Genomic DNA, 57,671 nt, shown 5'->3' with positions numbered 1-57,671 from the left:
AGCGTCTCCCAGGACACGAAGAGATCGTCCGTGCCGGCCGGCCGCGTCTGCTCGGCCAGCCGGTGGGCGGCCGGGACATGGACGTCGAGCCGGTCCTCCAGGTGGTTGAGCGCGACCTCCAGGTCGGGCCCCATGTTCCGGTCGACCCGCCCGCCGCACAGCCACGCGGGCGCCGTCTCCCCCATCTGGTACCTGGAGTGGAAGTCGAGCGCGGCCTTCAGCCGGTCCTTGACGTCGAGGTAGAGATCGAGGCCCTGGTGCCAGGCGGTCTCGGCGATGTGCGCGGTGGCGGCGAGCGAGTACCCGACGTGCTTGAAGTTGCGGCAGGTCTCCTGCGAGACCCCGTCCGTGTACCGCTGCTGCCCGAACCAGTACGTGGTCAGCTTCTGCGGGGTGTCGACGGTGCTGCCGACGGGCGTCAGCGGCACCTTCCCGTCCTTCGCGAGATAGAAGTACGCGGGAACACGCTGCCGGAACCGCTCGACGGCGTCGTCGAACGCCTTGTGGTCATCGAGGAACACAGCGATCCCGATGGCGGCGTCGGTCATGACGAGGTCCCAGTTCCCGTTGAAGTCCGGGACCTTCCTGCTGACTTCGGGGAGGTAGGCGGTCCGCAGCATGCCCTGGAACCGCGCGACGCTCGCCGCCGGCCAGGTGGCTCCGGTGTGCCGCACGATCTCCCCGGCCCGCGCCCAGGTGGACCCGGCCCACGCGGTCTGCAGGCCGGCGTTCCCCTCTGTGTGCTTCTGCACCTTCCCCGACCAGGCGTCCATGATCTGAACCGCCTTGTCGGCATGCTCCTGCTTGCCCGTGATGCTCCACAGCAACGCCTGCGTGTACGCCGCGATCGCGTCCTCGCGCTCCTCTACGCAGCCGTGCCCGGCCCGGGTGCCGGGTGGGCACTCGACGGTGGCGTACGGCTTCTCCTCGTACTTGTACGACCCGTACTTGCTGTCCCGCATGTCCAGGAACGCCTGCAGCCACGGCTGCTCCCCGGCGTTCACGTGCTTGCGTACGGCGGTCAGCTGGTCCTTGCTGACGAGCACCCCGGGGTGCTCGAACGCCGCGTCCTTGGCCCGCGCCCGCACCGTCCGCCCCTGCGACGACATCCCGCACGACGCCACCAGCCCCACCAACAGTGGCACCAACAGCACCGCCGTCACCCGCCGCACCACTGAACCCATCGCTGCTCCCACCTCTGTCCTCATGTCCTCTGTGCCGGCTCAGGAGCAGCCTTACGTGTGGGGGGAGGGGGCGCAGGATCTCTTAGGCCGCCTGAGATCCATTAGCCCGTCCGGCGTTTGAGGACGAGCGCGTTCAGCGCGATGCGGGGGTCTGGGGGCGGCAGCCCCCAGGAACGGGACGGGAAGGGGCGGAGGGGGGCGAAAAACCCCGACCCCACCCCCCGCCGCGAGCTACCCCAGCAGATGCCGATTGGGCGCCACGGCAAGCTCCTCGTACTCCGGAAGCACGACGACATCGGCCCCCGCAGCCACCAGAGCCCCGTTCCCGTCGGCCCCCGCCACGAACGTGTCCGGCTCCCGCCAAGCGGTGACAACCCGCCGCACCCCGGCATCAAGAATGAGCCGCGCACACGGCACAGGCCGCGACGCCCGCCGAGCACACGGCTCAAGACTGCTGTACACCGTCGCGGACGAGAGCCGCGGATCCCCAGGATCGACCTTGGCGAGCGCAGCCTCCTCTGCGTGCACAACGGAGTCGCCCCCCTCCCGGGAGTACCCGCGCGCCAGCTCGGTCCCATCCGCCGCCACCACAACCGCCCCCACACTGAACGCGCTCTCCGACGCCGGACACAACGCCGCCAGCTCGCAGGCAACCCCCAGCCAATGCCGGTCGGCGGCGGAGGCGAGCCCACCGGCTCCGGGCGCGGCAGGGACGTACCGGATGAGTACGACGTCCCCGACGGCCCGCGTCTCCACCATCCGCATCCGCCCGGGGGGATACGGGCCTGGCCCGAAGAGCCGGGGCGCGTCCGTCTCCCCGACGAACAGCGGCGCGACGGCGAGCTGGATCTCGTCCGCGAGCCCCTCCCGTACCAACTGCGTGTGCACCCGGCCGCCGCCCTCGACCATGAGGCGCCGCACACCTCGTACGTCATGAAGGTGCGCGAGAACGGCCCGCCAGTCCAGGTCGGGACCGACCGGGACGACGTCGGTGTCCGGACCCAGCCCCAGCCCGCGCAGCCGCTCGGCGCCCTTGTCCGTCGTGTAGACGACCTTCTCGCCGCCGGTGCGCCAGAACCGCGCGGCGGGATCGAGGTCACCGGACCCGCTGACCGTGACCTTCAACGGGTACTCGGAGCGCCCCGTGGCAACCCGGGCCGCGCGCCGCTCGGCCGAGTTGACCAACAGCCGGGGGTTGTCGGTGCGGAGGGTGCCGGCGCCGACCAGGATCGCGTCACTGGACGCCCGTACCTCGTCGACGCGGTCGAAGTCGGCCGCACCGGAGAGGAGCAGCCGTTCGGGTCCGGTGTCGTCGAGGAAGCCGTCGAGGGAGACGGCGGCGGACAACAGGACGTAGGGGTGGGGCATGGGGCGCACACTCCAGCTCTCGGCGGCTCGATACGAGTCAATGGTGGCCTGTGGCGTGTGATCTGCCCGGCATGGTGGTTCAAATTTTAAACAAAACCTACACTGGCGGCATGACGACCCGCTGGCTCTCCCCCGCAGAACAGCGCGCCTGGCGCTCGTACGTCTCCGCGACCTCCCTCCTCAGCGACGCGATCGACCGCGAGCTGCAGGCGCAGGCGGGCATGCCGCACCTCTACTACTCCATCCTCGCCATGCTCTCCGAAGCGCCGGACCGGCGGCTGCGGATGACCGAGCTCGCCGAGATCCTGAAGATCACCCGCAGCCGTCTGACGTACGCCGTGACGCGGCTGGAGAACGACGGCACGGTACGCCGCGAGGGCTGCCCCAGCGACAAGCGCGGCCATGTCGCCGTACTCACGGACGAGGGCATGGCCGTCCTGGAGCGGGCGGCGCCGGGGCATGTGGAGACGGTACGGAGCGCGCTCTTCGACCAGTTGACCGCCGAGGAGGTCGGGCAGTTGGAGGAGATCTGCCGGAAGGTCACGCGGGCGATCGAGGGCGAGAACGCCAAGGCTTCTCGGGAAGATCTGCCGTGGCGGCGGCGTTCATCCACACCATGAGGCAGAGACGCGTGAGGCGTAGGACCACGAACCTCATTGCTTGAACTTTGAAGCACCATGTACTGTGCGTCTCCAAGGATGTGCTTCAAATCTTAAGCATTAGGCCGATGTACGAACCCGCTGGACCGGACCGGAGAGACAACATGCGCGACTACCCCACCGCCACGGTGCGCACCCGAGTCACCGTGCCCCTGCGTTTCGGCGACGGCTACTCGGTCGACGGCGAGCTGGTCACCTTCCACGGCCTCGCCGACGGCCTGGAACACCTGGCCGTGGTCCTGGGCGACCCCGGGGCGAACCCGCTGGTGCGGCTGCACTCCGAGTGCCTGACCGGCGACGTCTTCGGCTCGGCCCGCTGCGACTGCGGCCCGCAGCTGCGCGAGGCGGTGGAACGGATCGCGGACCGCGGCGGTGTCCTGCTCTACCTCCGCCAGGAGGGCCGCGGCATCGGCCTCTACAACAAGCTCGACGCGTACGCCCTCCAGGACCAGGGCCTCGACACCTACGCCGCGAACGCCGCGCTCGGCCTCCCCGAGGACGGCCGCGACTACACGGCAGCCGCCCAGATGCTCCAGGCCCTCGGCATCGACTCCCTGGACCTGCTCTCCAACAACCCCGACAAGGCCGACCAACTCCGCGACCTGGGCATCACGGTCACCCACCGCGTCCCCACGGGCGTCTTCACCACCGCCCACAACGTCCGCTACCTCCGAGCGAAGGTCCTCCAGACCCAGCACACACTGCCGCTGACGGAGCTGACGGCGGGCTGACAGCCCCGCCGTCTCCGGCCAACTCCCGAAGTCGCCGCGACCAGCTCACCATGGTCGAGCCCGGGCCACCGCTCGCCCTGCCCGGTGTCCTCGGCGGTGCCGACCGCGACAAGACTCATGGCGTACTCGTCGTCCAGCCTCCGCACGAACCGCGACCCGGGCGTGGCCACCGCGCATGTGGGCGTCGAGCTTCGATCCCGGGCGATCGCGTACTCCCCCGCTACCGCGACACCGAGGCGCAGAAGAAGCTGGTCGTCAACGCCCTTGTCCTCAAGGGCTACTGACCGGGTACGCGGAGAGGAGCCCGTCGGCGTGGGGGTTCCGACGGGCTCCTCGGTCTTCGGTTCTACCGGCTCACCGAGCGCTCCGGCTCACACCGTGGTGCCGGCGAAGGTCCGGCCGAGTGCGCGTACGGTCCACCCCGCCGCCTGCCACCGCTCCACCGGCAACGCGTTGCGGCCGTCGAGGATCCGTGGGCTGCGCACCGTCGCGGCCAGCGCCTCGGGGTCGAGGTCGCGGTACTCCTGCCATTCGGTGAGATGGAGGATCAGGTCGGCCTGTTCGCACGCCTTGTCGATGTCGAGGGCGTAGTCCAGGGTCGGGAACACGGCGCGGGCGTTGTCGATCGCGGCGGGATCGTGGACGCGGACCCGGCCGCCCTGCAACTGGATCGCGGCGGCGACGTTGAGCGCGGGGGAGTCCCGTACGTCGTCGCTGTCGGGCTTGAAGGCCGCGCCGAGCACCGCGATGTTGCAACCGAGGAAGGAGCCGCCGACGAGTTCGCGGGCCAGGTCGACGGTACGCAGCCGTCGCCGCATGTTGATCTCGTCGACCTCTTTGAGGAAGCCGAGCGAGTCCGCTACGCCGAGTTCCTGCGCCCGGGCGAAGAAGGCGCGAATGTCCTTGGGCAGGCAGCCGCCGCCGAAGCCCAGGCCCGCGGAGAGGAAGCGCGGGCCGATGCGGGCGTCGTAACCGATGGCCTTGGCGACGGTGGTGACATCGCCGCCGGCGGCATCACAGACGTCCGCGATGGCGTTGATGAAGGAGATCTTGGTGGCGAGGAAGGCGTTGGCGGACACCTTGACCAGTTCGGCCGTGGCGAGGTCGGTGGAGATCCACGGTGTGCCGTCGCTGTCCAGAACGGGAGCGTAGACGGCGCGCAGGAGGGTCTCGTCCGCCGGGGAGGTGACGCCGACGACCAGCCGGTCCGGGTGCAGGGTGTCCTGGACCGCGAAGCCCTCGCGGAGGAACTCGGGGTTCCAGGCCAGCGTGGCGGCCTGGCCGACCGGGGCGAGGGTCTGGATCCGCTCGGTGACGTATGCCGCGGTGCCGACGGGGACGGTGGACTTCCCGACGACCAGCGTGTCGCGGTGCAGATGGGGGGCGAGACCATCGACGACGGCGTCGATGTAGCGCATGTCGGCGGCGTTGGACCCGGGCTTCTGAGGGGTGCCGACGCAGATGAAGTGGACGTCACCGAACTCGGCGGCCTCGGTGAGCGAGGTGGAGAAGCGCAGCCTGCCGGCTTCGACGTTGCGGGCCAGTATCTCGTCCAGACCCGGTTCGTGGAACGGGGTCCGGCCGGCGGCCAGTGCTTCGATCTTGGCGGTGTCGACATCGACACCGAGGACGTCATGACCGATCTCGGCCATGCAGGCGGCGTGGACGGCACCGAGATATCCGGTGCCGATGACGGTGAGACGCATGTGGGGGGCCTCCTCGTAATGCGGATCAGACGGTGGGGGAACCGCTGGAGTAGCCGTTGGGGTGGAGCTGCTGGAAACGCCAGGCATCGGCGCACATGGCGGTGAGGTCGCGGGTGGTCCGCCAGCCCCAGGCGCGCTCGACGCGGCCGGGGTCGGCGATGAGGGTGGGCACGTCACCGGCGCGGCGTGCCTGGATGCGGTACGGGACGGGGGCGCCGACGGCCTTGGTGAACTCGGCCAGGAGCTCCAGGACCGATGCTCCGGTCCCGGTGCCGAGGTTGAACACCCGCAGGCCCTGCTCGTCGTCGAGGTGGTCGAGGGCGACACGGTGGCCGTCGGCGACATCGGAGACGTGGATGTAGTCGCGTACTCCGGTGCCGTCGGGGGTGGGGTAGTCGTCGCCGAAGACGGGCAGTTCGGTGAGGCGCCCGACGGCGACCTGGGCCATGTAGGGCAGCACGTTGTTCGGTATGCCGGTCGGGTCCTCGCCGATCTCCCCGCTCGGGTGGGCGCCGATCGGATTGAAGTAGCGCAGGGCGATCACCGACAGCTCGGGGTACCTCGCGCACGCATCGGCGAGCAGTTGTTCACACAGGTACTTGGTCCGGGCGTACGGGTTGGCGGGGGCGGCGGGGTCGTCCTCGTCCAGCGGGACCTTCGGGGTCTCGCCGTAGATCGAGCAGGACGAGGAGAACACCAGTCGGCGCACTCCGTGCCGGGTCATGGCCCGGAGCAGGGTGACGGTGCCGCTGACGTTGATGTCGTAGTACTCCAGCGGGATACGGGTCGATTCGCCCACGGCCTTCTTGGCGGCGAAATGGATGACCGAGTCGATCTCGTGGGCGGTGAACACGGCGTCCAGCGCCGCGCCGTCCCGCAGATCGGCCTGGTGGAACACCAGAGGCCGGCCTGCCAGCTTCTGCACCGCGTCCAGGGCCGGGGGCGAGCTGTTGGAGAAGTCATCGACGACGATGACCTCGTGACCGTGCTGGAGGAGCTCCACACAGGTGTGGCTGCCGATGAAGCCGGCGCCACCGGTGACAAGGACGGTCTGGGGCACAGGGATTCTCCCTTTCGTCGGGCGCGGCTACCAGCCGAGGAACGCGCTGGCGTAGGCGGGGTAGCGGGCGATGGCGATGGTGACGGGCACGGCCGCGAGCACGGCCGCCATCAGCGGGACCGCCACGGTGCTGCGCACCGCGGTGCGCAGCCGGACTCCGGCGGCGCGGGCGGCTTCCCCGGCGTGCAGCAGCGGAACGAGGAGTCCCACGACCGTGTATGTCGTCGATCCCAGCAGGCACAGGAAGACGTAGCCGGCCGCGTGTGTCCAGGTCTCCGCATAGAGGGACGCCGCTGCCAGCAGCACGTTCGTCGTCAGGTAGGGGAGCGTCAGCCGCAGGGGGAGAGGTTCCAGGCCGAGGGCGGACTTGGGAGTGACCTTGAAGGTGATCTGCCGGGGCCTGATCCGCTGGAGGACCGCCGCTGTCACTCCCCAGGCGATCAGTGGCCAGCGCGTCAGGCAGTAGAGGTTGTTCTCCCAGCTGATGACAGGAGCGCGCCGGGGACGCAGCAGTCCTCGGCGCCGCAGCAGAAGTGCCAGCGCGAGCACCCAGGCCGAGATCGACCACCAGCGCAGCAGGAACTCGACGTAGTCGACGTGAATCCACGGGGTGCCGGTGACCGCGGCGACGGGCGCCAGAGCCATACCGGCCACCGTGGTCGTCGCCAGCAGCACGTAGTACGACAGGGCGTACAGGAACCGCAGCCGCAGTTTCCACGGCAGCCTGGGCAGGTGCCGGGGAACGAGGTCGAGCAGGACGGTGGTCAGGCTGCGCGACCACTGGAACTCCTGGACGAGCATGGCCGAGAAGGTCAGAGGACCGTCACCGTGCGCTTCGGCGTCGATGGCGAAGGCACCGTGCCAGCCCGCGGAGTTGAGCAGAAAGCTGGTCGAGAAGTCCTCTGCCAGCTCCGGGCCGATGCCGCCGATGGAACGCAGTGCCTGGGTACGCACCGCGTAGTGCGAGCCGATGCACGCCGGCGCCAGCCCCGCGCTGTGTCCCAGTTGCGCCGGGCCGTGGAACGTCGCCTCCCGGTGCAGCCGGCCGCGCGCCGCCCAGGACAGCTCGGCGTTGGAGTCGCACACGCTCGGTGCGGCGACGTAGCCGATCGCCTCGTCGGCGAAGGGCCGGACCATCTCGGCGAGGTAGCCGGGCTCGGGGACGTGGTCACAGTCGAGCTGCGCCACCACGTCGTAGTCCCAGTAGCCGATCTGGTCGTAGAAGTAGGCGAGGTTGCCTTCCTTGCATCGGGTCCTGCGGGGCCAGGTGGTCCTGTGGTAGTCCGGCACCTCGAAGCGGGTCGCCACGCCGACGTTGTTGTCGTCGCACCAGATACGTATCTCGTCGGTCGGCGACTCGTCGCACAGCCACACGTCGAAGGGGTGGGGGTAGCGCTGGTCGAGCATCGCCCGGAGGGTGGTCCTGGCGACGTCCCACGGTTCGGACGGCGCCCGCGTCACGACGAAGGCCACGCGCAGTTGCGGGATGCCGATCGAAGGGTCCACCCGCTTGAGCCGGTTGACACCGACCATGAAGTAGACGGGCATCACGGACAGGTAGAGCAGCACCGTGCCGTTGATCGCGAGACCCGGCCAGCCGACCCGGTGCGACGGCTGGAGCAGCCAGGCCCAGAACAGCCCCAGGCAGGTCAGCCAGCCGGCGGTCAGCACGGCGACCACGATCCGGTCGGCACGGCCAAGCACCGGTACGAACGTACGGCTGAGAAGCCGGCGGGACCGGCCGGAGGAACGGTCGAACACCGGCCCGCTCGGCGGGATCCCGACGACGTGGCCGTCGGAGAGTGTGAGCACGGCCTCGGCCAGCTGTTTGCCGTCCAGTGCGGGGGCAACGAGGGAGCCGCCGTCGCGGACCGCGGGGAGGAGGGAAGACGCCGTGGAGGTGGAGGTGGAGGTGGAGGAATCGGAACTGGAACCGGAACTGGAAGGGGACGGTCCGGCGCCTGGACGCAGAACGCTCATCTGCTGGACTCCGAGGATGTCGCTCCCGCCGGCCGCAGGGGGGAGGCGGCCGGCGGGGAAGAAGGGGACGTGAGATGACGGAAGGGCCTCAGGCGGCCTGTACGACGCCGACCGTGCCCTGCGCGGGAACCACCGCGCCGTCGAGTTGCCCTCCCGCGATCGCCTCGCGAGCGGCCTCGACCTCCTCGGGCCGGCCCTGGAAGTACTGCACGGTGCGGCGGAGCCCGTCCTCGTCGGAGACGACCGGCTCCCAGCCCAGTACTTGCTGCGCCCGGGTGATCAGGGGACGGCGGCGGGCGGGGTCGTCAACCGGCAGCGGGTGGTACTCGATGGTGCTCTCGGCCTTGGTCAGCCGCAGTACCAGCTCGGCGAGTTCGCCCACCGTGCGCTCATGCGGATTGCCCAGGTTGACGGGGCCCGGGTCGGTGGAGTCGATCATCGCGACGATGCCACGGATGAGATCGTCGACGTAGCAGAAACTGCGGGTCTGCGAGCCGTCGCCGTAGATCGTGAGCGGATCACCGTTCAGCGCCTGCGAGATGAAGCTGGTCACCACCCGGCCGTCGTGCGGGCGCATCCGGGGGCCGTAGGTGTTGAAGATCCGGACGATCCCGGTGTTGGCCTGGGCAGTTCGCCGGTGCGCGCTGGTCAGCGCCTCCGCGAAGCGCTTCGCCTCGTCGTAGATGCTGCGTGGACCGATGGGGTTCACGTGTCCCCAGTAGTCCTCGGTCTGCGGGTGGACCTGCGGGTCGCCGTAGACCTCGCTCGTGGAGGCCAGCACGAAGCGTGCTCCGCTGCGTTGGGCCAGTGCCAGTCCCTGCTCGGTGCCGCGGCTGCCGACCGCCAGCGTCTCCAGGGGCATGCGGTGGTAGTCGGGCGGGGAGGCGGGGCTCGCAAGGTGGGCCACGGCGTCCACAGGAACCGTAACGGGTATTTCCTCGGACACATCGGCCATGATGAATTCGAATTCATCATGGCTCAGCAGGTGTTCGATGTTTTGGCGCCGACCAGTTGACAGATTGTCGACGCAGATGACCGAATCGCCGCGATTGATCAGGGCATCGCACAAATGCGACCCCAGGAATCCGGCTCCTCCGGTGACGACGATACGCACGATTCTCCTCGAAATGTGGGGGGAGGGAGGTGTGAGGTGCGAGGGCGATTTCACACAGCAAAGGAAGCATCCATGCGGGAATGAGAGTTCCGGTGCAGTAATGGAAATACCCGTCGTGCCCGGTAACTATCGCACTCCAAGGAGTTACTGGTCTAGGCCTTTTCAGGTGTGACGGTCGTCACATTACCCACCCGACTCGGCGCCAATCTCTTGCATTCACTGGACCCGCCATCTATGTTGCGGACTCGTTTCCGGAGTGCTGCTTTCTGTGCGCACCCTTTGAATTCGAACGGGAGTCCGTCGACGGTCACGCCGGCCCACCATCCGGAAATGGTGTCCATTCGCTCCAGAATACGAGGAGGTGTGAAATGGCGCCTTTTCTACTTGGTCGCCAATCAGGGAGTAGGTGTTGTACCGTTAATGTGGCGGGCAGCCGTTGCCGCATTCCCTGTCGTATGGACACTTTCGTACCGGAGTGATCTTGCTGTCACGGAGAAGACTGCTGGCCACGCTGCCTTTGCTGGCCGCCCCGGTGGGCCTCGGCTGCCGAGCGAAGGGTGAGACCGAGCTGGCCCCGATCGCGATGACCTCGCCGGCTCCCCCACTGCGCGGCGTGGATCTGTCCAGCGCTCTACAGGCGGAGTCCGCGGGCCAGAAGTACAAGGACAAGCGGAAGTCCGCTCCAGTGGAGCGCCTCCTCGCCGCTCGCGGCGCGAACCTGATGCGCCTGCGGGTCTGGGTCGATCCCTCGTCCGGCGGCTACGACCTCGCCTCGGCCATCGAGTTGGCCCGCCGGGCCCGCAGCGCCGGCATGGGTGTGCTGCTCGACCTGCACTACTCCGACACCTGGGCCGACAACGCCCACCAGACGACGCCCACCGCGTGGGCGGACATGGACTGGCATACGCTCGCCGCCACCGTCCGCACCTACACGCGCGACACCGTGCGGGCGTTCGCCGCGCAGGGCATCCCGCTGGACATGGTCCAGATCGGCAACGAGGTCACCAACGGCATGTTGTGGCCCAACGGCCGTATCCGCTACCCGCAGGGAGATTACTGGGCCGGCTTCGTCGAGCTGCTCCGGGCCGGTCTTCAGGGAGCCGCGGAGGGCTCGTCGTCCGAGCTGCGCACTCTCGTCCACGTGGACAACTCCGGCGAGGGCGTCGACATCTACTCCTTCTACGACCAACTCGCCGCGGCCGACATCCGGTTCGACGTGATCGCTCTCTCGTACTACCCCTTCTGGCACGGTTCGCTGGCCGCCCTGCAGACCAACCTGACCGACCTGGCGAACCGTTACGGCAAGGACGTGCTCGTGGTGGAGACGGCCTATCCGTGGAAACTGCCGGCCGGGGGCGACGAGGGACAGCACCTCGTGACGAAGGTCGGCCAGTTGCCGGACGGCGCCCGCTTCCCGCCCACCCCCCAGGGGCAGGCCGCCTTCTTCGACGCCCTGCGCACCGTGATCGCGCGGGTGCCCGGGGGGCACGGCCTGGGCTTTCTGGCGTGGGAGCCCGCCTGGGTACCTGGGGTGCCCTGGACATTCGGCGGGGTGAACCCCTACAGCAACCTCACCATGTTCGACTGGTCAGGAACCGGGCTCCCGTCCCTTTCCACCTTCGGCGGCTGAGTGCCGCGCTCCGGGCGGGCTAGGTCCTGTCCGGCCGATCAAGTCGCAGGAAATGGTCGGGCCTTATGAACGCCGGTGAGCGGGGTGTGGTGCGTGCAGCTGCAAGGCGGAGGAGGGAGTCGACGCGGAGCGTCGGCGAGTGACGACAACGCCGCAGATGTGCGTGCCACACCCCGCGTCTGCGGCATGATCGGCCGGACAGGTCCTAGGGGGTGTCGTTTGGATCACCTCGGATCAGGCCGCGGCGCATGGTGCGGTGCATCGCAAGGCGGAGCACGACCCGCGTACTGGACGTACCCGGGTCATGCGACAACGCGGCGAGGTGCCGTGCCAGGCGTCGCGGACCCGAGGTGATCCAAACGACACCCCCTAGGTGGTGCCAGGTCAGCCGGTGTGGTCCAGGTCGTGGGCGAGCGCCCGCAGGACCGGCCCGTACTCCGGGTGCGACAGGGCGGACGCGAACTGCGCGACCAGGTAGTCGGCCGGGTTGCCGGTGTCGTACCAACGGCCCTGGATGACCTGCCCGTACACCGCGCGGCTGCTCGCGTAGGCGTTGATGGCGTCGGCCAGATACACCTCGCCGGTGCGGTGCTCGTACCAGCGCGCGGTCTGCTCCCGCAGCTCGTCGATGATGCCGGGGGTGATCACGTAGCCACCGATGGCGGCGAACGCGGAGGGAGCGTCCTCCGCCTTGGGCTTCTCGACCAGGCCGACGATCCGCAGCAGTCCGTCGTCCAGGTCCTCCTTGACCACGGGCACGCCGTAGCGCTCGGAGTCCCCCGGGGCGATGGGCAGCAGGGCCAGCACCGGGGCGTTGGTCACCTCGTAGGCGCGGATCAGTTGCTGCGCCCGGGGCACTTCGGCCACGAAGACGTCGTCCGGCCAGAGAACGATTATCGGCTCATCGCCGAAATTCCGGGCGGCGTTCAGAACGGGGGTGCCGTTGCCGTAAGGACCGTGCTGGTCGAGGTAGGTGATATGACCTTGCCGGGACAGCTCTCCGACTTCCTCCACGGCGTCCGCGTAGGCGGTCTTTCCGTCGGCACGCAGTCGGTCGACAAGGTCGGGGCTGGGGCGGAAATGGTCCTGGATCACGGATTTTCCGCCGGAGACCACAATGGTGATGTCCGTGATCCCTGACGCCACGAGTTCGCGCACTGTGTGCTCGATCACGGGTTTGTCGCCGACCGGCAGCATTTCCTTGGGTATTGCTTTGGTGAGGGGCAACAGGCGGGATCCGAGCCCGGCGGCGGGGATCACCGCGCGGCGAATGGTGGGGGGCACGGTATCTCTCTCCGTAAAGTGGGATGCCACGCCGAATCGGCCACGGGAATGGCATGGCGTGGCAAGGCAAGGCTGAAGTACGGCTGACGAACGGGCGGAACAAGTGGGGTGTGCCGCCCGCCGAGGGGGAACGTCCATGTTCCCTGTTCCCCGGCAGGCCGTTGCGGATCGCAACGGTCGCCCATGACCCGAATGGTCGGCTTATCGCTGAGCGTCCGCATTTCGGCTGAGCGCGCCTTTGCGTTCATGATCCCGAAGGGGCCGATTTTGGTGGGGTACTGATTCGACCCCAGGTATCAATTGAACCGGCGGCCGCAGCGGCCCGTCAAGGGCACACATCAGATGCGTGGATGGTCGGGAGTGGGGTGAACTGCGCTCTTCAGGCCGGGTATACGTGTCATCGCTGACGGGACGTTCACTCCGGAAAAGCTGTCCCGGTGACCCGGACCGTCTCGGACTCCGGAGGCCTGGCTGCCTCGGCCGCTACGGTCGGCGCCTGTGACGGTGCCGGTGCCGGTGCCGCGGTGCGTGTCGGGCGATCCGGAGCAGGGCCTCGTTTCGCCGGAGCTGCGAAAGCTCGGCCGGCTCGTCGGCCGGCTCTGTCTGCGCGCCGAGGACATCTCCTCCGGCGACCTGCATCTGTCGCTCGTCCAGTGGAGGCACCTCGTCGAGGTCGAGCTCGCAAGGGCCGACAGGCATGAGCAGCACGCGGTAGGAGTGGCAGGACGGCGGGAGCGGCTCCCGCCACATGCAACGCGTCGCCGACAACGGCACGTACAACCGCGTGCATGCCGCGTGCCGCGACTGCCTCAGCTACTTCTCCACGACCCCAAAACATGCAGAAGGCCCAGGCCAGATTGCCTCTGACCTGGGCCTTGTCGGTAGACCCTGTGGGACTCGAACCCACAACCAATGGATTAAAAGTCCTGGCGTGATCTTGCAGGGTGGGTCCGGACGCTGCTTCGATGTCCGGACCCACCTGGTCAGGACAGATGTGGCTCGTTGCACGGTCTTCTCCGTGATGACCTGTGCGGCTCCGTCCGCTCACGCATCGCTCACGCAGAGGAGCACTGTTGAGCAGCCAATTCAGCGTCGTCGCCCAGCCTTCGCCGACTCAACGGACAGGCTGAGGAGCCTGGGTGATCAGCACGACGAGCAGGGTGATCCGGGCGAACAGGACGGCGCCCACCAGGTAGGGGCCGTACTCCTTCATGACGTTCAGGTTGACGGTTCGAGCGGATTCCCACTGTGGCCAGTGACCAGGATCGCGAGAACGCTGTTGTTCGGGGACGATTGCTGGGGTTGCCGTACTTCGCTGCTGCACGGCCACGGACCTGGCTCAGCTGGTTGCGCGGAGCCTTCAGCAACTCCGGCGCGAGGACGGTGACTACGGGTCCATTGACCGCGATCAGTCCGCTGCCGGCGGAGCAGAGTCCCCACGACAGCTGAACGCCGGTCTGGCCGGTCATGGCGATCGCTGAGCCGCATCGGGGACCTCTGCTGCTCTGCAGGAAGCACGGTGGTGGAGTAGATATGCCCGATCCGATCCGAATGCGACTGCCGACGACCCTAGTTGAAAGCCTCTCTGTCAGAGGGCAGTCGTAACCTCAGGGCCATGGTCGTCAACAAGGAAGAGCGTGATCCCGTTCACGCGGTCGGGCAGCCACCGGATCCCGCCGTAATGTCCAATCACCTCATCCTCACTCCGACTAGGCCGGAACTGACGAGAATCACCCTGGCCAAGCGGCATGAACCAGGTTCTGCCTCGACACAGTGATGGCGCGACGAGCGGATAAGGGGCTGGGTGCGTGAAGTACTGGCTGATGTTGACCGAGAGCAGGTCATGGACGTACGAGCGAAAGTTGGAGGAGTGGGACTCGTCTCTCTCTGCAATTACTGATCTTGATGTAGAGGTGGGCGACTCTGTCCTTCTATGGCGCGGCGGGCGGGGTGGCGGCATTGTCGCCATGGGAACGGTCATCAGCACGACTGCGGTGCATTCCAGTCCGTTTCTTCGCTTGAGGCTGGCATCGCAGGAGGACGGTGACGCCCCGGTCCCTACGGAGTTGAAGGTTGCTTTCGAATTCGAAAGGCTCATGCTAGCCACTCCGGTCTCGGCTGAGGTGCTCCGGGCGGCGGGTCTTAACTGGGTGGTGAAAACGGCGCGTTCGGCTGGTAGGGGAAACGAGATGGCCGCGCTTGACCTGACGGACGAGCAGTGGTGCGATCTGCTCCAGCTGGCCGATCAGGTACAGCACCCAGAAGACTTACCTGCTGCATGGAACATTCCACCCGGCACGGTTGTGAAGCGCTCTGATGTGCATGACGTATATGGCGGGAACCCGACGCGCAGGGTCGGAGCCAGTGGTAAGACGCTGAATTCGTTTCTGTTCGTCGACTGCAACAGTGATGGCGAACTCGCGCCACGCTGGGAGGGGTCGGTACTTCTGACGCCTGGACAAAGCCAATGGAGCGACTCGGTCTCCTTGGAGAACTTGTCTGTACTTGCCCATCGACAACGCGGCATTCCCGTGAGGGTCTTCCTGGCGCGACGTGCTGAGTGCCTCTATCTCGGTGAGTTCGCCATCGCCCCAGACCAGCCTGTAGAACGCTGGATGGTTACTGGCAAGCGAGAAGGGCCGAGCTTCGGTGACCATAAGATCGTGTGGGATGTGCGTACGCCGATCCTCCGACTCCGTCAGTTGAGCGGTGTCCCTGTTCTGACGGGCAGCACGGACCGTTTCAAGGAAGCTCCTCGAATCAGCATCCGAGTGCACCCCGTTAGTGATCGGCCGGCTGCTGCGATCCACAAACTTCTGGTCACCCTGCAGGCGGATCCTGCAATCGTTAAATCGCTCGGTGGGCTCAGCGAGGCTCAGTTACTCGCTGGCCTGGTTCAACGTGCACGACGCCAGGCGGACCTGGATGAGCTTCGGGCTGCGGTTGATGACCTCACGACTAGCGAGGCCGACTTACAGAAGATCATCCAGAACATGACCTGGATCTTCGGTGGCGAGTTCCTCCCAGGGACGGCCCGGCGTAATCTCACCCCGCGTGACCAACTCGACCTGTCGTTGCTCCGCCCTGACGGCACCCTGCATGGTGTGGAGCTCAAGAGGGCACACATCAAGAACTTGGTAAAGGTCCAACGCAACCATCTCATCGTCGGGCCCAAGGCCAACGAGGCGGTGGGGCAGGCCATGAACTATCTGGTTGAACTCGACGAAAGACGTTCCCAGATCCTGGTTGACTTTGGTATCGATTGCAGACGCGCTTCGATGACCGTGGTGATCGGTCACAGTAAATTCGTCACCGGCGTCACTCCGACGGAGGTCGATGAGACTATCCGCACCTATAACTCCCATTGGGACCGAGTGAGTCTTACCACTTATGACCGTCTGATCGAGAATGCGCAGAGAACTCTCGACCTAACAGCCCCAGAGCGTTAGGAGCGTCGCTGCACCCGAAGCCTCGGCTTTGCGGGGCACTTCCAGGGAACAGTGCAGCTGAAAACCCTGCAGATAATTAGAACCACCGAGCATAGTTTCCCTAGTCTGCAGGGTTTTGATGGTAAGGCCACAGGTCAGCCCCACTCCCACCATTCGAGGATCAAATGACGAGGGAGAGACGGGAAAGCCCTTTAGAAATGGCTTTCCCGAGGGGTGCAGCCATGGTTTCTGACGTTTTCGATTCGGGGTGACGGCGGCTTGGGTGGTGGGTGTACGCCGGTGGGATGAGGTATCCCGAGGGGTGGCCTAACCGTGGTGGAGAGGGCTCGGCGGGAGCGGGTGCGGTTCCCAAGGGGCCCTCGGGGTGACATTGAGGATGAAGCCAGCCTGACGGACCTGGCTGGCCCGCGCTCTGGAGCAGGGCCCGGCTGCGCACGGCTGGAGTGAGGACCAGCGCTGGATGCTGGCGAGGACTGCGGTGATGGTCGCCCGGCGCTTCCACGTGCCCTTCAGCCAGCCGCAACTGTCAGGGATCCCGCGGCAGATGGGCTTCTCGGTGCCAGGTTCCCATGCATCCGTCCACAGAGCGGGACGAGGTGCAGGTGCGGGTGTGACGGAAGGAGACGTGGGCGCGCGTGGGAAGAAGGTGAGGGGGCAGGACGCGTGGCTGGTGTTCGAGGACGAGTCAGGCCAGGCGTTGCGGCCGCCCAAGGCCCGTACGTGGTCCCGCATCGGAGTGTCACCGCAGGTGAAGATGTCGGGGAGGGTCTCGGTGGTGGGGATAGTCTGCGCGAAACCGGATCAGCGGAGCCCCCGCTTCATCTGGTGCGCTTGTGATGCAGAGTGCAGTGCCGCTGGCCACGTACCGGTTCATAGCTCTGATAACACATTTTTCGTCTAAACTAGGACTATGGGGCGAACCTACACCGAAAAGACGATCAAGCTGCTGTTCGGGACAGCTACTCACTGCGCCTACCCAGGCTGCAACAGCAAGCTGATCTTCAAGGATCGCGAGCTATACACCCCTACAGCCCAGATTGCTCACATTCGCTCCGAAAAAGCGAACGGCCCCCGGCACGACGTCAATTATCCGAGCAGCAGTATTAACGCTTTCGAGAACCTGCTACTTCTGTGCGGAGAACACCACCCTCCAGTCGATAGACATGAATCGAGTTATTCGGTCGAGGAATTGCTCGACTGGAAAGAAGGGCAATCTCGACAGGGTGAGCGTCTCGTTGCAGGGGCGGAACTTGCAGCTATCGAACGTATTCTAAATCGAGAGGCACCGATTACCTCGGATGCTATCTTGAGAGGTCCGATTGCCTCACTCGGACAGGCGGAGAGGCTGCAACAGGCTAACGATCGATTTGATGAGAAGCCCCTAGAATCGGCAGTCCTCTTTGACGAGGTTGCTAGGAATCTTGAGTCCACACCATTCGCGCATCATGCCTCTATCATCAGGAGTCGGCAATGCGCCGCACTGGAGAATGGTAAGAGTTTCAGGGAAGCCGCAAGAATAAGAATTGATCTTGGGTGGCGCAACTATTTCACCGGTGATGTATTTGCCGTCGGCCAGCAGATAAGGAAAGTCGAAGAGTACCAGGATAACCTGCCCGAGCCGATTCTGAGGTCGGTTAACGGATTGGGCTACGCCGCAGCTTACGGGTACGAGCGACTGGTCACCCTGGAAGATATTGCTGAGGCATTTGATGAGATGGAGGACACCGATCAGGGCGCCCTCTATGTTGCAATGATTTTCGCCGAAGAATCAATCGCATGGCGTCGATTTGATTTGATCAAATCTCGCACGTCAATTTTGTCGAGCATGGCGAAGAAAACCACTGGTGACGAATCGGGACTCGCTGTTAAAGCGCGTATCCTTATGTGCCTGGCAGATGCCAACGGTGATTGGGATGAGCTGACCAAGACGGGGCGTTTCACTTTCCCCCTTGCCATTACCTCCTGGATTGCAGCTCGACATGCCCGGCATCTCTCCCTTACAGGCCATCCTGAACAGGCGATGGAACGGTGGCATGACGCTGTAAATGGAGCCGTTTCTGCTCGCCTTAATGATTCTGCAGCCGATTGGCTGTACGGGCTGAGGGCGACCAGGGTTCAATACTGGAAAATGGACGGCGAAATTGATGATCTACATCGGCTTGCTCAAGCTTTGAGAGCATCTGGAAATGGATCCGTACTACCGGAACCGTATCCTCTTGCAGCGCGCGCCCTGTCACAAATCCTTGATCAGAAGTGGCCTGATGCTCTTCAATGCCTGCATCAACATCTTAGGTTCGCTGTCGTCACCGCAAGTTGGAGTGATGAACGCACAGTTCATGAGCGCTTTGGAGATCTTCTAGAAGCCACGGAAAAATGGCAAGAGGCGCCCATTCACTACATCCGAAGTGATGCATCTAAAAAGCTGAAAAAACTTGCTCAGGTTTGGCCGGATCAACCCCTTCTCCTCGAACCACCTAGCGATCAAAGCCCTCATTGGGAAAGGATCGCTGCCTACAAATTTGCCGCCTCGGCAAGCAAGGCTCTTCCCAGAGACGTTGCACGCGCATGGTCAGACTGTGCAAGCGCGGAGATTTCTACGGAACCTCAGGAGTGGCATCCGCAGACAACCTCTTGGTTTTCAGCTTTCACAGCGTTTTCGGCTACCGCGGATGAGGCGTCCTTGGAGTCCTCTGAGAATTTCCTAGACTTCACGGCTAATTGGTTGCGTCGGGAGCCTGGTACACACAGGCGTACAGACGAAGACCTGATCAACGCGCTCGTGAAAATTCATGCGAGCCACGAAGTGTTGCGTAATCGAGTAGTCGAAATGCTGTGTGATGCAATCCTACTTTGCAACGAAGTGGCCAACCGTGCTGTCTATGAGGGGCAAGAAGTCCTGAATGGGAATCCCCGAGTCGTTGAACAGCGACTGAGCGAAGCGGCATCTGATGAGAACCCCTACGCTGCGCTAGCGCTGATTGTAGCCGATTGCGATGTCACTCCAGCCATTGCGATAGCGCGCAAGAAGCTTGAACAATATGTCCAGCCTCTCAATTTCACGCCAGGTGTTTCGACGATTCGGGTTGGCGAAGAGGAGGCTGCACTGCTAGTTACAATCCTCGATGAATCAGACCGTCAAGAATTTGTCGACGCGATGATGGCCAGAGCGCTGGAAGTGCAAGATGTCGAAGTCAATCGTGCTAGCGCAATTGGCGCCATTGCGATTGTTGGACCCTCCTTGCCTAAGGCGGCGAGGAACGCTGCATTCGATTTGTTGATCAATTTCGCTCAGGAGCCAACGGAAAGTGTTGCATCGATGAGTCATGGCGACGACCCATTTAGCCGCTTTAAATTCACGGTAGGCAGCTTTTCTTTGGATGCTATGGCGGTTCGCGCAGCAGGAAAATTGGCGCATAGCGGTGACCAATACACTGAAGTTCAGAGGGTTGCGGTACCACTCCTCTCATCAACCAGTAACTCGACATGTAGTTTAATTGCGAGAATGCTTCGCGATTTGCCTGAGGGCGAGTTGACGATAGATGCCGAAATGCTGGCCACTCATCAAAGCCCTTGGCTCCGGTGTGTTGCTGCGATGACTTGGGCGCGCGATTCCCATAAATGGCCAGGTCTTGGTGAGAGGCTGTGTGTTGATAGGGATCCCGGAGTGCGATTGATGCTCGCAAAGGGTTTGAAGGGTAGAACTGGCTACGAATCAATCATTGAAGTGCTGCGCAATGATTACCGAAGGGATATCCAAAGAGTCTTGGGTTGAAATATTCGGTGCCCTTATGATGTCTGATTGCTTACTCCCGCAAGAACTGAGGTTTTCGGAGTAATTTCTGCCCGCCAGAGCGGCGCGTCCTCAACCAAAGAACTGTATCGAGGACCAGTTGCCGCCAGAGTGCCGTCCTGCCGGTGCACACTTTCTTGTTTCGCCGAGGCTGATGCATTCACGCCGCGCCGCTCGAACAGAGCGGTCCGTCGCATATGAGCGCCGGTCAGCGGTTGGCGCAAATCATTACGGTGAGGACCGGCGAGACTGGTGACGCCTGGCTCTGGCCGATGTCCTCATACCCCCACGACTCATAGAGCACGTGGACCTTTCGGTCCCTTGCGGCCGGCAGGACGGTTTCCATTCTGTCCGGGCATGGTGAACCACGCTCGTCCCTATGCCCATCCGTCCAGCGACACCTGAGGCCCATCGGTGAGATACCGGTGGAGCGCGCTCGCAGTGGTGTCCACGAACTCCTCGGGGATGGCATCGGCATCAACCCAGCAGACCTGTGCGTGCTTGCGTGGCTCACGGTTCTCTGGTTCGCCGGTCCACTCGTGTGCGGCGAAGACGACGGTGAGGAAGCCGTTGGGAGCCTCGACGCCCCAGGCTCCGTGGATGATGTGGGCGACCTTCAGGGACTCCGGTTTCACGATCAGGCCGGTCTCCTCGTACAGCTCCCGTACCGCGGTCTCGATAACAGGCTCGCCGGGTTCGCTCTTGCCGACGGGGAGGTCCCACATGCCCTGGGCGAACTTGGCGTTCCGGCTCCGTTGGAGGAGGACGACGCGGTTGGTGGCCTTGTCGTGGACGATGACGGCGGCGACCAGCAAGGTCATGGATTCGAGGGCGGGTGGCAGGGCTTTGGGCTGGTCGTCGGTGGTCCGCTGAGCCACGGCTGGTGTCCCTTCGTCGGCCGGTTGGTGGGCAGCTTAGGCCAGTGCTTCGCGTGCGCGGCGGGCGAGTTCGGCGGCTCCAGGTACTTTGCGGCGCTGGTAGACGGAGAGGGTGGAGCGGAGTGAGGTGATCGCTTTGCGGGTGCGGTCGGAGGTCATGCCTTCCATGAGGGTCAGGGCCTGTGCCCAGGCGGCGACGGCCTCGTCGGCGCGGGCCTGGGCGGCGAGGCTGTCGCCGAGGTCGGCGTAGGTGAGGGCGTGGACGCGCTTGTACTTCTCGGGGTCCCAGCGGATCAGGGCGTCGCGGTGCTGTTGCTCGGTGCCGATGTGGTCGGCGAGGTCGGTGAGGGTGCGGGCGGTGTGGCTGGCGACGGTGCCTGCGGCCGGGCCGCTGACGCGGGAGTAGCTGGGCTGGGGGTCGTCGTCGCGTAGGAGGGCGTCTTCGGCGGCGAGCAGGGCGCGGGCCGCCGCGGGCCTCTCACCGACGGCAGCGAAGGCGCGGGCATGGGTGATGTGGAGGAGCGCCTCGGTCTGGCCGTCGACGTGGCCGAGGCCGCAGGTGAGCGCGCCTTCGACGAGGTCGACGCAGTGGTGGGGCTGCTTGAGGCTGAGGGCCTGGTGAGCGAGGGCGCGCATCATCCAGGCGGCGTGGCCATGCGGGTCGGCTTCCCAGGCGAGCTGGTAGCCGACCTGGTAGTAGCGCTGGGCGGCGCCTTCCTGGCCAAGGTCGTGGTGCTTCCACCCTGCCAGGTAGGCGAGTTCGGCCACCGCGCCAAAGGCTGCCCGTCGTAAGGCTTCGCTCGGGAAGCGGCTCCGGAGCATAGGCGCGGCGGTGTCGGCGAGGTACGCGGTGACCGTGGTCAATCCGTGCCCTCCGCCGAGGCGTTCGTCTGCCGCGCTGAACGCCGCAGTGATCTGCCGTACGACGTCCACGTCGTCCGCTCCGACCACGGACGTGCCAGTGCGGGCACGGAGCATACGAGCGGTGGCCTCGTGGTCGTGGGCAAGCGGCATGGCGACACCGGCGGTGGTGAAGGCCGCCACCGCAAGGAAGCGGCGGCGCTCAACATCAGCCCGGCCGAGGTTAGTTGCAGCTACGACGGGATCCCCTTCGGCTGACTCCTCGCCATCCGGTACGCGTAGACCGATCTCGGTCCGGGTGATGATGCGGCCCGTTCGGCGTGACAAGGCTTCGGCGAGGTACTGGCCAGTTCGGCCGGTGGGCTGGCGAATGCCGTTGGCCCAGTGAGAGACGGCCGACTTGTTCGTCTGGAGGATCTCGCCGTTCTCGGCCGCGATGCGCCGGACGTCTCTCGCCAGGGCCTCGTAGGTGCAGCCGGTCGCGGCAATGGTGTCACGCAGGCGGGAGTTGGGGTCTCTCGGCGCTGCCACGCTCGCCTCCCGTCCGGGTCTGTAAACCGCGTATACCGCTTCAACTGCCCCTCACCGTACCCACTGTGCGTGACGGAGTGTTCACTAATCATCAGCCGCCCGGCCCCGATCCGACACCGTGACCAGGCTCCCCCTTCGGCCGGGCGGCCCCGAAGTTCCGTACACCTAAACCGGGTTCGGGCATTCCTGTGCCCGGACCCGGCCGATCAGAGACGGAGACACGGTGACCACCATCGACACCGCGGCCATCACGGTCGTACTGCCCGAGGCGTTCGACGAGCGCTGGAGCCGCCTGCCCGGCATATAGATCGACGGCCGGCGCATTACCATCGACCCCGCCGAGTACTTCTTCCGCTTCGAGTCCAGCACGTGGCTCGTCGCCGACTGGGAGCTGGTCAAGTCCCAGCTCCTGGACGTGGAGGAGACGACCGCGAGCGCGGTCGAGCAGCTCGCGCTGGAGTTCATCAAGACCCACGCCAAGTCCACCTCGGACGATGCTCGGGTGCTCGCCACCGCCTACGAGGTGTACGCGTACCTCTTCCGCGACGAGCACCTCCCCGCCCTCGGCCTGCCGCAGTTCACCGCCGACCACCTGCGGATGCTGCGCGAGGCGGCCACGCTGATGGCGCTCAACAAGGTCGAGTTGGACGGACACATCTCCAACGTCGGCCCGTGCTGGTTCTTCCCCGCCGCCACCTCCGTCGTCTTCGACCTGGACGACGAGACCGGCAGCATGCTCGACGAGGTCTACCACGGCGGCTGGTTCAACGAACACCGCCGCATCGAGTCCATCAAGGCCCACGCCGCCCTCGGCGGACGGCTCGTGCACGGCTGCCAGTCCGTGCCCGACCAGAGCGGTGGCGTCGTGGCGCCCTACGGTGCCTCGATGAACGCCTTCCGCGACGACCTCGCGGCCTTCAAGTCCGGGTGGATCGAGCAGGTCTACGCCCACCGCGTGAGTCCTGCCGCGTAGCACCATCGTCCTGGCTCCGGGGTGGGCCGGCACCTCTCGCCCGCCCCGGACGCCACCAACTCCCTGGAGCCTCCACGTGACCGCGAACCCCAGTACCGAACTTCTTGACAACCTGCTCACCCTGGCCGGCCGGACCACCGCTGTTCGCGAGGAGGTGCGCGTGTGGTCCATGTCCGGCGTCGAGCGTCTGACCTTCCCCGACGGCGCCACCGCCATCTTCAAGTACGCCAAGAGGCCGTTCGACGGCGAGGACCAGGCCCTCCGGCTGGCCCACACTCTCGGTGTCCCGGTGCCCGCCGTTCGCGCCTCCGCAGTGCTGGACGGCTGGCTCGGGATGCTGCTGGAAGACCTCGGCGCTCCGATTCGCGAGGCCGACGACCTCGACGGCGCAGCCGCGGCCGTCGTCCTGCACGGCACCCGCACCGCCTCCGCCCTGCCCGTCCTGGATCAGGAACGGCTGCGCACCCTGCCGAGCCGAGCCCTGGAGCACCTCGGCCGACTCCGCAAGGCCGACCGGTGGCAGGACGCGGCCGACGTCGAAGACGCGCTCGACCAGATCGCCCAGGCAGCTGAAGCGCGCTCGGCCGGTGCGACCGTGGCTCCTTTCGGCTGGGTGCACTCCGAGTTCCACCCCACCAGCCTCCACATCGGTCGGCACGGCTGGCGGCTGCTGGACTTCGCCCGCGCCTTCACCGGCCCCGGCCTGCTCGACCTCGCCAGCTGGCACGGCACCCTCGACGCCCCCGACCCCGTACGCCTGCGGGTCTTCCTGGACACCTACGTCACTGAAGGGGGCACCCCCGACGCCCTCACCGAACGCGGCGGGTTGCCCGCCGAGCAGTGGGCGCTGGGCTGGCACCGCATGTGGGCCGTCGAGTGGTTCATGGAGCAGTCCATCCGCTGGATCAACGACCCGGCCACCGACCCCGCCTACATCAAGGCCGTACGCCGCCATCTCACTGATGTCCTCCACCTCCTGGAGGTCTGACGTGCTCGCCCAGGCATCCCCCTGGTACGTCCACGCCGTCCAGCGCACCACGGCCAGCCCCGCCGAACCGCTGTCCGTACCCGCCCGGGTGGAATGGACAACCCGGCCCGGCAGCGGACCCGGCGCCGAAATCCTCGGCCCGGACCTGCGCCACGAGCGACTGCTGGAACTCGGCTGCGGCCCCGGCCACAACGCCGCCCACCTCGCCACCCGCTACGGCGCCCAGGTCACCGGCGTCGACCTCGTCGGCCTCCAGGTCCGCCGAGCCCGCTCGCACTACGGCCGGCTAAATAACCTCACCTTCGTGGCCGGTCACGCCCTGCACTACCTGCAAGCCTCTGATGAGCAGTTCGACGCCGTCTATTCGGTCTTCGGGGCCATCGGTCTCGTCGCCCCAGAGTTGCTGCTCCCGGCAATCGCCCAGCACCTCAAACCCGGGCGCACTCTCGCCTTCTCGGTTCCCCACCCTCAGCGCGGCGGCCTACGCCCCACCATCGACGACCGACCTCGCCGCGACTTCGTCACCCTCCCCGACCGCACCCGACTGCCCATCGCCCGCTGGGACTTCGACGCCGACCGCTGGGAGAGACACCTCGACCGCGCCAGCCTCTGGCTCACATCGGCCCAGGAGTTCCACGACGCCCGCCACGGTGGCCGCTGGCCCACCACCCTGCTGATCACCGCGCGCAAGCTCTGACCCCCACCCCGCTCCCCTGGGAGAATCCGATGCGCCCGCCCTACCTCCTGCTCGACGTCGACGGCGTCCTCATACCTTTTCCGGACGCCGAAGGGGCCAGTCCGACAACCCACAACCGGCACGAAGTCGTGCCCGCTGACCGGAGCGCTGACGACCTGGTCACCATCTGGCTCAACCCTGCACATGGCCCCTTGCTCATGCAGGTAATCCGGACCGGCCTGGTCACCCCCGTCTGGTGCACCAGCTGGCGCCACGACGCCGCCACTCTGATCGGCCCGCTCCTCGGCCTCCCACCCCTGCCGTTCGTCGACCTCCCGCGCCCGCAGATCACCAGCAGCCACCCCAACGGGTATCTGTGGAAGCGCGATCACGTCGACACCTGGCTCGGCGACGCGCCAGTCATCTGGATAGACGACGACTTCACCGTCCTCGACCACGAATGGGCGGCGGAACGCGGCGATCGCGGCCAAGCGACCGCGCTTGTCCAGCCTGATCCCCACGTCGGTCTGCTGGCCGAGCACTTGGTCAAGGTCCTGGCCTGGGCCGCGCTGTTGCCCAGTGCACGGGCCGATGTTTCAGCCGTTCCACATGAAGCCGAAGCCGCATAGCGCGGACAAGCCGCAGGACGCGCTCGTGCCTCGCCACCGCGAAAGGCGAGGGCGCTATCCCGGCTTGGCAGTGCCGGCTCGGCAAACGAAACGTTTCCCGCCTACCGACGCTGTTGATGCCGCTGTTCAGCAGTTGTCGCCGCTACCGGTGAAGGCTGGGGCCCCCGGCTCTGCTGGACAAGCGTCGAGCTTGCAATAGTCGAGCGTCGGCGGGCGGCTTCGGCACGGCGGTTGGGTGCCGGGTTTCGGCCGGTGTGCTGGATGCGGGTGATGAGGACGCGGGCGGGTTGGCGGGCGGTGGTCAACTCGCGCTGGGCAGCGGCTTCCTTGAGGAGCTGGTGGGGTTGGTGGCCACGGGCTTCGGCGTCGACGAGGACGGTGGCGAGCGCAGGCCAGGCCGGGTCGGCGAGGATTCGCTCGGCGTGGTCGGGGACGGCTGCTCGTACGTCGCTGGCCAGAACTCGGCGGGCTTCCTCCTTGGGTGGGCGGGCTGTGAGTTCAGCGAGTGTCGGGGCGAGCGCGCGGTCGCCAGCTGCCTGGAGGTGCTGGACGGCCTGGCGGGCGGCGTCGGCCTGGTGGGCGTGGTTCTTCGCTTCGTGCCAGCGCCCGGCGACGATGGCGGCCCAGACGAGGGCCGCGACCAGGGCGGCCAAGGCGCTGCCGTCGGGTCCGGTGGCGGTGTGCACGATGTCGCGTGCCGCGCGGCGCAGGGCGTGGGCGGCTCGGTCTTCCGCCCGGACCTGGGACCGTTGGGCTCGGGCGAACGCCTTCGAGGCGGCTTGGAGTTCGGCGCGTAGATGGGCGGGTGCCTTCTGGGCGGTGACTTCGAGCAGTTCTCCGAGGGCGGTGATGTGGGCCTGTGCGTGGCTGTCGTTGGCGAGGTCGGTGTGGAGGGTGTCGAGAGCGTCGGCGGCTTGGTGCCAGGGGGTGCTGGGGTGGTTGCGGCGGGCGGTGGGGTGTTCTTCGGGCCGGCTGGATTCGAGGCGGGCCTTGATTTTGGGCAGGGAGAGGTCGGGAGAGATCTTGCTTCCGGGGTGGTAGATCTGCTCGCCGGCCTCGTTGACGTCGCCGGGGCGGCCGGCGGCGTAGCCGAGGAGGTCTCCTGACGGGCCGCGCCGGACCTGGACCTCGATGCCGCCGGCTTCGAGGTAGGCGATGAATTCCTCGGCGTTGGTCACGTGGGGGATGGCCGCGCGGACGCGGTCCTGGAGCCACTCGGGGCTGGGCTCTTCCCAGCCGAGGCGTTCGGCCTTGTGCATCTCAGCCTGAGTGGGGCGCCGGGCGGCGGTGCGGTCACCCTTCTTCAACCGGCGCAGCCCATAGTCCTTCTCAATCTCACGGCAGGCGTCACCGACGCGGAGGCCGCTGCCGTGGAACTTGGGACGCCGTCCGTCTTCGCGGACGGTGGTGGCGAGGATGTGGATGTGGTCGTCGGCATGGCGTACGGCGATCCAGCGGCAGCCCAGGTCGTCACCGGCCGGGGCAATGCCGGCGGCCTGGACGATGCGCAGGGCGATCTCGCCCCACTCGGCATCGGAGAGGTGGCGGTCCTCGGGGGCGGCACGGACAGGGCAGTGCCAGACGTGGTCGGTGACCTTCTTGCCGAACTCGCTGTTGCGCAAGGAGACCGGCTCGTCGAGGTAGTGGCCGAGTTCGGTGAGGGTGGCGTTCTCGTCGCGGCCGGGGTCGGGCATGCCGAGCATCGCGAAACCCGCCACGATGTGCGGGTCGAAGTGCTCGTCGTGGGTTCCGCGACCGTACAGGTATGCGAGCAGTCCCCGGGTGTTAGTCCCGGCGGGCTTGATGGCGGCGATCACGCTGGTCAGACCTCCCGCGGGTCGGCAGGCTCGCGCAGGGCCTCGGCGATCAGCTCCAGCAGGCCGTGGAGTTCGTCCAGGCGCTGACGTATGTCGGGTGGGGTGTGGTCGCTGTTGAGGGCCCGGGCGATCTGGTTGACGTTGACGCCAATCCGGTTGAGCTGGCGCAGGACCTGGGCGCGGAACATGTGGGTGCGGCGGCGGTCCTCGGACAGGGGCAGGTTGGCGGTGAACCGGCCGGTGACGAAGGCGAGGACGATGTCGGCGGCGAAGCCTGAGTCGCCCTTGTACCCGTGCTCGGCAGCGGTCTCCTGGAGCTGGGTGTGCTCGTCGCCGGTGAAGCGTAGAGGGCCGACTCGTACGACTCGCTTGGCGCCGGTGAAGCGGCGGATCGTGGGCTGGATGCTCTGCGCAGCAGGCTCGCCGGCGGTGACGGCTGGGCTGTCTGCGAGGCGCAGGACGGCTTGCTGGACGGAGTGAAGCGTGTCCAGGTCGGAGCCGCCCTCGGCCCCGACCCCCTGGCCCGGCGCCCCCTGGCGCCGGGCCGTCTCCGCACCCCCCGGGGCGGAGACCCCCGAAGACCGGCCATGAGTCGGACTCGGGGTACTACTGGCTCCGCCAGGGGCAGCCCGTCCCAACGCCTGCCGCAAACGCCCCAGCAGCGTAGGGGACTTCACCTGAGGCAGGGGATCGTCGGGAGTGCGGTCGGGGTGGTCCGGGTGGTGCGTCACGAGCGGTTCTCCGGAAGTGGTCGCGAGGGCAGGTGGGGCGCAGGGGCGGGGTCAGCAGGGTGTTGGTGATCGGGGCCCCATCCACAGGTGTGCATAAACGGAGGGCGGGTGGGGCGGTGGCCGACGGGCAGGGGTGACCGGAAGCGGTTCCGGCCACCCCGTAGGGATTCCGGTCAGTCGCTGTCCGGACCTGATCCAGCAGCTTCGATTTCGGGCCGGAGGATCTCCATCACCTCGGTCTGCCGCTCACTGCCGATCGTCAAGTCCCTGTCCTTGACGGCCTTCCGGAGAAGGGACCGGCTGAGCGTGCCGTGCTCAGCGATAGCGATCCGGCCGATCTCCACAAGTTCCTCAACCGTGGCGCTCGCAGGACGGCCACCGCGCGGCTTGCTCTCCGAAACCCGGACCGGTGGTTCCGGCGGCCCGGCGGACGTGATCGCCACCATGTCGGCGGGCTGTACGGAAGGGGTGTCCGCATGGCCTGCGGGTTGATCGACGAGCTGGTGGATCTGCCGCATCAAGACACCGAAGGCCAGCAGCGCGGCGGTCGGGGGAACTGCGGCGACCACGTAGTCGAGCAGGGGCACGGCGCCGGTGCCACCCGTGCCGCTGACACCGGCCACGTTGAGCGCGATGGAGCCGACCGATCCGGTGGCCGTGAGAGCGATCGCCCCCTTGTCGGTCACCCGGCGCAGGCCCGCGCGGAGCATGAGCAGTTCGCCCGCGACGATGAACGCGTCCAGGGTCGCCGGCCAGGCCCACTGGCGGGCCGGGGAGCTCTTGAGGCCGTGTTGTCCGGCGACCTCGGCGAGATGCGCGTACGAGAGCCAGAACCCGCCGGCCGTGAGGGCCACGATGACCACGCCCGCTGCGATGAGCGTGAATCGCTCGGCAGCCTGCTTGGTCAGCATCGGCCGTCCCTCGTCGAGGCGGTTGTCCTGGCGGCTGGAGGTGGAGAGCTTGGTCAAGCGGGGTGCTCCTGGGCGTTGGCTGTGTGGTCCGTCTTTGCCGTCTTGGCCGTTGCAAGCGCAGGTCAGGACAGGTACGGCATGGGGTTCGGTCTGCCGTCCCGGCCGATGCCGGAGACGTTCTCCGACCTGTTCGGCCGGGACGGCGTAGTGGTGTGGTGCCGTTCCGGCGACTGCCGCCCTGGCCTGCGGCGATACGGCGGGGACGCACGGGACGGCACAAGACGGATCGGGACGTGGTCCCGGCCAGGCAGCGCGCTCATCAGGATCACGTTGCCGTCTTGGCCCCGGTTGCCGTCTTGTCTGCATGCCGCTTGACCTGCAAGATCACGGCAGGGACGGCAGGGACGGTCACCCGGGGGTGCGGGGCTCAGCCCGAGGCGGGGGCGACGGGCTCGGCGTCCACCGGGTGGACGGCGGGGCAGTAGCGCCGCCACGCGTCGAGGAACTTGTTGCGCATGTAGCCCTTGCGCTGGGTCCCGTCGACGAGACGGACGTTGCCGGGCTTGATGACGTACGGGCCCAGCATCCTCGCCAGTTCGCGGGCATCCAGCCCGTTGCGCCCCCACTCCGCCCACGGCGCCTCGACATCCTGGCGCAGGTGGTACAGCAGCTCGTCCGTGGAGAGGCTGTCCACCTCGCGCTGGGCGGCGAAGACCCTGCGGATGTCGGCGAGAATCCGGGCTCCGCCGGGCCGCTCCTCCTCCGCCTCGACCTCTGCGGCCACCATCCGCGCACACGCCGTACGGGCCCGACGGGGCCAGGACCCGGCAGCGAGGTCGGCGATGATGACCAAGGGTTCCCAGGTGTCGGCGGCCCGGTCCTCCACCGGCAGGGCCGGTTCCACCTCCGCCGCCTCGTCCAGCAACGGCCGGGCCCATGCGGCGATGCGGTCCCGCAGTTCATGGAGCCCGGGGATGTCGCGGCGGGAGCGGAAGGGCTTGACGTGCTCCCCCTGGGCGCGACGGCGCATGCGGACCACGATCGACCGGTCCATGATCGTGTCGGGCAGGTCACCGATGCCCGCGAGCGCGGCCATGGCGAACGTGGCGAACCGGTGCGGGGTGTGGTCGTTGCCGACGACCCGGGTGACGTACCGGTTGCGCTGGTGGCCGGCGTTGAGCAGGCCGCGCATCTCCTCGTTCTTCTCCGCCTGCTTCGGCGTGCCGAAAATGGTGTCCGCCTCGTCCACCAGGAGCGTGGGCGGCTCCTCGGTGATCGACCGGAAGACCGCAGCCGGGGTGGTGTTGATGGTGAGCATCGGCTCGTGGACCGTCTCGGTCAGCACGTCCAGCAGCCGTGACTTGCCGCACCGTTTCGCCGGCCCCACCACCGCCAGGCGGGGCGCGTGCTGCCATGCGGGCTGCAGATGTGTCGCCGCCGCCCACAGCGTGACCGCGTCCAGTGCCTCCGGCGAGGGCAGGATCACGAACTTGGCTATCCGCGCACGCAGTTCGTCCAGCAACGCCGAGCCATGGGTCGGCTCCGGATCCGGCGCAGCCTCCTCGGCGGGCTGATCCGCCGAAGTGGCGTCAGGCGCAACGTCGTTGGCGGACATCGGGGCTTCACCGGCGTGGTGGCCGAGTTTGCCGGGGAGGGTGACGGGCGGCCACGAGGGCTTGTCGGAGTCGGAATAGGGCTCGGCTCCCGCATGTTCCACGGGGCAGCTCCTCGTCTGGCGGTGGCGGGCTTGTGCGCCCTTGCCGCCGGGTTGGTTCTTCCAGGGCCGGTCGGGGTTGCTGGGGTCTCCGGCGTTGCATCGCCGGGGACCCGCCCCCTTCTCGCGGGCACCAGGCCATCGCGAGGGAACACGGACGGTACGTCCGCACCCGGCAACAGTCCAGCGCTTCTGTGTCAGCTCAGCGCAGAACGGTTTGCTAGTCTGCCGCCCCATCACGCCGCCAGGCCCAGCAGATCGAGCAGATCCGCGGTCACGACCCGGTAGGCGTTGCCGAGCCTCAGCACCTTGCACGGGTACTCGCCCCGCTTCGCCAGCTCGTACCCCTTGCTCCGCCCGAGCCCCAGAGCGCGGTTGCCTGTTTCCAGGTCAACCGACACAGGGAGGGCAAGCAGCTCATCCCGGCTCATCCCCTTCGAGCCCGTCATCCGTCCGGCCGTCGCGTCTTCGCGCATACAGCGCGCCCCTTTCAGTACAGCCCTCGGCGAACGTGACCGTCACGTCCGGCTCCAGGCATCTACCTACCAGGATGGCCAAGCTAATGTGTCTCCATGACACAACGCAGTGTGGATGCTGATGAGGACGACGTCCCGGAGTGGGCGGACCGGGTCCAGGCCAACGTCGCCGGCGAAGTCCGGCGGAGAAGAAAGGAGATGGGGTGGAGCGCACAGGACTTGGCGGACCAGTGCGAGCAGCTCGGGCATCCCATCCCTCGCAACGTCATCGCCAACATGGAGTCCGGTCGCCGGGCCAGCCTTCCCCTGGTGGACGTCATGGTCCTGGCCGCCGCCCTGGAGACGTACCCGGTCTGCCTGATCTTCCCGGTCGGCTACGTCGAGAGGACCCAGGAGCTCCCCTTCCAGGGCCTCGTGCCCACCTGGGACGCCCTGCGGCGCTTCACCGGCGACGAGGACATGCCCTTGTACGACGCGGGGCTGGTCCCCGACTTCGAAGCGCACGCCAGTCTCGTACGGACCGCCCTGGCCGCCCTCGAAGAGGAAGAACGGGCAAGGTTCGCAGTCAAGACGGCGACCAACCGCGCCCAGCAGGAAGAAGCCGAGCGCAGGCGGACCAAGTACGCCGACGAGGCCACCTCCGCCAAGTACAACCTCCGCTACCTCCGCCGCGACATCCGCGACGAAGGCGCCACCCCACCCCACCTGCCACCCGCCCTGGGCGACGTCGACCCACCCGAACCCAGCCCCAACACCACCCCGGAGGAACGCCTTTGAAGGGATCCACCCACCGCCGCTGCTACTGCCGTGACCCCAAGACCGGCAAACCGCTCGGCAAGAACTGCCCCAAGCTCTCCAGCCGCAAGCACGGCTCGTACTCGATACGCCAGGAACTCCCGCCGACCGAAGACGGCGCCCGCCGCTCCTTCAGCCGCGCCGGCTACGAGTCCCTCAAGGCCGCGCAGACGGACCTCGACCACGTCCGTTCCCTGCTGGCGCTGGCAGAGAAGGACGACTCCGACAGCCTCCGGCGCCTCGTCGACATGCTGGAGAAGGTCGCGGTCGAGAAGGCGCCGCTCCCAGCCATCGAGGAGACCCGGCGCCGTCTGAGGGCGGGCCTGGCCCTCCGCGGCAACCTCACCGTCGGCGAGTGGCTGGACCAGTGGTTCGCCGCGAAGAAGCGACGCAAGACCACGCTCAACGCCTACGCCTCCCACATCCGCGTCCACTTGAAGCCGCGCATCGGCCACGTACGCCTCGACCGGCTCAACGTCGGCCACCTGGTGGAGATGTTCGACGCGATAGCCGACGACAACGAGGTGATCTCAGCCGAGAACGAGGCCCGCCGCGAGCAGATCGCCCGCTGCAAGCCGAGCACGCCCGGTCGCCCTGTCGGGGCGGAGCGGAAGCGGCTCGCCCCCGAACGAGCCAAACTGGCAGAGATGAAACCGTTCCGGAAGATCACCGGCCCGGCCACCCGTCAGGCGATCCGCCGCACCCTACGCGCGGCCCTGAACTCCGCGATCGCCCAGCAGCTGATCACCTTCAACCCGGCGTCCCACGTCGAGTTGGAGTCCGGCAGGCGCCCGAAGCCCCTCCTGTGGACCGATGAACGCGTCCGGCGGTGGCGAGAGACCGGTCAGATCCCCGGCCCGGTGATGGTCTGGACCCCGCAGCAGTTCGGCGCCTTCCTCGACGCGGCCGAGGGCGACCGCCTGTACGCGATCCTCCACCTCATGGGCACCCGTGGCCTCCGGCGCGGCGAGGCGGTCGGCCAGGACTGGCACGAGATCGACCTCGACGTTGGCCTCATCACGCCCGCCAAGGAGATCGTGGTCGACGGCTGGGACATCTACGAGTCGGAGCCGAAGACGGACGGCAGCGCGAACACGATCGCGCTCGACAGCACGACCATCTCCGAACTGCGCGACCACAAAGCCCGCCAGGAGAAGGAGCGCGCTCAGTGGGACGATGCCTGGCAGGACACGGGCAAGGTCTTCACCAAGGAGGACGGCTCCTGGCTGCACCCTGGAACCGTCTCCGAGACCTTCCGCCGCATCCTCGCCACAACCGACCTGCCGCCCATCACCCTGCGGGACCTACGCCACGTCACCGCGACGCTCACGCACGGAGGTGGCGGCGACATCCACACGGTGAAGGAGACACTGCGGCACTCCACCATCACGCTGACGTCTGACACGTATACGAGCCTGCTCCCGGAGCTGGACCGTGAGATCGCGGAGAAAGCGGCTGCGTTGGTCCCGCGCCGCCTTCGAAACGGCACCAACTAGGCAGGTTGGGTGCCGGTGGCCGGATCCCACAGCCTGGCCCTACGGTCTTGTGACGCGGAGGCGAGCAGGGTGCGGTCGGCTGGCTCCTTGCGCACGCCTGAGGCAGCAGCCGTTCGCACCTGTTACCGGATGAGCGCAATGCTCTGAACAGTCCGGATGGGGCGCGTATCCTCCGTAGATCGCAGTGTGTGATCAGGGGAGGGGACTCTGATGGCCGTACATGGCACCGCAGACGATGGTGAAGACGACGAAGTGCCCGGCACCGGCAACGAAGTCGAGCCGGTATCGACGAGTCCTGACACGGCAGTGGCCGCCGTCGCAAAGATCATCGATACCAGCAGGATTTACGGCGATCTCTTCCGCCAGCTGCAGGCAGGGCCGGCGTTCCAGGCCGCGAAATGGCTGCAGGGCCAAGACCTGCTGGGTACCAGGAAGCTCCTGGCCGACGTCCAGAAGAACATGTTCCCGAGCGCCCTTACGGGATATGCCGCAGGACTGCGCTCGATGGACCAGCTGGCCGGGAGGGAACATCTCAAGTACCTGAAGGCGACGGCCGCGCTCAGCGAGTCGGCCGTCGGACCGGGCACCTTGTCTGCTTGGCGGACGTCTCTTCAGATCGAGAGCGTCATAGGCGAGATCATCAAGGGCCCCGTCTTCAAAGTACCGATGCCCCCGGTGTGGGCTACGGAGGAGTTCCGCAAGAGCCTCGGTCTCACGGTCCGCCGCCAGGTGTATATGACGGACTGGCTGGCGCGGATGGACTCCGGCCGCGGCCTGCTGTCGGAGATCAGCAGCCGCCCTTTGTCGTTGTACCGGGACTACGTGGGCAGCCTCGGAGACAGTCCGACGCGCTTTGAGCTCGACTCCTCCCTACACACTGGTCTGGGAGTGAACGGGCTGCTGGGAGCAGACGCGCTCAGCTCTGAGACTGTTCTGGACGACGCCGACCTAGAGATGGAAGTCGCCGACCGCGTCGACGATCTACTCTCCCCTCAGCAGGCTGGCCGTCTCGATGTACTGGAAGACCTCCGCAGAGCGCTGACGTCCATCGACACAAAGGTCGTGGAGATGCTTGAGGGCGGGTGGCATGTCATCCGCCAGGCCCCACCGGCTGCTGCCGAGATGGCCGCCCAGTGCGCTGTGGAATCCATCGACAGGGCTATCCGCGCGGCTGCCCCGGACAGCGAGGTTGAGAAGTGGCTGCCCACGTCGGGGCGCCCTGAGAAGGAATGGCGGTCGCCCAACGGCCGGCTCACCCGCGCCGTGCGGATTCGCTACATCATGCGTGGGCACAAGGACGAAGCGAAGATGACGTGCACCCTGGTGGACAACATCATCGCCCTGCAAACGTTGGCAACTGCGCGCGCCCAGGCGATCAAGCACGCTTCGGCAGGCGACTTGTCCATGGCTCGTTGTCTGCTGGGAACAGCAGAGCACATCCTGACGGTGCTGTTCGTCATCGAGAGGGACTAGATCTTGGGCAGGGAGGCTTCTCAACGCGTCGCTGCGAAGCCTCCCACGCGTATCCGCCGAACATCCGCTCACGCATCGCTCACGCAGACCCCCGAAAACGCCGCAGCGCCCGAGCCGACCGAAGTCGACCCGAGCGCTGCGCTGCAGGTCAGAAGGGGTTTCCCCTCCCCCGCATCCGTAGACCCTGTGGGACTCGAACCCACAACCAATGGATTAAAAGTCCACTGCTCTGCCAATTGAGCTAAGGGTCCACGCATCGGTCCACGGGGATCCGGTTGGGGATCCTGTGGCGATGCATCCCCGAGCATAGCCGGACGTGGCCGGGACTCCGATCGGGTATCGGGGGCCCGGCCGCGCCAAAAGCGCACGCGGCTGGGGATCAACAGCGCACAAGGTTACGGATCGACCGATTCGGGCGGGGCCTTGCGGGCCGCTTCGCGGGCGAGGGTGCGTTCGTGGGCGGGGTTGAGGAACCAGTGGCGGGCCGAGGCCAGCCACCAGGTCGTGGCGAAGCCGAGGACGACGAGGACGGCGACCGGGGCGTAGTTGAAGGTTTCCCAGGTGACCGGGGAGACCTGGGGGAGCATGAAGAGGATCGTGATGGCGACCACCCAGAGGACCGAGACGATGCCGATCGGGCGGGACCAGCGGCCCAGGTGCCAGGGGCCGCGTTCGAAGGCCTCGCCCTTGCGGATCCGCAGCAGGGTGGGGATGACGTACGCGATGTAGAGGCCGATGACGGCGATGGAGGTCACCGCCGCGTACGCCGTGACGTTGATCAGGTACGGCAGGCCGAGGACCAGGGCGCCCAGTGCGGCCAGCCAGACCGCCGCGACCGGCGTCCGTGTGCGCGGGTTCACGGTGTGCCAGAGGTGCGAGAAGGGCAGCGCGCCGTCGCGGGAAAAGGCGTAGATCATGCGGGAGTTGGCCGTGACCGACGCCATACCGCAGAACAGCTGCGCGCCGATCACCACGAGCAGGAGCAGTTTGCCGCTGGTCGCGCCCAGCGCGTCGAGCAGGATCTGGGCCGGCGGCACCCCCGTCGGCGACCCGAGGGCACCGTCGTACGACTGGATCGCGAAGGTGAAGCCGAGGAGGAGTACGAAGCCGGCTATCCACGAGGTCCAGATCGAGCGGACGATTCCCTTGGGGCCGGCCGTCGACGCGTCGTGTGTCTCCTCCGTCATGTGGGCGGAGGCGTCGTAGCCGGTGAAGGTGTACTGCGCCATCAGCAGGCCGAGGGCGACGACGTACACGCCGCTGCCCCAGCCCGTGTTGTTCACGAACTCCGTGAACACGAAGGAGGCGGACTGGTGTTCGTCCGGTACGAAGGTCAGCGCGCCGACGATGACCACCACGCCCAGCACGTGCCACCACACGCTGACGTTGTTGAGAAGGCCGACGATGCGGACCCCGAAGGTGTTCAACAGGCCGTGCAGGACCAGGATTCCGGCGAAGAGGAGCACGGTGCGGCCGGGGGTGACCTCGAAGTCGAACTGGAGGTTCAGGTAGGCGCCCAGGAAGGACGCCGCGCCGAAGTCGATGCCGGCGGTCACCGCCACCTGGCCGAGGACGTTGAACCAGCCCGTGAACCAGGCCCAGGCGGCGGCCGTACGGGGCGGGGCGAGGCGGTGGGCCCAGAAGTACAGGCCCGCGGACGTCGGGTACGCCGAACAGATCTCGGCCATCGCGAGGCCGACGAACAGCGTCATCAGGCCGACGGCGACCCAGCCCCAGGTGATCACGGCGGGGCCGCCGGTGTTCATGCCGAACAGATACAGCGTCAGGCAGCCCGACAGGACCGAGATGATCGTGAAGGAGACCGCGTAGTTGGAGAACGCCGACATGCGGCGGGCGAGAACCTGCGTGTAGCCGAGCTGGGCAAGCCGTTCTTCGTCCGAAAGCCCACTCGCTCCGGCGTCACGCGCGGATTGCGCGGAGTTTGTCATGCCCCCAGCGATTCCCTCGCTGGGGGCGCGACATGCGTCATACCGTGGCCGAAAACTGCGCCTAGAAGATCCCCTTGTAGCCCTGCCAGCCGGTGGCGATCTTCACGCGCGCGGCGAACGAGCCCTTACCTGTGCCGTTCTGGCGGTACAGGTTGCCCGCGGTGTCGCGTGCGACGAGGTCGGCCTTGCCGTCGCCGGTGATGTCACCGACCCCGACGACCGCGTTGTAGGAAGCGCCCCAGTTGGCGGAGACCTTCACGCGGGCGGCGAAGGTGCCGTTGCCCTTGCCGTAGTAGCGGTACAGGTTGTTGGACTTGTCCTGGGCGATCAGGTCGCCGATGCCGTCGCCGTTCAGGTCACCGGCGCCCACGACCTTCTTGTACGTCTTCCAGTTGTCGTACAGCTTCACGCGGGCGGACAGCTTGCCCGTGCTGGTGCCCTTGTAGAGGTAGACCGCGCCGGTGGCCGTGTTGCGGGCGATCAGGTCGGGGCGGCCGTCCTTGGTGACGTCGCCGGGCGAGGTCAGTACGTCGTACTGGTTCCAGCCGCTGGTCCCGAACGTCGTGTACGACGTCGACGGCTTCAGCGCCGCACCGCAGCCCGGCTTGTACAGGCGCAGGGCCCCGCTGCTCAGCCGTACCAGGACGTCGTTGCAGCGGTCGCCGCTCAGGTCGCCGAACGGCACCGCCTTGACGCTCGTCGCCCAGCCCGTGCCGGTGACCTTCCCGGAGAACGTGCCCTTGCCCGTGCCCTGCTGGAAGGTCAGGCCGCCCGAGGAGTTGAGGGTGAGCAGGTCACCGACGGCGTCACCACCGAGATGGTCGTGGAGCACCGGACTGCCCTTCTCCAGCCTTACGGAGCCCTTTACCTCCAGCGGCCCGCCGACCCCGTCCGCGGGCGAGACGGACAGCGTCCAGTCGTACTTGCCGTTCGGCAGGAACACGTCCCCGCCCACCGTCGGGTCGTCGCCGGCCCACCCGACGGTCAGCTCGCCGCGCGCCGCGCCGCCGTCCTGGGTGTCGACGATCTTGCCGGTCGTGGGGTTCCGCACCGTCAGCCGCCAGCTCGCGGACGGCTTCGAGAGCAGCACGGTGGTCAGCGTGTCCCGCGTCGTGTCGATCTCGTGCACCTCGACGGACGACGCGTTCTGCGCCGGACCGAGCAGCCGCAGCGGCTGTTGCGGCACCCCGGACGGCACGAGGTGCACCTGCTCCTGGTCGTCGACGTACGCGGCGTTCGCCCCGGACTCGTCCACGGTCCAGCGCACATCGCGCTGTGAGACGCCGGTGTCGGGCAGGTCGGCGATGACCCGGCTCGCCGGCGTCCCGTCGGTGACCGTGGTGAGCGTCAGCTTCCCGGCCTGCTTGTCGTGCGTGACGACGTACCCGTCGCCGAGCTTCGCCTCGCCCGTCGGCACGGGCACGGACTTCTTCGCCGTACGGTCGTAGACGCCCGCCCTGCCGTCGCAGGTCCAGTAGAGATAGCGGCCGAGCGCCTGGAGCTCGGTGGGAGCGCACCCGGCGTCGGTGGTGACGGTCTCGGTGGTCTTCTTCGTCGTCAGGTCGTACGCGGTGACGGTGCCGGGGGTCGTGCCGGCTGTCCAGAGAATGTCGCCGGAGAGGGCTGCGGCGCCTGGGGTGCGGGTGATGGCCGGGGTGTCGCTGCCACCGATCTTGTAGACGTTCTGCCGGGTCGCGGTCGTGTGGATCACGTATTGGCCGGACACGTCGGTGATCTGCCCGCCGGCAGGGACATCGAGCTCCCAGAATCCGTACTGGGCAGGCCCGTTGACCTGGAGACGGTCGTATGCGGCCGAGTACTGCGACAGCCAGACGGCACGGTTGTCCGCGGTGCCGTAGACCCGGCAACCGCCCTCCGCCGAGGGACAGTCGTACAGCACCAGGTCGGTCCCGTCGTACGAGGAGCGCGCACCGACCTGGGGCGTGCCGGTCGCGGTGACGGTCCGGACATAGGTGTCCCGGTACCCGGCCCAGCTCTCGTCGGCGACCAGGAGCCGCCCCTGGTCCAGCGCGAGACCTTGAATCTTGTACGCCGGTTTCGGCAGCGCCTTGATCTGCGTGACGACGGGCGTGCCGTCCTCGTCGGCGTGGATGCGCTGGATGCCCCAGTCGTCGACGTCGGCGCTGGTACGGCCGATGACGACGGCGTTGCCGGACGGTGAGGCGGATATGCCGTCGTTGGAGGAGGTGAGCAGGGTGATCGGGTCGCCGCCCTTGATCGGAACGGCGGTCACCTTGACGCCGCCGGCGGGCCGGTGGACGAGCCAGTCGCCGACCACCGAGAGGTCGTCGGCGGGGTACACGCCGTCGGTACCGTCCAGGGTCACCTCGACGGGGGCTGCCGAGAGGTCGGCACGGGAGTAGACGTACACCTTCGAGGCGGACCGGCCCCCGTACTGGACCAGGTAGTCGGGCGACAGCTCGGTGTAGGCAGTGCCGCTGGGCCGGGTCTGGGTCCAGCTCTGGACCTGGCCGGTCTGCGGGTCGATGGCCACCGAGCGGATGGTTCCGTCGACCGCGCCGTTGAAGATGAGCCCCGTGGCGTCACCACGCAACGGGGCTCCGAGCTTGAGCTCCGCGGGGATGCCCGAGACGACCACGTCACGGGTGGTCCCATCGGGGCCCGCGCTCAACAGGTGGTTGACCCGCGTGGTGGTCCCGTCCTCGGCGGTGACCGTCTCGAAGGTGACGACGATGTCGCCGTAGGCCCCGGACCAAACGCTGTGCCCCTCGGGGATCTGCAGGGTACTCATCGTTCCGTCGACGGCGTTCCACAGGTCGACGTGACCGTCCTGGTAACGGAACGCCGCGACGTCACTGCCCGTCCCGTCGTCGATGGCCAGACCCGTGGAAGCCGCAGGCACCTCGAAGGACTTGCCGTCCGAGTACCGCGTCCACACCAGCCGGAAGGGGTCGTAGAGCCGGTGGAAGACGCCCTGGCTGCCCGCCCCGTCCCCGCCGTAGGTCTCGTCGGAGTTGAAGAGGCTCGCCCGCGTATAGCCGCTCTGGAGCGTCGCCGGTACCACCGTCTCCTGCGCCGCGTCCGTCGCCGAAGCGACCGGCAGCAACGGGCTCAACCCGCCCGCGAGCACCGCGGATGCCGCCACGACGACGGCGACGCGTCTGACGCGCGCGTGACGTACGAAGGCATGACGAATCAAGGCGAACCCTCCCCAGAAGCCACGAGAGGAAGCGGGCCCCGCATCAGATGTCCCCGGCCCCGGCCGTCGCATCCCCCTCAGAAGTCCGCTGATCTTACAGCCAGTTCGAAAGCACTGGGGAGAGCGTTTTCCAAGCGGCCGCACGACAGAGCGCCGTGGCCCACCCGGAACGGGGGACCACGGCGCTCTGTCCAGATGCTTACTGCCCGGCGTCAGCCGTTGCGCTTCCAGCGCGGCTTGTCGTCGCGGCGGCCGAAGGAACCGGTGGCGGTGCCGGTGCCGGTGCCGCCGCGGTGGTCGTCGCGACGGCCGGTCGGGCGGTCGGGGCCGCCGGAGCGGAAGCCGCCGGTGGGACGGTCGCCCTGACGGTCACGGTTGAAGGGACGGTCGCTGCCACGGTGGGTGGACGGACGCTCGTCACGACGGTCGCGGTTGAAGCCACCGGAGCTGCCCGAGCCGGCCGAACCACCCGACGGACGCTCGTCGCGACGGAAGCCGCCGGAGTTACCCGAGGGACGCTCGTCACGACGGTCACGGTTGAACCCACCCGAGTTACCCGAAGGGCGGTCGTCGCGACGGAAGCCGCCCGAGTTGCCCGAGGGACGCTCGTCACGACGCTCGAAGGAACGGCCACCGCGGTCGTCACGACGGTCACGGTTGAAGCCGCCGGAGCTGCCCGAGCCACCGGACGGACGGTCGTCACGACGGAAGCCGCCGGAGGGACGGTCGTCACGGCGGTCGTCGCGACGGAAGCCGCCCGAGTTGCCCGAGGGACGGTCGTCACGGCGGAAGCCACCACGGTCACCGCCACGGTCACGGTTGAAGCCGCCCGAGTTGCCCGAGGGACGCTCGCGGCGGTCGTAGTTGCCACGGTCGTCACGGCGCGGACGCTCCTCGCGCACCGGCGCCGCGGCGACTGCCGCCTGCTCCGCCACCGCGGCCTCGGCAGCGGCTGCCTCCACCACGAGGGCGGCCTCGGCCAGCGCGGCCTCGGGGTCGTCGCCCCGCTCGCGCGCGGCACGGGCCACCAGGCGGTCGGCCTCGCCACGCAGCTCGACGGCACGACGCTGCGCGCGCTCCAGCTCCTTCGTGAGGCTCGTGACCTCACGCTCGGCCTGCTGCGCCGCGTTGCCCGCGGACTCGGCCTGGACCTCGGTCATCGAGCGGGCGCCGGTGATCTCGGCGACCTCGGGCTCGAAGGCCGTACCGGAGTTGATGATGTGACGCGAGGCGTCGACGCCCGCGTCCTCCATCAGCCGGAAGATCTGGCGGCGCTGGTGCGGCAGCGAGAGGGATACGACGGTGCCGCTGCGCCCCGCGCGGGCCGTACGGCCGGAGCGGTGCAGGTAGTCCTTGTGGTCGCCGGCCGGGTCCACGTTCAGGACCAGGTCGATGCCGTCGACGTGGATACCGCGGGCGGCGACGTCGGTCGCGACGAGCGCGTTGACGTGGCCCTTCTTGAAGTCCTCGAGTACGCGGGTACGTGCACCCTGCGTCATGCCGCCGTGCAGCGCGTCGGCCTTCACGCCGGACTCGCAGAGCTGCTCGGCGATGCGGTCGGCGCCCAGCTGGGTGCGGACGAAGATGATCGTGCGGCCCTTGCGGGAGGCGATCGCGGAGGTGACCGGCGCCTTGTCCTTGGGCTTCACGATGAGGATGTGGTGCGTCATGGTCGTGACGTTGCCCTGGGCGCTGTCGACCTCGTGCGTGACCGGGTTGCTCAGGTAGCGCTTGACCAGCGTGGAGATCTCGTTCTCCATCGTGGCCGAGAACAGCATGCGCTGGCCGCCGCCCGGGATCTGGTCGAGCAGCTCGGTGACCTCGGGCAGGAAGCCCAGGTCGGACATCTGGTCGGCCTCGTCGAGTACGGCGACCTGGACGTTCTCGAGCGAGCAGGCGCCGCGGTTGATGAGGTCGCGCAGCCGGCCCGGGGTGGCGACGAGGACGTCGACGCCGCGCTCCAGGGCGTACATCTGGTTGCTCATGGACGTACCGCCGCAGACGACCTTCATCTTCAGGCCGAGTACGTCGCCGTACGGCTGAAGCGCGTCCGCGACCTGCATCGCGAGCTCACGCGTCGGCGTGAGGATGATGCCGCGGGGCTTCTTCTTGTCGGTGTGGCCGCCGGACAGCGACGCCAGCAGCGGGAGACCGAAGGAGAGGGTCTTGCCGGAGCCGGTGCGGCCGCGGCCGAGGATGTCCTTGCCGGCCAGGGCGTCCGGGATGGTCGCGGCCTGGATCGGGAAGGGGGCGGTCACGCCGTTCTGCGCGAGCTTGCGGACGATTCCGTCGGGGAGACCGAGGGAGCCGAAGGTGATCGCGGGGGTCTCGGAGGAGTCGGCTGAGTCGGCGGAGTCGGCGGAGTCGGCGGAGTCGGCGGAGTCGAGCGTCTCGGTCTTCTCGGGAGCGGACTCGACGGGAGCGGACTCGACGGTCGTCGTGGCCGTCTCGGCCACCTCGACGATCAGGGTGCCCTCGGTGTCGGCCTGGTCGTTCTCGTTGTTCTCGGGCACGACGACGTGATCAGTACTGGAAACAGACATGCGAAATGCGAACCTTCCGGAGTTCTACGGCACGCGCCCAAACTCCGTGAAGTCGCAATCGACCGCCTCTATGCGGTCCGGCCACGGCAAGGGAGAGTACGCGCCACGCGGCGCTCTCTTCATCGGCGCCAGGCAATTGGTATCAAACGATCTACTACCATACTCACCCCTGCCCCCTGAAGGCAAACCGACCCCGTAAGCGCAGGTCAGGGGCGTCACGCAGGCCGTCCGCGCCGGCTACACCGGCTCCCCCGCCCGAGGCGCCGGCTCCCGTTCCATCAGCTGCGTGACCTGCTCGTGGGCCGACGACGACGGCTCCGCCGTACTCGGCTCGACCACCGGCGGCGTCGACGCCGGGGGCGGGGGCGGCTCCGGCGTCGGCTCCGCCGTCGTACGCGTAGGAGTCGGCTCCCCCTTGGTCGGCGCGGGCTCCACGGGCTTGCCCGGCCCGTCCTTCGCCGTGGCCCTCGCGGACGGCTTCGCGCCCGCGGACGCCGACGCGGACGGCGACGCCGACCCCGACGCGGACTCACCGGGCTTCGGCGAACCACCGTCCCCCTTGGCCCCCTTCGCCCCATGGAAGCCGGTGCCGCCTCCGCTCACCGCGGCGCCCCCGTCGGGCGCCTCACCGCCCTGCTGCCCCGCCGAATGCGAGGGCGCGGGCCGGTCCTCGTCGTCACCCACGCTCATACAGCCGGCTGCCGCGGCGACGGCCATGACCGTGGCGGCCAGACGGACGGGTACGTACAGGGCGCGCACGGGCAGCCACCTCCGATTGGGGTCTCCCCTGTTCGAACGAAGCCGAGAACTCGGGGAAGGTTCGGGGAGTCCCCCTGCCCAACTCCCGCCGCCCACAAGAAGACACGCGCGGCATACGAACGACCTGCCGTCACATGTCCTCGCTACAGGCGTCGCGTGTTCCCGCTACAGCCGTCGCGTGTCCCTGCTACAGCCACCACACGTCTCCGCCTACAGCCACCACATGTCTGCGCCTGCAGCCGCCGCATGTCTCCGCGTACAAGCGCGCTGTCCCTGACAATGGGCTTGTGCTGGAGATGACGCGCGAAACCTTCGAAGAGCTCGTGAGCCAGGCCCTCGACCAGATCCCGCCCGAACTCACCCGGGTGATGGACAACGTCGCCGTGTTCGTCGAGGACGAACCCCCAGCCGGCGACCCCGAACTGCTGGGCCTCTACGAGGGCACCCCGCTCACGGACCGCGGCGAGTGGTACGCGGGCGTACTCCCCGACCGCATCTCGATCTACATGGGCCCCACCCTGCGGATGTGCGGGACCTCGGACGAGGTCGTGCACGAGGTCGCCGTGACCGTGATCCACGAGATCGCCCACCATTTCGGCATCGACGACGAGCGGCTGCACGAGCTGGGCTGGGGCTGAGCCCGGGACCGGCCGGGGCGGGCCCGTCCCCGACGTACGAGAACGGCGGAAGAGCCGCGCACCTCCTCGTACAGCCGCGCACCTCCTCGTACAAGAGTCCGGACGCCCCGGCATACCCGCCCCCACACTTGGGCATACGCGACCAATGGCCCGCGTCCCCGCTGCCGTGACCACCGCCCTGCACCGCATACGAAAGCTACGAAGGACACGAAGCACACTGAGGACACTGAGTACACGAAGGACACTGAAGAACCGCATCCGCCGTTCGCGGACGGTCCCCCGCGTCCTCGCACTCACCCGCCGCTACCGCGCCCGCCGCCCCCACCCGGTGACCGAACTCGTCCACCAGCCCCACCCGTACGCCCGTGTCCTGGGCCTCATGACCGTCGTGCTGTTCGGCGCCTGGCTGGGGCTGCTGATCGTGGGGAACGTACGCGTGCCGGTCGGCCCCATGGACACCACCATGACGCTGCGGCCCTCGCTCGACGGCGGGACGAAGATCAACGTGGCCCCGCTCGGCGCACTGGAGCTGCGCAGTCACCAGGCCCCGCTGCGCCTTGACGTGGACGTGGACCGGCTCGACCCGGTGCGCTCGCAGGCGCTGGTCGATCACCCGGAGCGGATTTCCGGGCTCCAGGACGAGGTCGCGCGGGATGTGGAACACGGCACACTCGACCTGGCCGTACGGTCCTGCGTGGCCGTCGTGTCCGGGGCCACGGCGCTCGGCCTCGCGGTCTACCGCCGGCCGCGTCGCGCCCTCGCGGCGGGCGGCCTGGCCCTGAGCCTCCTCGCCGCCTGCGGAGGGACGGCCTTCGCCACCTGGAACCCCAACTCGGTCCTGGAGCCGAAGTTCTCCGGGCTCCTCTCCTCCGCCCCCTCCCTCGTCGGCAACGCCCGCAGCATCGTCAGCGAATTCGACGTCTACCAGAAGGAGTTGGCGCGCCTGGTCACGAACGTGACGAAGCTGTACGACGTCACGTCCACGCTCCCGGGATACGAGCCGGATCCGACCACGATCCGGGTCCTGCACGTCTCCGACATCCATCTCAATCCCGCGAGCTGGAAGATCGTCGCGTCGCTCGTGGAGCAGTACGACATCAATGTGATCGTCGACTCCGGCGACACGATGGATCACGGTACGGCGGCCGAGAACGGCTTCCTGGACCCGATCGCGGACCTGGGAGCGCCCTACGTCTGGGTCCGGGGCAACCACGACTCCCTCATCACCCAGCGCTACCTCGAAAAGATCAAGAACGTGCGCGTCCTGGACAGGGGTCGGGCGGTCACGGTCGCGGGCCTGCGTTTCGCGGGCATCGGCGACCCGTCGTTCACCCCCGACCGGGCGGTCGATCCGGGGGGCGAGCAGGCGCAGCAACTGGCGGGCGCGCAGCTGGCGTCGGTGCTGCGCGACCAGCGGGTGGCGGGCACACCCGTCGACATCGCCGTCGCCCACGAACCGGACGCCGCCCGCCAGACGGACGGCGAGGTGCCGCTGGTCCTGGCGGGCCATCTGCACCACCAGGAGATGGAGGTCATGAAGGGCGGAACACGGCTGCGCATCGAGGGCTCGACGGGTGGCAGCGGCCTGCGCGCCCTGGAGGGCAAGTACCCCGACCCCATCGAGGCCTCCGTCCTCTACCTCGACCGGGACACCCGCCGCCTCCAGGCCTGGGACGAGATCAAGCTCGGCGGACTTGGTCTGACGACGGCGGAGGTCAGCCGTCATCTCCCCGAGGAGAACAAACCCGGCGCCGCCCCGCAGTCCCCCACACCGTCTTCCACACCCTCCGCGGAAGGCTCGTCACCCACTCCGTCCGAGGAAGGCTTGACCCCCACCCCTTCCGGGAGCACCCCCTGAAACCGTTTTGGCGATACCTCCCGCCATCCCATATGCTGCTCACGCCCCCGACGCGCTGCAAAGCGCCCAGGCGGCCCGATAGCCCCCATCGTCTAGCGGCCTAGGACGCTGCCCTTTCAAGGCGGTAGCACGGGTTCGAATCCCGTTGGGGGCACCAGCCAGTCCTGTCTCGACTCTCAGGCTCTCGATCGAGTTCGAGGCGTTCTTCTTGTTCGAGACGTTCTTCTGGCATCCGGCTCGTTTGTCGCGCTCATGCCGCGGTCGAGGACTTTTTTCTGCTCCGTGTCGGTCGGCTTTCTGTTTCGTGTCGGCCCGCCTTCTACTCCGTGTCGACCGGCTTTCCGCTCCGTGGCGGTCGGTGAAGCGAGTGTGCACATTCAGCGCCGCTGGGACCTGACCGCGAGACGCTCCCCTTCTCAGCCCTCTCCCTTGCCTCTCTCCTTGACCTCGGTGAACCTTCCGTCGCGCTCATCCGTCGTGCCTGCGCAGGCGATCACTGGATCGTCGATCCGACGCAAGCCTGACTGGAGAGGCATGCTGTATGCGCATCCGGGTACTTCTTTTCGCTTTCTTACTGCTCATTGTCGGTGTGTCAGGCACAGCCGCGGTGGTCCAGGCACGTTCCGACGGCTCCGACGAGAGCTTCGCCAAGGCGGGTGCCGCCGCTGAGCACACCGTCACCCTGCAGAACCAGACGGACAGCCGCATCTGGGTCGGCGCCACGGTCAACGCCGACGGCTCGACCCCGCTCGCCGGGCTCCCGACGCTGGACCCGGGCCAGTCCGCCACCATCACCATCCCCGAGCGCTCGGGCGCCGGACACTGGCGCGGCAAGTTCTTCGCCCGCCAGGGGTGCAGCGGTGAGGAAGGCAGTACGTTCCACTGTGCCGTCGGCGACTGCGGACCGTTCGCCGACCGCTGCTCCGTCGGCGAACAGCCCGCCAGCCTGGCCGAGTTCAACTTCGACACGGCCGACGCGTTGGCACCCTGGTACAACGTCAGCTACGTCAACGCCGTCTCGGTGCCCATCACCATCACTCCCGACGGCGTGGCGCCACCCCAGAACGGCGGCGAGTGCGCCGAGATGGGCTGCCCCGGCGATCTGCTGTCCGTCTGCCCACCGGAGAACCTGACCAAGGAGCAGGGCACGAACAAGCCGCTGGTGTGCGTAAACCCGAACCGGGACGCGAAGACCGCCTACAGCGACGCGATCAACAAGCAGTGCCCCAAGGCGTACGCATGGTCCAAGCAGGACGCCGAGGCGGGCAACCAGACCGTGCGTCAGTGCAGCAAGTGCAGCGGCCTGACCGTCGCCTTCCACGGCACCGCCACCGCCGGCGCCGGAAATCCCAACCCCGTCCCCACCGTCGTCGAGCGCAAGAACGACAACAACCAGTCCGCCGCGCCCCACAAGGGCGTCGCCCTGAATCCCTTCCCCGGTACAGCCCAGGCGCTGACCGACTCCGGCTCGACCTGGTACCACAACTGGGCCTCCACCAGCGGTGAGGTCGGCAAGCCGGCCGGTACTGAGTTCGTCCCGACGATCTGGGGCCCGGGCTCGGTCACCGACGCCGAACTGGGCAACGCAGCCCGGGAGGGCAAGAACCTGCTCGGCTTCAACGAGCCGGACTCGCCCACCCAGGCCAACCTCAGCCCCGAGCAGGCGCTGGACCTGTGGCCACGGCTACAAAGCACCGGCCTGCGCATGGGCGCCCCGGCAGTCGCCACCGGCGCCGACGTCCCCGGCGGCTGGCTGGACCGCTTCATGCAGGGAGCCGCCCAACGCGGACTGCGCGTCGACTTCATCCCCGTGCACTGGTACGGCGCCGACTTCGGCCCCGCGGCCGCCGGTCAACTGTCCGACTATCTCAAGCGCGTCCACGACCGCTACCAGAAGTCGATCTGGCTGACGGAGTACGCCCTCATCGACTGGTCCCAGGGCGCTCCCCGCTACCCCAGTGAGCAGGAGCAGGCAGCCTTCATCCAGTCATCGACAACCATGCTGGACGGCCTGGACTTCGTAGAGCGCTACTCATGGTTCGCCCTGTCCACCCAGACCAGCCCGACCGGCCTCTACAACGGCACGTCCGCGAACGCCAGCGGCAACGCTTATCGTGCCGCGCACTGAGGCGTGGGTGTCGCTCGTCGGGGGTTCTTGACGGGTAGGCATCAGCAGGTAATCGGGCGGGCCGCACCGGAAAGAACGGTGCGGCCCGTGTCGTTGGTGGCGGTGGCGGTGCTTGAGAAGACGCGGTTGCGACGACCGCTGCGCGGAACGTACGAGGCGGTAGGGCCCTACTTGCGGCCGCCGCCGCGCCCCATACCGCCGCCGCGCTGCTGCGGTGGCGTCTGGACGGCGGGCATGACGTACGGCGCCTTGTCCTGCCCGCCATGCTGTGACCCAAGGGTGATGTCGGGAAGCAGGATCACGATATGGGCCGCAACCGGGTTCTGCCGACCGGGCTCGCTCACCGAGCTGGAGGGATCCGGCGACGGGCTGTTCTGTTCTCTTGACTGCCTCATCTGGTCGCTCCGTTGCTGGAACCTGGTGAGTTGGTCCAGGAACCTCATGGACGACGGGTCCAGGAGGGGACGTGATTCGGCGGCGTCGCTCAGAGAACTCGTATCCGACAGCGAGTCGTTGTCCGACGTCTGTGACTTGGTCGTACTGTCGGACGCCTGTGCCTCACGGCTGAAGCGTTGTGCGGCGGATGGGGTCGGCACCGCTCTCTCTACGAACGGGGTCATCGACATCTCAGGAGGCCGCTGACTCTTCGAGGAGGGCCTGTCGGCCAGACCTTTCAGTTGCTCAGCCAACGGCAATCGCTTTTCCAGGTACGCCTGCTGGTACTTGGGGTTGTTGTCGATCAACTTCCACATCGCCGTCGCGACCTCGCGGACACCTTCCGGCGAACGACCCTGCAGCGCCTGTAGCGCCTCCGAAGGCGGCTTCTGCTGCGGCTGGGAACGCGGTGTGTCACGCTGCGCCTGTTCCTCGCCCGCCCGCGGATTCGACTCGCCGTTGCCCTGCTCAGCCGAGGACGACTCACCTGTATCGGACCGCCGGAACAGTGCCTTCAGGGCGTTCCACAATTTGCGCCAGCGGGAGTTTTCCTTGAGTTGCTCGCTGGAACTCTCCCTGAGCGACTCATCTATCAGGGTCTGGGCGAGTTCATTGGGGTCGTCGTACTTGGCGCCCGGGGGCGGCTTGCTCAGACGGTTCCGGTCACGAGAAGAACCATCGCGTCGGCGGGAGTCCCTGATTTGCTCGTCGAGCAGGGCCTTCGCCAGCACCGTGTGGTCGTCGTACTTGCCGCCCGGGGGCTGCTTCCTCAAGCGGTTCGGCCGAGGAGGCGGGCTGGTACCGGCCATGACGCCCCTCTTTCAAGTCGGAGATGCTGCAAGGGGACAACGCGGTGCCTGGGCGAACGGTTCAACACCCGCTGCCGGAGTGCTCCGCGTCAATGGTTCCCTTCGTTTCGCCGAGGACGAGGACGAGGACGGGGACGATGGCGATGGCGATGGCGATGGTGGCGGAGAACAGAAGTTGAACCGTTTGGGTCTTCAGCACGTTTCGGGTTGCGACTCGTCGCGTTTCAATCGGGGGGCACGACGAAGCCACAACTGGAGGTCCTTCTGATGAGCGGTGCCCGCGGGTCCGCGGCGACGGATGTGATCCGTCTCGCGGCGATGACCGCGGCGATGACCCTCGTGGGCCGCGGATTCGGGAGCGGGATCGGATTCGGGCGCAAGATCGGGATCGGATACGGGATCGGGATCGGGGGATGACATACCCGGCGTCACCCCCCGGTCGTGGGATTCGTTTCCCGGCCGGCGGCGGGGTCCGGCCGTGTGCCGGGCGGACCGTCGGGGGCGTCTTCGTCGAGGCTGCCGACTCTCCGCCGCATCTCCTGGGCGTCCGGGTGGTCGAACTCCTCGAAGATCGCCAGTGCCTGCTTCCAGGTGGTGCGGGCCGACTCGAGCCGTCCAGCCGCCAGATAGACCTCGCCGACATGGCCGAGAGTATGGCCCTCCCCCCAGCGGTTGCCGACGTCACGATGCGTCTCCAGGGCCCGGCGGTAGTGCTCCAGCGCCTCGTCGTCGTGCTGGAGACGGCGATGGACCGTCCCGAGGATGTCGAGCGTGACGCCTTCGACCCAGCGGTTGCCGATGGTACGGAGGACGCTCAGCGCCTGCTCCAGGCAGTCGATGGCCTCGTCGAACCGGTCGACCCGCTGGTAGGCGTCACCCAGGTTGGCCAGCACGATCCCCTCCGACCAGGCATTTCCGATGACCCGGTCGACAGCCAGCGCCCGGCGCGTGTACTCGATGGCCTTGTCGATCCGGCCGCTCTGAAGGTAGGCGTTGCCCAGGTTGCCGAGGCACTGTGCTCTGCCGTGCGCGTCCCCGAGCTCCCGCCACCGGGCCATCGCCTGCCGGAGATGGTCGATGGCCTCGTCGAACCGGTACATCTGCGCCAGGGCGGCGGCCACGTCCACGAGGCTCCAGGCCTCGCCCCTGCGGTCGCGGGTGGAGCGGGCCGCGTCGAGGCCCGTCAGGGCGGCGTCGAGCCAGTCGTGCAGATGACTGCGGAGATAGAAGAACCCCCACAGGGCGCCGGTCAGTCGCCACGCGATGCCCGGCCGGCCGGAGGTCGCGGCCTGGTGCACGGCGGCGACGAGATGGGTCCGCTCGGCCTCGCACCAGTTCAGGGCCTGCTCGTGAGTCGTGAATGCCAGAGGCTGGCAGGCGGGGGGCAAGGGCTCGAGCGGGACCCGTCTGCGATGCGGGGTGAGGAACGGGTAGGCGGCGTCCGCGGTGTGCAGGTACCAGGACAGGAGCCGCTCCACGGCCCCGTCCCGCTCCTGCCGTGTCTCCTCGGCATGGACGCGTTCACCGGCGTACACGCGCAGCAGGTCGTGAAGGGTGTAGCGGCCGAGTTGGTGCTCGGCCAGCAGGTGGGCGCGGGTGAGCTCGACGAGCAGGCCGCGGGTCTCACGGAGCGGGAGTCCTGCGAGGGCGGCCGCGGCGGGCGCGGTGATGTCGGGCCCGGAGTGCAGGCCGAGCAGGCGGAACAGTCGGGCGGACTGGGTGGACAGAGCCTCGTACGACCAGGAGAAGACAGCTCGTACGTCGCTGGTGAGGTCGCCCCCGGCGAAGGCGTCGAGGCTGCCGTGGCTGTCGCGCAGTTCCGTGGCGACGGCGCTGAGCGGGAAACCGGGGTTGGTGGCGGCGCGGGCGGCGACGATGGCCAGGGCGAGCGGCAGCCGGGCGCAGTGTGCGATGAGTTCGTGTGCCGCTTGGGGTTCGGCAGCCAGCCGTCCCGCGCCGAGGCGGTTGGCCAGGAAGTCGTGGGCCTCGGCGGGCGCCAGCGGGTTCAGCGTCAGTGGAAGCGCACCGTCGTTGACGACCAGGCCGCTGAGCTGGTTGCGGCTGGTGACGATGACCAGGCAGCCGGGGGTGCCGGGCAGCAGGGGGCGGACCTGATCGGTGTCCTGGGCGTTGTCGAGAAGGATCAGTATCCGGCGGCCGGCGAGCAGGCTGCGGTACAGCGCCGCCTGGGCGTCGAGACCCGCGGGCATCCGGTGCGGGGGGACACCGAGCGCGTCGAGGAAGGTGCGGATGGCCTCGCTCGGCGGCACGATCGTGCCGGTCGGGTCGAAACCGCGCAGGTTGATGAAGAGCTGTCCGTCGGGGAAACGGTGGGCGATCCGGTGGGCCAGGTGCACCGCCAGGGTGGTCTTGCCGATGCCGGCCATGCCGCCGATCGCGCTGATCAACACTGTGGGCGGGTAGTTCCCGTCGTCGGGCAACAGGTCCTGGGCCCGCTCCAGTTCGGCGCGGCGGCCGGTGAAGGTGGCCAGGTCGGCGGGCAGTTGGGAGGGTCCTGCCGGGGACACGGAGGGCAAGACGGCCGGGGCCGCCGGCGGATCGGCCCCCTTCGCCGATGGCGAGAGCTCCAGGGACGAGTCGGCCGCCAGGATGCGCTCGTGCAACTCCCGCAGGGCCGCGCCGGGTTCGATGCCCAGTTCGGCCACCAGGGTGCGCCGGGTCCTGCGGTAGGCGGCGAGTGCGTCGGCCTGCCGACCGGACCGGTACAACGCCAGCATGAGCATCCGGCACAGCTGCTCCCGCAGCGGGTGCTCGCCGATCAGGGCGGTCAGCTCGGCGATCACGTCACCGTGGCGTCCGAGTCGTACGTCGAGATCGAGGCGGTTCTCCAGTATGTTCAGCCGCTCCTCGTGCAGCCGGGAGCGTTCGGCCTCGGCCAGCGGACCGGGGAGTCCGGCCAGCGGTGTGCCCTCCCACTCGTCGAGCGCGGAGTGCAGCAGGTCCGCCGCGGCAGGCACCTCGCCCGCGGCACGCAACCGCTTCGCCTCGGCGACCCGGCGCTCGAACACCCCGAGGTCCAGGGCGTCTTCCGGGACGTGGGCCAGATATCCGTCCGCGGCCGAGATGACCACCTGGGGGGAGTCGCCCGCGTCCCGCGCGGGCTCCAGCACCTTGCGCAGCCGCGACACATAGGTGCGTAGGACGGACACGGCCGCGGTCGGCGGCTCCTCGCCCCAGACGGCGTCGACGAGTTCGCCGACCGTGACGGGACGCCCGCGCCGCAGCAGCAACGCCCCCAGCACGGCCCGTTGTTGTGGTGAACCGAGGTCCAGTTCCTGGTCACCGCGCCATGCCCTGATCGGCCCCAGCACAGCGAATCGAATGGAATCAGTTAAGCGTCCAGGGTGCTCGTAAGCTGTGTTCACACCTTGAACGATGGGACCAGATGGCCTCGGGGTTCCGCTGTTGCACGGAACCTGCCCTTCCGTTACATGTAACAGGCCCTTAAATACAGGCAGTTGATGCCCTGTCGTGCTGGTGGGGAGGTCCCTGAGGGAACGCCAGGGGCCTTAAGGGCACGAAGGTCTGCCCGGAAGTACTGGCTGGGGCGGCTGTGTTGGCTCTGCCTGGCCTGCAGGCCGTGCCGGCCCGTCGTCCGCATTGCCGAACACCGCCGAACGCGCTGCCGCGAGGAAGACCATGGGCGCTGCCATCGGCGTCGCCGCCCCCACGACGGTCTGAACGGGCACACGGTTCACCGCTGTTCGCGGAACGAGGGAGCGGACTCCGCTTCCGGATCCACGCCCGTCAGGGAACGGAGTTGAACTGTTTCCCTCCGGAGCCCGTTGCGGGGTGAGGGGGTCGCTGTGTCGCCCGGTCTGTGGCCGCTCGCGGGCCGCGGCGGCCCCTACCGAAGCCGCGCGGACACCACGCAAGGGAAGGGGTGGGCATGAGCCTGGGCGAAGAAGACGACGAGCCGAACCGGGGGGCCGGGCCCTTCGCATCCGGGGAGCCCATGGCCCCCGGCCTGCAAGGTCCCGCAGGGAATACGTCAGGGCCGTCCATCATCCCGGTGATCGTCTCCGCTGACGGTTCCGCCTCCATCGACGGCATTCCCGTGCCCGTGATGGGAGGCGAGTCGGTCGACGTCGCGATCCTCGACACGCTTCACGGATACGCCCGCAACCGCAACTCCACCGTAAGAGCGGCGATTTCCGACCCGTCCGCGGGATACGTCGCCATCGTCGAGGTCGCACCCGACGGCTCCAGCAAACTGGTCGAACAACGCCAGGAAGACTCCGCCGAGGACGCCGGGTTCGACCCGTCGGTGGGACTCGCCGGGTCCGTCGCGCCGATGGAGTCCGTGGGGAACGCCGGCCCGACCGGTCGGCCGCCCAGGTTCGAACAGCCGCTGGAGCAGCCCGACTTTTCCGACATCGACGACGACGATGACTCTGACGATGCCGATGCCGATGCCGACGATGGCTACGACATTGCTCACGACGATGACGCTGACGAAGAAGACGCGGTGGCCGTGGTGCCGGAGCGGGCGAGGCCGAGGATCTCAGCCCCCGCTCTCAGCGTCCCGAACCTCGGCCTGAGCAACGTCCGGAAGAAAATCCTCCGCCAGTCCGACGACGAATACGAACCGCCCGCCTTCCTCAAACGCCCCCTGGGCATAGGGGTGGCGGGCGTCGTCGCGGCGGCGGTCGTCATCGTTCCGCTGATCATGCTCGGCAGCAGCTCAGGGAGCGATGGCGCGAGCGGTCAGGGCCAGAACCAGGCGGCCGAGTCGTCCACCGTCAAGGACAAGACACCCCCAACTCCGCTCGAACTGACGCCGAGTTACTCGCCCTCCCCCAGCCCCTCCCTGTCCCCCTCGCCATCCCGCTCCCCCTCGCCTTCGGCCTCCCCCTCGGTGTCCGCCTCACCAAAGGCGAAAACGAAACCGAAGGCGACCTCCAAGCCGACGACGAAGGCCAAGCCGAAGGCGACCCCCAAAGCCAAAGCCAAAGCCAAAGCCACGCCCGTTCCCGGTATCCCCACCGGCAGGGTGCTGCTCAAGAACAAGAAGTACGGCTTCTGCCTCGATCTTCCGGGCGAAGGCTCGGTCGGGGTGGACACCCGGGTCCAGGACTACCGCTGCAAACCATCGGGCGACAACCAGGACTGGGTCCTGGACCTGGTCTCCAAGGGCGGCGGCACCGGCGGAGCCAACCTCTACCTGATCCGCAACGTCAGCTCCAACCTCTGCCTGGACCTGCCGAACTACGGCACCGTCCTGGCGCAGACCCCGGTCAGCGTGTACCACTGCCGCCCCGGCCGCGAGACGGACAACCAGCTCTGGTGGTTCCAGAAGCGCCCCAACGGCACCTACTGGATCCGCAATCAGAAGAGCGGCGACATGTGCCTCGACGTGGCCCGCACGAACAAGACGGCCGAGACCACCAGCGCCACGGTCTACCCGTGCAATGCCCGCGACGACCACGAGTGGAGCTTCCCGAAGAGCTGAGGGAGCCGGCCGGGCGGCGGGCAAGGACGAGCGGATGTGCGCGTAGGGCGCACGTCCGCTCGGTTCCTTGGGCGGGCTGGTTGCCCGCGATGCCTCTGTCAGGCCTGCGGAGGCGCTCCGGGCGGCGGGCCGAACGGGTCCTTGGCGTCGACGGGAGGGACCTCCTTCGCCCGGTGGGCACCGGGCTTGCACCCGGCGAACGGGCCCATCGGATCCCGCAGGGAGTTCATCACAGACGGCAGGTGGTCACGGTGCCAGTTCGCGGGCCCGGTCATCCCGGAGCCCGGACCGGTCAGATCCGCCCAGGCGAGCCACAGTCCGTGGAGTTGGGCGACCGCTTCGGGGTGTTCCCACCAGCGCGAGCACCAAGGGGCCGAGGAGGTGACTTCCCTGCCGTAGACAGGCAGGAGTACGTGGTGGGTCCACAAGGTCAACTGCCTTAGCGTCTGGGCGTATTCGGGCCCCTGGAGGTACAGGATGAACTGCGGCGGAGCGGGGGGCGGAGGGGTGGCGCTGTCCGACCCCCCGCCCACGGGCGGCCCGTCGCCGTTCCCTTTCCTGACCCCCTGTCCGGTGTCCCTCGGGTTGCCGGTCTGCCCGGCGGGGCCGACACCTGGGTTTACGTCGCCGGGGACCTCGGACGTTTCAGTAGTCATGGCAGGCCTGTCTTTCCTAGCGGCTTTGATTCGGTTGCCGTGAGGAGGAAACGTGCCTGCGCCTGATGCGGTTCACATGTGGTATTGAACCGTTCGCCCCGCCGGCCCGTTGTCGGCCGTATCGGCATCTCCGGCCCACGAGAGGGACGTCATGTCCGACGCCAGCCAGAGTCCACAAGACAACAGACGGCACCCCCTCTGTTCATCGACAAGGCCCGGGACCTCGTGGACGCCGCTGCCCGACAACGCCCGGCGTCCCCCGAAATCGGCCCAGCCGACGGGGAGATTGAACCGGCCGACGGCTCTCCCCGTTGTTGTCTGCCAAGACAGGCGCCGGGGCTGAACTCGTTGCCCGGCGAACCCACATGATCCAGCGATCAGCCGGTACCACCCTGGTCCACCCTCGCTTCAGGTGGACGGCGACTGCTCGCCACACAGAAGGGAAGACACCGCGATGGCTTTCAACGAGAGAACGTGGAGGCGTGGGCGGAAAACGTCCCTGGACCGCCTACAGCTGTACAGGGACCTGAACGAGAGGGACAACCCTGAGCTCAACCGGTCCGCGAAAGCCCTCTACGAACGCATCCGGTACGAGGGGCGTGAGATCAATGCGGGGCGGACGCCCCAACCGGACACGGACTTGGTTCACCGTCTGGTAGGTCAACTGGTCGCGGCGAGGGCCTTCGAGGTCCGGGGCGACTGGCGGATAGACAACCAGAACAGGAAGTCCCTCCGCGATGACCGCAGGTGGGAAAGGGCTCTGAAGAAGGAGGCCGCACGAGAAGCCGAGAACTCCGGCGCGTGGTCGAAGACGACGGGGATGCCAGCGGAGTTGCGGGCCCTGCTCAACCGCGGCAGGACCCTGGAATTCACGGTCGGGGCAGACTGGCTTGACGCGGTCGATCCGGGCCTCGACCGTGCAACCCCCTCACCCACATTGAACTACATGTGGGGTCACTCGTCCGAGACATACATGGGTACAACCACCGGAACGCTGCACGCAGACGTCTACAGGGGGATAGACGAAAGCAGCGTGCTGAACAAAATCGAGATACCCAAGCTCCTGGACATGATGGAAGCAGGCCAAGTCAACGGCGTGGCTTTCCATGTGCGCCGGAGGAACGAGCAATCAGGCGTCCTGGAAGAAACCGCCGAATACACGATTCACTCCCGGGAATCCTGGGATCAGGTCATGACTCTCGAGCGAACGCCTTCGTATCTCGATGAGCAGAACCGCGAGTATCAGACCCAGCAAATAGGACGCGCGATCCTCCGGAACCGCATGGGCATGCACCAGTCGCTGGACAACTTCAGAACCGTTTTCGAGCATGCGCAGGCGGACCCGAACACGGTCGTCCTCATGTCGGCCGCGGGTGCGCCGGCTCCTCAGCCGCTGGGGGCGGTGACCAGTGAGCGCATGGCAGCGTGGGAACGCCATCCGTCGCTGGACTCGAACGCCGGTCAGAACTGGCCTGCCGGGACATCGGCCGCGCAGACGCTGTGGGACAAGCTCGCCACTCACGCGAACACACAAGGAAGCGTGTCGTCCGCGTCCACAGGGTCGGCCCCGCAGCTGTCCAGGATGGACACTGCCCAGACGACGCAGTCGTACGGCTCCGGCAACTACCTCGGGCCGGTGAACACCGTCGCCAGCCAGCACCTCGAAGCGCCCACTGATTTCAACCAGCAGCTTCCGACCGTCGCCCAGTACCCGAACTACACCTACCCGGCCGACCCAGCCCCGGCGATGCCGTTCACCAGCCCGAACTATGACGGGGAGCAACTCGCGCCCGCCATGTCCAACATGACCGTGGCTTCGCCTGGAGACATGGGTTCCTCGGAGTCCTACTTCGGCGACCAGCGCTACACCAGCCAGCCCCAGAGCTACTACGGCTCAGGTTCACATGGTGGGGGTGAATCGAGCCATCAGCCGAACGTCTATTACCCGAACAGTTCGGGTAATACGACCGGCTACACCATGAATACCAGCCTCAATTCGCAGCAGTACCCGGCGTTCACCATGAACACCAGCATTCCGCGGGACACGTCGAGCCTCACGAGCGCCGCTCCCGGCAATCCGACAGGCGGCCACCTCCAACGGGCAGACCCTCCGGCCCGATCCGCCGGCAGCACCTCCTCCAGCGAAGGGTTCGGTGCGCCGCTGCAACGGGTCAACGCCAATATTCAGACTGAGGCTGAGGCTGTGGCTGAGTCTCCGTCTCCGTCTCCGTCTCCTCCTCCGGTGAGGCGTCGCCGCCGGTAAGCCAGCGGCACGCGTTCTGCATGTACTAGGAGGCACCGGGTGACGAGTAAAGTACGTCGCCCGGTGCCTCCTCCG

At 67.5% G+C, this 57,671-nt stretch carries 42 protein-coding genes, 2 tRNA genes and 1 pseudogene (1 of these 45 only partly in view); 20 read left to right on the top strand and 25 right to left on the bottom strand.

Features of this window, described 5'->3' with window-relative positions; all coding sequences use genetic code 11:
* Together AB0N66_RS33125 and AB0N66_RS33120 are read right to left on the bottom strand one after the other, a co-directional pair.
* A protein-coding gene (locus tag AB0N66_RS33125) for an alginate lyase family protein (RefSeq protein WP_365441982.1) crosses the window boundary here: on the bottom strand, positions 1 to 1,184 show its 5' portion. Its footprint begins 28 nt before the window's first position; 1,184 of the gene's 1,212 nt are visible here — the first part of the coding sequence; the start codon lies at positions 1,182 to 1,184; its stop codon lies beyond the left edge, outside the window.
* Between the two features lie 231 nt (positions 1,185 to 1,415).
* Positions 1,416 to 2,552, bottom strand: coding sequence for a dihydrofolate reductase family protein (locus AB0N66_RS33120; RefSeq protein WP_365441980.1), 1,137 nt, complete (start codon positions 2,550 to 2,552; stop codon positions 1,416 to 1,418).
* Positions 2,553 to 2,662: 110 nt separating this feature from the next.
* On the opposite strand from AB0N66_RS33120, the gene AB0N66_RS33115 reads away from it, so the two are divergent.
* The 3 genes from AB0N66_RS33115 (at position 2,663) to AB0N66_RS33105 (ending at position 4,226) form a co-directional block, all read left to right on the top strand.
* Positions 2,663 to 3,172, top strand: a complete 510-nt coding sequence (locus tag AB0N66_RS33115) for a MarR family transcriptional regulator (RefSeq protein WP_365441978.1) — start codon at positions 2,663 to 2,665, stop codon at positions 3,170 to 3,172.
* Between the two features lie 143 nt (positions 3,173 to 3,315).
* A complete protein-coding gene (gene ribA / locus AB0N66_RS33110; RefSeq protein ID WP_365441976.1) occupies positions 3,316 to 3,942 on the top strand; it encodes a GTP cyclohydrolase II in 627 nt (208 codons plus the stop codon).
* Positions 3,943 to 3,992: 50 nt separating this feature from the next.
* Positions 3,993 to 4,226: a hypothetical protein gene (locus tag AB0N66_RS33105; RefSeq protein ID WP_365441974.1), complete on the top strand. Its 234-nt coding sequence runs from the start codon at positions 3,993 to 3,995 to the stop codon at positions 4,224 to 4,226.
* A gap of 87 nt (positions 4,227 to 4,313) precedes the next feature.
* Here AB0N66_RS33105 and AB0N66_RS33100 read toward each other — a convergent pair whose 3' ends face one another.
* From AB0N66_RS33100 to AB0N66_RS33085, 4 genes are all read right to left on the bottom strand, one after another.
* The gene (locus tag AB0N66_RS33100) at positions 4,314 to 5,648 is read right to left on the bottom strand and encodes a UDP-glucose/GDP-mannose dehydrogenase family protein (protein ID WP_365441972.1); all 1,335 of its coding nucleotides are present in this window, start codon (positions 5,646 to 5,648) and stop codon (positions 4,314 to 4,316) included.
* A 25-nt stretch (positions 5,649 to 5,673) separates the two neighbouring features.
* Complete coding sequence (gene galE, locus AB0N66_RS33095) at positions 5,674 to 6,708, bottom strand: UDP-glucose 4-epimerase GalE (protein ID WP_365441970.1); 1,035 nt, start codon at positions 6,706 to 6,708, stop codon at positions 5,674 to 5,676.
* A gap of 27 nt (positions 6,709 to 6,735) precedes the next feature.
* A complete protein-coding gene (locus AB0N66_RS33090) occupies positions 6,736 to 8,688 on the bottom strand; it encodes a glycosyltransferase family 2 protein (RefSeq protein WP_365441968.1) in 1,953 nt (650 codons plus the stop codon).
* A gap of 88 nt (positions 8,689 to 8,776) precedes the next feature.
* Positions 8,777 to 9,802 carry a UDP-glucuronic acid decarboxylase family protein gene (locus AB0N66_RS33085; protein ID WP_365441966.1) on the bottom strand — a complete coding sequence of 342 codons (1,026 nt, stop codon included), beginning with the start codon at positions 9,800 to 9,802 and terminating at the stop codon, positions 8,777 to 8,779.
* Between the two features lie 475 nt (positions 9,803 to 10,277).
* Here AB0N66_RS33085 and AB0N66_RS33080 point away from each other — a divergent pair, with 475 nt between their 5' ends.
* Positions 10,278 to 11,432 carry a glycosyl hydrolase 53 family protein gene (locus AB0N66_RS33080; RefSeq protein ID WP_365441964.1) on the top strand — a complete coding sequence of 385 codons (1,155 nt, stop codon included), beginning with the start codon at positions 10,278 to 10,280 and terminating at the stop codon, positions 11,430 to 11,432.
* 384 nt (positions 11,433 to 11,816) lie between these two features.
* Here the strand turns inward: AB0N66_RS33080 and AB0N66_RS33075 are convergent, their stop codons facing one another.
* Positions 11,817 to 12,716: a UTP--glucose-1-phosphate uridylyltransferase gene (locus AB0N66_RS33075; protein ID WP_365441962.1), complete on the bottom strand. Its 900-nt coding sequence runs from the start codon at positions 12,714 to 12,716 to the stop codon at positions 11,817 to 11,819.
* 1,808 nt (positions 12,717 to 14,524) lie between these two features.
* Between AB0N66_RS33075 and AB0N66_RS33070 the strand changes: the two genes are divergently transcribed.
* Positions 14,525 to 16,165: a Shedu anti-phage system protein SduA domain-containing protein gene (locus AB0N66_RS33070; protein ID WP_365441960.1), complete on the top strand. Its 1,641-nt coding sequence runs from the start codon at positions 14,525 to 14,527 to the stop codon at positions 16,163 to 16,165.
* Between the two features lie 910 nt (positions 16,166 to 17,075).
* A complete protein-coding gene (locus AB0N66_RS33065; protein ID WP_365441958.1) occupies positions 17,076 to 19,937 on the top strand; it encodes a hypothetical protein in 2,862 nt (953 codons plus the stop codon).
* Between the two features lie 226 nt (positions 19,938 to 20,163).
* Here the strand turns inward: AB0N66_RS33065 and AB0N66_RS33060 are convergent.
* The 4 genes and pseudogenes from AB0N66_RS33060 to AB0N66_RS33045 form a co-directional block, all read right to left on the bottom strand.
* Positions 20,164 to 20,292: pseudogene (locus tag AB0N66_RS33060) on the bottom strand (GNAT family N-acetyltransferase); the annotation flags it as partial.
* Between the two features lie 40 nt (positions 20,293 to 20,332).
* On the bottom strand, positions 20,333 to 20,833 hold the full coding sequence (locus AB0N66_RS33055; RefSeq protein ID WP_365441956.1) for an NUDIX domain-containing protein: 501 nt from the start codon (positions 20,831 to 20,833) through the stop codon (positions 20,333 to 20,335).
* Between the two features lie 36 nt (positions 20,834 to 20,869).
* The gene (locus tag AB0N66_RS33050; protein ID WP_365441954.1) at positions 20,870 to 22,225 is read right to left on the bottom strand and encodes a tetratricopeptide repeat protein; all 1,356 of its coding nucleotides are present in this window, start codon (positions 22,223 to 22,225) and stop codon (positions 20,870 to 20,872) included.
* Positions 22,226 to 22,390: 165 nt separating this feature from the next.
* Positions 22,391 to 22,624, bottom strand: a complete 234-nt coding sequence (locus AB0N66_RS33045; RefSeq protein WP_365441952.1) for a hypothetical protein — start codon at positions 22,622 to 22,624, stop codon at positions 22,391 to 22,393.
* On the opposite strand from AB0N66_RS33045, the gene AB0N66_RS33040 reads away from it, so the two are divergent.
* The 4 genes from AB0N66_RS33040 (at position 22,533) to AB0N66_RS33025 (ending at position 25,491) form a co-directional block, all read left to right on the top strand.
* Positions 22,533 to 23,198 carry a hypothetical protein gene (locus AB0N66_RS33040; protein ID WP_365442002.1) on the top strand — a complete coding sequence of 222 codons (666 nt, stop codon included), beginning with the start codon at positions 22,533 to 22,535 and terminating at the stop codon, positions 23,196 to 23,198. The genes AB0N66_RS33045 and AB0N66_RS33040 overlap by 92 nt on opposite strands.
* 76 nt (positions 23,199 to 23,274) lie before the next feature.
* The gene (locus AB0N66_RS33035) at positions 23,275 to 24,186 is read left to right on the top strand and encodes an aminoglycoside phosphotransferase family protein (RefSeq protein ID WP_365441950.1); all 912 of its coding nucleotides are present in this window, start codon (positions 23,275 to 23,277) and stop codon (positions 24,184 to 24,186) included.
* Position 24,187: 1 nt separating this feature from the next.
* The gene (locus AB0N66_RS33030; RefSeq protein ID WP_365441948.1) at positions 24,188 to 24,883 is read left to right on the top strand and encodes a class I SAM-dependent methyltransferase; all 696 of its coding nucleotides are present in this window, start codon (positions 24,188 to 24,190) and stop codon (positions 24,881 to 24,883) included.
* Between the two features lie 29 nt (positions 24,884 to 24,912).
* Positions 24,913 to 25,491: an HAD domain-containing protein gene (locus tag AB0N66_RS33025; RefSeq protein ID WP_365441946.1), complete on the top strand. Its 579-nt coding sequence runs from the start codon at positions 24,913 to 24,915 to the stop codon at positions 25,489 to 25,491.
* A gap of 101 nt (positions 25,492 to 25,592) precedes the next feature.
* Here the strand turns inward: AB0N66_RS33025 and AB0N66_RS33020 are convergent, their stop codons facing one another.
* The 5 genes from AB0N66_RS33020 to AB0N66_RS33000 form a co-directional block, all read right to left on the bottom strand.
* Entirely contained in the window at positions 25,593 to 27,308 is a 1,716-nt protein-coding gene (locus AB0N66_RS33020) for a relaxase/mobilization nuclease domain-containing protein (RefSeq protein ID WP_365441944.1), read from the bottom strand.
* A 5-nt stretch (positions 27,309 to 27,313) separates the two neighbouring features.
* Positions 27,314 to 28,039 carry a plasmid mobilization relaxosome protein MobC gene (gene mobC, locus AB0N66_RS33015; protein ID WP_365441942.1) on the bottom strand — a complete coding sequence of 242 codons (726 nt, stop codon included), beginning with the start codon at positions 28,037 to 28,039 and terminating at the stop codon, positions 27,314 to 27,316.
* Between the two features lie 173 nt (positions 28,040 to 28,212).
* The gene (locus AB0N66_RS33010; protein WP_365441940.1) at positions 28,213 to 29,007 is read right to left on the bottom strand and encodes a DUF2637 domain-containing protein; all 795 of its coding nucleotides are present in this window, start codon (positions 29,005 to 29,007) and stop codon (positions 28,213 to 28,215) included.
* Positions 29,008 to 29,377: 370 nt separating this feature from the next.
* Complete coding sequence (locus AB0N66_RS33005; protein ID WP_365441938.1) at positions 29,378 to 30,667, bottom strand: DUF3631 domain-containing protein; 1,290 nt, start codon at positions 30,665 to 30,667, stop codon at positions 29,378 to 29,380.
* A 233-nt stretch (positions 30,668 to 30,900) separates the two neighbouring features.
* Positions 30,901 to 31,140, bottom strand: coding sequence for a hypothetical protein (locus AB0N66_RS33000; RefSeq protein WP_365441936.1), 240 nt, complete (start codon positions 31,138 to 31,140; stop codon positions 30,901 to 30,903).
* Between the two features lie 96 nt (positions 31,141 to 31,236).
* On the opposite strand from AB0N66_RS33000, the gene AB0N66_RS32995 reads away from it, so the two are divergent.
* The 3 genes from AB0N66_RS32995 (at position 31,237) to AB0N66_RS32985 (ending at position 34,904) form a co-directional block, all read left to right on the top strand.
* Positions 31,237 to 31,917 (top strand): helix-turn-helix transcriptional regulator, encoded by a 681-nt coding sequence (locus tag AB0N66_RS32995; protein WP_365441934.1) that lies wholly within the window; start codon positions 31,237 to 31,239, stop codon positions 31,915 to 31,917.
* A complete protein-coding gene (locus tag AB0N66_RS32990) occupies positions 31,914 to 33,431 on the top strand; it encodes a site-specific integrase (protein ID WP_365441932.1) in 1,518 nt (505 codons plus the stop codon). Before AB0N66_RS32995 ends, AB0N66_RS32990 begins: the two co-directional genes overlap by 4 nt.
* 210 nt (positions 33,432 to 33,641) lie before the next feature.
* A complete protein-coding gene (locus AB0N66_RS32985) occupies positions 33,642 to 34,904 on the top strand; it encodes a hypothetical protein (protein ID WP_365441930.1) in 1,263 nt (420 codons plus the stop codon).
* Positions 34,905 to 35,082: 178 nt separating this feature from the next.
* On the opposite strand, the gene AB0N66_RS32980 is transcribed toward AB0N66_RS32985, so the two are convergent.
* The 5 genes from AB0N66_RS32980 to AB0N66_RS32960 form a co-directional block, all read right to left on the bottom strand.
* Positions 35,083 to 35,155: transfer RNA gene (locus tag AB0N66_RS32980), tRNA-Lys, on the bottom strand.
* 144 nt (positions 35,156 to 35,299) lie between these two features.
* Complete coding sequence (locus tag AB0N66_RS32975) at positions 35,300 to 36,853, bottom strand: amino acid permease (protein WP_365441928.1); 1,554 nt, start codon at positions 36,851 to 36,853, stop codon at positions 35,300 to 35,302.
* Between the two features lie 61 nt (positions 36,854 to 36,914).
* Positions 36,915 to 40,034 (bottom strand): VCBS repeat-containing protein, encoded by a 3,120-nt coding sequence (locus AB0N66_RS32970; protein WP_365441926.1) that lies wholly within the window; start codon positions 40,032 to 40,034, stop codon positions 36,915 to 36,917.
* A gap of 212 nt (positions 40,035 to 40,246) precedes the next feature.
* Positions 40,247 to 42,577 (bottom strand): DEAD/DEAH box helicase, encoded by a 2,331-nt coding sequence (locus AB0N66_RS32965; RefSeq protein ID WP_365441924.1) that lies wholly within the window; start codon positions 42,575 to 42,577, stop codon positions 40,247 to 40,249.
* A 237-nt stretch (positions 42,578 to 42,814) separates the two neighbouring features.
* The gene (locus tag AB0N66_RS32960; protein WP_365441922.1) at positions 42,815 to 43,336 is read right to left on the bottom strand and encodes a hypothetical protein; all 522 of its coding nucleotides are present in this window, start codon (positions 43,334 to 43,336) and stop codon (positions 42,815 to 42,817) included.
* Positions 43,337 to 43,623: 287 nt separating this feature from the next.
* Here AB0N66_RS32960 and AB0N66_RS32955 point away from each other — a divergent pair, with 287 nt between their 5' ends.
* The 4 genes from AB0N66_RS32955 (at position 43,624) to AB0N66_RS32940 (ending at position 47,960) form a co-directional block, all read left to right on the top strand.
* The gene (locus AB0N66_RS32955) at positions 43,624 to 43,974 is read left to right on the top strand and encodes a metallopeptidase family protein (protein ID WP_365441920.1); all 351 of its coding nucleotides are present in this window, start codon (positions 43,624 to 43,626) and stop codon (positions 43,972 to 43,974) included.
* Positions 43,975 to 44,119: 145 nt separating this feature from the next.
* Positions 44,120 to 45,832, top strand: coding sequence for a metallophosphoesterase (locus AB0N66_RS32950; protein WP_365441918.1), 1,713 nt, complete (start codon positions 44,120 to 44,122; stop codon positions 45,830 to 45,832).
* Between the two features lie 81 nt (positions 45,833 to 45,913).
* Positions 45,914 to 45,989, top strand: a tRNA-Glu gene (locus AB0N66_RS32945).
* Between the two features lie 432 nt (positions 45,990 to 46,421).
* Positions 46,422 to 47,960 (top strand): glycosyl hydrolase, encoded by a 1,539-nt coding sequence (locus AB0N66_RS32940; protein ID WP_365441916.1) that lies wholly within the window; start codon positions 46,422 to 46,424, stop codon positions 47,958 to 47,960.
* 167 nt (positions 47,961 to 48,127) lie between these two features.
* Here AB0N66_RS32940 and AB0N66_RS32935 read toward each other — a convergent pair whose 3' ends face one another.
* On the bottom strand, positions 48,128 to 49,126 hold the full coding sequence (locus AB0N66_RS32935; protein ID WP_365441914.1) for a hypothetical protein: 999 nt from the start codon (positions 49,124 to 49,126) through the stop codon (positions 48,128 to 48,130).
* Positions 49,127 to 49,265: 139 nt separating this feature from the next.
* Entirely contained in the window at positions 49,266 to 49,403 is a 138-nt protein-coding gene (locus tag AB0N66_RS32930; protein WP_365441912.1) for a hypothetical protein, read from the bottom strand.
* 68 nt (positions 49,404 to 49,471) lie between these two features.
* Here AB0N66_RS32930 and AB0N66_RS32925 point away from each other — a divergent pair, with 68 nt between their 5' ends.
* The gene (locus AB0N66_RS32925; RefSeq protein WP_365441910.1) at positions 49,472 to 49,621 is read left to right on the top strand and encodes a hypothetical protein; all 150 of its coding nucleotides are present in this window, start codon (positions 49,472 to 49,474) and stop codon (positions 49,619 to 49,621) included.
* A gap of 11 nt (positions 49,622 to 49,632) precedes the next feature.
* On the opposite strand, the gene AB0N66_RS32920 is transcribed toward AB0N66_RS32925, so the two are convergent.
* Entirely contained in the window at positions 49,633 to 52,536 is a 2,904-nt protein-coding gene (locus AB0N66_RS32920; protein WP_365441908.1) for a BTAD domain-containing putative transcriptional regulator, read from the bottom strand.
* Between the two features lie 578 nt (positions 52,537 to 53,114).
* On the opposite strand from AB0N66_RS32920, the gene AB0N66_RS32915 reads away from it, so the two are divergent.
* Positions 53,115 to 54,677, top strand: coding sequence for an RICIN domain-containing protein (locus AB0N66_RS32915; protein WP_365441906.1), 1,563 nt, complete (start codon positions 53,115 to 53,117; stop codon positions 54,675 to 54,677).
* Positions 54,678 to 54,775: 98 nt separating this feature from the next.
* Here the strand turns inward: AB0N66_RS32915 and AB0N66_RS32910 are convergent, their stop codons facing one another.
* The gene (locus AB0N66_RS32910) at positions 54,776 to 55,210 is read right to left on the bottom strand and encodes a DUF4913 domain-containing protein (RefSeq protein WP_365442000.1); all 435 of its coding nucleotides are present in this window, start codon (positions 55,208 to 55,210) and stop codon (positions 54,776 to 54,778) included.
* A gap of 577 nt (positions 55,211 to 55,787) precedes the next feature.
* Here AB0N66_RS32910 and AB0N66_RS32905 point away from each other — a divergent pair.
* A complete protein-coding gene (locus tag AB0N66_RS32905) occupies positions 55,788 to 57,596 on the top strand; it encodes a hypothetical protein (protein ID WP_365441904.1) in 1,809 nt (602 codons plus the stop codon).
* The last annotated feature ends 75 nt before the right edge of the window (positions 57,597 to 57,671 follow it).

Origin of the sequence: Streptomyces sp. NPDC093544, from assembly GCF_040683495.1 — a bacterium.
Classification (GTDB): Bacteria; Actinomycetota; Actinomycetes; order Streptomycetales; family Streptomycetaceae; genus Streptomyces.
This window is presented reverse-complemented; position numbering and strand designations above follow the sequence as displayed.

Bases quoted from the DNA above. Each gene is read 5' to 3' on its own strand.
- AB0N66_RS33120 (WP_365441980.1), bottom strand. From the start codon at position 2,552: ATGCCCCACCCCTACGTCCTGTTGTCCGCCGCCGTCTCCCTCGACGGC.
- AB0N66_RS33115 (WP_365441978.1), top strand. From the start codon at position 2,663: ATGACGACCCGCTGGCTCTCCCCCGCAGAACAGCGCGCCTGGCGCTCG.
- ribA (WP_365441976.1), top strand. From the start codon at position 3,316: ATGCGCGACTACCCCACCGCCACGGTGCGCACCCGAGTCACCGTGCCC.
- AB0N66_RS33105 (WP_365441974.1), top strand. From the start codon at position 3,993: ATGGTCGAGCCCGGGCCACCGCTCGCCCTGCCCGGTGTCCTCGGCGGT.
- AB0N66_RS33100 (WP_365441972.1), bottom strand. From the start codon at position 5,648: ATGCGTCTCACCGTCATCGGCACCGGATATCTCGGTGCCGTCCACGCC.
- AB0N66_RS33090 (WP_365441968.1), bottom strand. From the start codon at position 8,688: ATGAGCGTTCTGCGTCCAGGCGCCGGACCGTCCCCTTCCAGTTCCGGT.
- AB0N66_RS33065 (WP_365441958.1), top strand. From the start codon at position 17,076: ATGGGGCGAACCTACACCGAAAAGACGATCAAGCTGCTGTTCGGGACA.
- AB0N66_RS33025 (WP_365441946.1), top strand. From the start codon at position 24,913: ATGCGCCCGCCCTACCTCCTGCTCGACGTCGACGGCGTCCTCATACCT.
- AB0N66_RS33000 (WP_365441936.1), bottom strand. From the start codon at position 31,140: ATGCGCGAAGACGCGACGGCCGGACGGATGACGGGCTCGAAGGGGATG.
- AB0N66_RS32995 (WP_365441934.1), top strand. From the start codon at position 31,237: ATGACACAACGCAGTGTGGATGCTGATGAGGACGACGTCCCGGAGTGG.
- AB0N66_RS32985 (WP_365441930.1), top strand. From the start codon at position 33,642: ATGGCCGTACATGGCACCGCAGACGATGGTGAAGACGACGAAGTGCCC.
- AB0N66_RS32975 (WP_365441928.1), bottom strand. From the start codon at position 36,853: ATGACAAACTCCGCGCAATCCGCGCGTGACGCCGGAGCGAGTGGGCTT.
- AB0N66_RS32965 (WP_365441924.1), bottom strand. From the start codon at position 42,577: ATGTCTGTTTCCAGTACTGATCACGTCGTCGTGCCCGAGAACAACGAG.
- AB0N66_RS32950 (WP_365441918.1), top strand. From the start codon at position 44,120: ATGGCCCGCGTCCCCGCTGCCGTGACCACCGCCCTGCACCGCATACGA.
- AB0N66_RS32925 (WP_365441910.1), top strand. From the start codon at position 49,472: ATGAGCGGTGCCCGCGGGTCCGCGGCGACGGATGTGATCCGTCTCGCG.
- AB0N66_RS32915 (WP_365441906.1), top strand. From the start codon at position 53,115: ATGAGCCTGGGCGAAGAAGACGACGAGCCGAACCGGGGGGCCGGGCCC.
- AB0N66_RS32905 (WP_365441904.1), top strand. From the start codon at position 55,788: ATGGCTTTCAACGAGAGAACGTGGAGGCGTGGGCGGAAAACGTCCCTG.